We start from the raw sequence: 57,671 nt of genomic DNA, 5'->3' as shown, positions 1-57,671 counted from the left end.
GATGTTCAATTATGGCACTTCGATTTTCCAAATTTGTATAACCTGAAAGTTCAAATAAAAAAAGGAAATACCATCATTCATGAAATAAAAGATCGTTTTGGTATCCGTAAAGTGGAAATTGCCGATGGCAAGTTTTTACTGAACGGAGAATCCGTAAGGGCGATGGGACTTAACTGGGTAGCTGATGACCGGCTTACAGGTAATACGCTACAACCGGAGGTTTTTAAACGGGACATTGATAATATGAAAACACTCGGTGTAAACATTACGCGGCTTTCACATATGCCCCTGCCCAAAGATGTGTATGATTACCTGGATGAAAAAGGCATATTGGTAATTGCTGAGATACCGCTTTGGGGTACTACCAAACTAACGGATCCTGCCAATCCAATTGCAAGGCAATGGATGCGTCAATTGGTCAGCAATCACTTCAATCATCCTTCTATTATCGGCTGGTGTGTAGGCAACGAAATTGGTGACAAAAGAAGGAATACAAAAGTGATGGAATATGGAGAAAAGGCGATACAGTTTGTGAAAGATAGTCTCGACAATTCACGACTGGTGGTGTTGGTTTCCCATACGGCAAATAATCAAAAGGAAGATCCTTCCCAATTTGGAGATTTTGTTCCCTATAATACCTATGGCGGGTGGGGGAAGAATGTTGAATTAGTGCATAACAACCAGCCGGGTAAATTAATTTTTATTTCGGAATGTGGAGGTAATTTAATCGGTGAAGACATCAATACTTCCACCGGAAATTTTCCAAAAATGTTCAACGAGTTTCGTGACAGGGAGTATTGCTTTGGGGCTTCCTTATGGACATACAATGATTACAGAAGTGATTACCGTACTTCCAATATTTCATGGGATAGTAAAATAGATCAAAATAGGGATTGGGGCTTGGTGGATGTTTACGGGAATAAAAAAAGGGCATTTGAAATTATCAGAAAAGAATTCGCACCCTTCAGGTTGCTGACTGTAAAAAATAATAACAATAATACCGAAGTGAATCTTCAGCCACGAAACAAATTGGATTTACCCGCTTACACTTTAAGGGAATATAAATTGGTTTGTGAAGATATTGGAAAGGAGGGGCAGTCAATAAAGAAATCCACCATTATCATCGAAACAGTAAATCCCGGAGATGCTGCTTTTACCAAATCATTTGAACATGAAGCAACTAACCAGGAAATCGCTGCAAGAAAAATATCATTGGTAAGTCCTACCAACTATACATTGATGGATACCACCATCTATTATGTTGTTCCACAGAAACCGGTTATAAGAGCAGTTTTTAACGATGGAAACAAAATACGGGTTGTTTTTGACCACGTAAATTTTGCAACCGAATATAAATTGTTGTATGGCGAAAATGAACTCAATATTTCAACAGTAAATACCATTGATAACTATATTGAAACTGATAAATTATCAGGCGGAAATAATATTGGCAAGGTTTACCAAATACAACTTTTAGCCATCAATAGTTTTGGTGAAGCCAAATCGAGTATTCACAATGAAGCCATTAAAAGCTATGGTAAGTTGCCACCTGTAATTAAGGGCGTGACTGCATTTCAAAATGGAATCAGCATAGGTTATAGTAGTGAAAAAGGCGAATATCGCTATGAAGTGCAATACAGTACCAAGCCGGATTTTTCATTGAATACACATACCGTGCAGATAAAAAATAAAGGCGCCTGTTATATACCCGATCTTGAGCAAGGGGTAACTTATTATGTAAGGATGTGCGTGTTTGAACAATACGAAATACAAAGTGAATGGAGTGAAAGTTATAAGGTTAAGTTGTAAACTTTAAAGTTAAGCTGAATGCATAGTATTACGTACAATCAGCAAATATGTGCTAGTTGGTTTTTTAGCGATCTGCTTTAGCTTAAGCAAATTAAAAGATATTATGATTAAACTCTTTCTAATAAAAATTGCCATACTGAGATTCGTAGGTGTATGTGTTTTGCTATGCTTTCACTTATATTGCTGGCGCAGAATATATCTGCTTCGAAAGCTGGGTTGAAAGCATATTTCTTCGATATACCTACCTCCTCAAAGCCTTTTTGTAACGACACCGGGTGGGATGCAACCTTTCAAAAGTCGGTATTACGCCCGATTTGGAACTAATGCTACATAAAGTGAGAATTGGCGCATCGGTTTATGGCTCGTGAATGGTGAATAGCGGTCGATGATTGCAGACTTCTCATATTTTGCCCACTCACCAGTGACTATTCACTATGACAGTTTACGATTAACTTAATAATGTATGCTCAATAATGATTAAAAGACAATAAATGAAAATAAAAAATTTGCGTTGGTGGATTGTGGTGCTGCTTTTCTTTGCCGCAGTACTGAATTATATTGATAGGCAAACCTTGTCGTCATTAGCGCCTACTATTCAAAAGGATTTGAATATGAATGAGCAGGACTATGCCAATGTAGTAAACATCTTCCTTATTGCATACACCATAGCGTATTTATTGTCCGGACGCATTTCTGATAAAATAGGAACAAGAAAAGGCATGTTTGTTTTTGTAGCATGGTGGTCTATTGCAAATACCCTTACCGCTGCAGCAAGTAGTATCGCTTCTTTAAGTGTTTACAGATTTGCGTTAGGTTTAGGGGAGGCAGGTATTTGGCCGGCTGCATCTAAGGCCGTGTCTGAATGGTTTCCAAAAAAGGAAAGGGCTTTTGCTATCGGGCTTTATACAATGGGAGCAACCATTGGAGCAACAATAGCGCCTTATATTGTAATTCCGCTGGCCACTTACAATTATGCTTCCACTTTGCCCGCTATTGCTAATTGGCTTGGACAGGGGACCGGTTGGCGGCTGGCTTTCATACTCACCGGTATGGCTGGATTGGTGTGGCTGATTCCATGGATAATGGTATATCGGCAACCGAAAAAATCTAAATTGATTACTGAAGCTGAACTTCAACTCATCAACGATGATGCTGCATCAGATGATCCGGCAGATTCAGCAAAAGAAAATACCTGGTCGTGGAAGCAGGTATTCTTATTCAGGGGTACATGGTTGTTGTTGATTGGAAGATTGGTCACTGACCCGGTTTGGTATTTTTATCAGTTTTGGTTTCCCAAATATTTAAGCAGTGACAGGCATCTTTCACAAGAGGAGTTGAAAATCACCTGGGTTATTTATGCAGCTGCGGGTGTTGGAAGTTTGCTCGGAGGGTGGCTGTCGGGCCGTCTTGTGAAGAAAGGAGTAGCGCCTGTAAAAAGCAGGTTATGGGTCATGCTTGGCTGCGCTTGTATAATGCCACTTTCTCCATTAATCAGCCAGGTAACAGGTTTGAATTTCGCAATGACAATTACTATATGTGCGGTAATGGCTTCTCTGGCTTGGTTAATTAATATCAGCTCGTTGGTATTAGATGTAGTACCAAAGCATTCCCTCGGAACCGTATTTAGTATTGTAGCAGCAGGTAGTACAATTGGGGGGATTCTCATGAACACAATAGTGGCGGCAATGGTTTCCGGAACTTCTTCAAAAGCAACTGGATTTTTAGATAAAGGGTTGCATGCTCTTCTTAGTCCAGTGTTAGATGCTGTTCAGGGTCAAGGGTATTCATGGTGGTTTATTGTAATGGCGTTTCTGCATCCAGTTGGATGGTTGATATTGAAATTTGGTGGGATGCAAAAACTGTCAAAAAGTTAAACTCGTGCATTATTTCCTTTCAGAATTGAGCATCTCTAAAAAACTTCATTGTCTTATGCTTTGCAGAGGATTATGAAAGTGAAGTTAAAATAGTGTAAGTATTTTTCGAAGATGACTTATGGCACTATCCCCTGCAGTCTATGTTGAGACTCGAAAAGTCGATGAATGTAGCGTAGTTAGTCGATGGTTAGATTTGAAGTAGTATTTTGGCAGCTCGAAGGGGAAGAGCAAGTAGTGAAGCAGATCGTTAATAAGAGGTTTAAAATAAAGCCCCAGAATGTTTTAAGCCACACTTTAAATAACAGAAATTTTAAAATATTTAGCATGAAAAATGAAAAAATAGAAATGAATAGGAAGCGCATAGTTAATGTAAATCCGCTAGCATTATGTTGCATTGTTTTGTCGTTTGCGGTGGTAAATACCCAGGCTCAGGATTTAAATATTGGTAGTATGATTCAACCCATACCCATGTCGGCGAAATTCATAAGCGATACTTCTTATATCTGGGGCGGTACGCTTGTCAAATCGCATATCGACCAGAAATACCATCTCTTTTATTCCCGATGGCCACGTAGGTATGGAATGTCGGCCTGGGTCACTAGTTCAGAAGTTGCTCATGCTGTTTCCGATTCGCCTTTTGGCCCGTTTAAGTTTAAAGATATCGCGTTACCACATCGTGGCGCTGAATACTGGGATGGAATGTACACACACAATCCGACGGTTCATTTCTTCAACGGGAAATATTACCTCTACTATGTGGGAAATTTTGGAGATGGGAAAATAACCAGCCCGCAATTGAACTGGACACATCGCAACAATCAGCGCATCGGGGTAGCCATTGCCGATGACCCTAACGGACCTTGGAAACGGTTTGATAAACCTATCATTGATATTTCTTCTGACACCACTGCCCATGATGCACAGATGGTGGCCAATCCTTCGGTGACACAAATGCCTGATGGCCGCTTCCTGATGGTTTATAAAGCAGTTGCCCGTAAAAAACCACAACCTTTTGGTGGCCCTGTGGTTCATCTCACAGCTATTGCCGATCGTCCGGAAGGGCCATTCCTAAAGCAAAACAAACCCGTTTTTACCGTCGAAGATGTTGACTTTCCGGCAGAGGACCCTTTTGTTTGGTATCAGGATAATTGCTATTATGCCATAGTAAAAGATATGAAAGGCTCTTTTACGAATGCAGGCCGAAGCCTGGTGCTTTTTTATTCGTTTGATGGATTGGACTGGAAACTGGCCAAACACCCTCTGGTGTCTGACTTAAATATTAAATGGGCAGATGGAAGCACCCAAAAACTGGAAGCGTTGGAAAGGCCGCAGTTGTTCTTCGAAAATGGCAAACTGGTGGCTTTGCTTTGTGCCGTAAATGAAACGCAGGGACATTCGTACAATGTACAGATACCCTTAAAATAAAGGCGTGGAAAGCATACGGAGCAAATTCGTCGTCATTCCTTTTAGGCAAAACGATGCGTATATTTCGATGTTAGACTTCTGGAAACCTGAAACTCGATCAACAGAAGATACAGATGGATGAACATTAATTTTGCGGACTGCCAATGGACCCAGGAAGAATGCAATATGGACGTCTCTTCAGCCAGAATTTGTAAAATAGTGCTTTTGAAGCTATTACCTGAAGCAAATTTTTATTAAATATAAACTTTTAAGACATGTTTTCTTTACAGTTTAAAAATGCCCTGAAAATTGTATTTACGTTTTTGCAGATTGGTTTTTGTATTCCCTCATTTGCTCAGTATCCTAAACTGGACAAAAAAGGCAACCTGGTTTCAATGGATGAAGTTGATATCAGTTCCATGGTGCAACCGCTTCCTGAAAAAAATAAGTTCGTTGACTCCAACTACAATATTTGGTGCGGTTCTGTTACAAAGGGCAAAAACGGAAAGTTTTATATGTTGTATAGCCGATGGCCAAAAGCGTGTGGCCATGAAGCCTGGATTACAAATTCTGAAATAGCCCTGGCAAAATCAGACAAACCCGAAGGTCCTTATCGCCATGTAAAAGTAGTTTTTCCGGCACGTGGCAATCAATATTGGGATGGCGTTTGTACCCATAATCCAGCCGTCATTCAGTATAATGGGAAATACTATCTTTTTTACATGGGGTCAACAGGCAGATCTTTTGTTCAACCAAACACATCATACGATAACCCCAACTGGTGGGAATACCGAAACAACCAGCGAATAGGCGTAGCAGTAACGGATGATCCTGAAGGAGATTGGCAACGCTTTGATCAGCCCGTCTTGGATGTCAGTAAAGATTCAACTGCTTATGATGCATTGTTGGTATCCAATCCTGCTATCACGGTTGATTCAAAGGGGGAAGTAATCCTGATCTACAAACAAGTAGCGAAAAATGGCACCATGAAAGGAGGCCGGGTAAGATTTGGTGTAGCCTTTTCAAAATCGTTATTGGGACCTTTTGTGAAACACCCGTCACCTGTTTTTGAAGCGAAGGATGGAGGCAAAGAATGGATGGTTGCAGAAGACCCTTATTTATGGAGCTACAAAAAAAGCAATTATGCCATCGTAAGGGATGTGGTAGGAAAGTTTACAGGGGAGGCAGGTGCGTTGGCCTTGCTTAGTTCGACAAATGGGATTGATTGGCTGCCAACAAAATATCCCAAAGTAATGCCCAATCACGTACAGATGGATGATGGAACTCTTTCAGAAGACAAACTGGAACGGCCCTGCTTATACACCGAAAATGGATTGCCGGTTTTATTGTTTGGCGCATTGGGGATAAATCATAGGCAATATTCCATTAATGTCGCGGTTCCACTGAAAATACCTGCTGTTGGGGGGAAATAGTACCGAGGAAAAGTTTACAGGTAGTGGTCATATAGGTCATATAGGTATGGTAGTGTATGCTTCTCAAAAACATAACGGAATTAATTTTCATGTAGGTAGAACTGATGTTACTGATCTTCGGCGAACGCCCGATAAGGAAGTTGCCAGTCCGTATATGTCGCACCGCCACTGTTCGCATTTATTGGCTTTGTATGCTTTGTTCCACTCCCACCCCATATCAATAAAGACAGTATTTTGGTAGAAAATCTGTGGACCACTGGCCGAAAATTGACTCAAGTTAATCAGACAGCTCTAACTATACGGGTACAGCATCTTATATCTGCATTGGGCAGGGAGATGATGCCATTAAAAACCGGCAACAATTTTTAACTGACAGTAAGGGTGTCAGGTAGTTTAATGCAAATACTTTTTATACTGAAGAGAAGGTAAAAATCTAGTTATGGAAACGTCGTTGAGTGATGTCGACTCAATACCGGAATGTTGCTACCAAGTTGCGACGGTGAAAGACGGGTATTTTCTGCTTTACCTAATGGCTGATAATTGCATATTTTAATGACCTGAGCCGAAGGCAAGTCCTGGTAAGTGTGGCTATGAAAAATAAACGATTGTGTTGGCTGAAGATGGAAATCCTTACAGGCGAGCCTTTTATAATTAAATCCGTAAATGCTCATCAATTACCACCAGTTACATCCTTTAATATATAGGCTCTAAAGTATATAGAAAACGCAGAAATTATCCTGCTGGTGAGTAAAGAAAATTTCCAACCACTGCTGCAAACCAAAGTCAAATAAAATTTAACTTATCCATTTGGCGTAAAGAAAAAGGAAACAACTCAGTAAGAGCGAGGATTCGCTGGTGGTGTATGTGATACGTTAATTAGCAGTCAGGAAGAATTATTCATTTTTGTGTACACTAGCTAGTCGCTTTTGGCGGTGTTGTAGTTTTGTGTGATCCCTATTGGAAAAGACTTTGAGGTTAACATGGAAATAATATTGTGATAAATCCAGAAGCGTTTTCATTTTTTTTATCACTTCCCCTTGAATTTTTCCAATAATAATCCCCTTCAAAAAAATAGTATATCTATCGAAAAGGATTGCGGAATCGTTTTCGATAGATATTATTGATTATTGCTTTACTTCCTTTTAATATGGTAATATGATTAAGAATACCTTTATTATGTACTAATCTTCAAGATAGGTATATCGAAAAGATTTATTGCATTATAATAACTAAATAACTAAACAATTGCTGTATGAAAAAATTGACTCCTTTATTTGCACTAACTATTTTCTTTTTACTCTTTCAGCTAAGTACCGTAAAAGTGTTTTCCCAAAATGCTGTAATTAAGGGTACTGTAAAAACAGTTGATGGAAAAGCCGTGGATGGTGCTTCTGTTTCAATTAAAGGAGAAACATCAGGAGTCATTACTGATGGTAATGGTGCATTTGCTATTAGTGTACCACACGGTAAATTAATTGTTATTTCCGGGATAGGTTATCAAACTGTGGAAATAAAGCCCGTTTTCGGCAAAGAATTATCCGTAGAGCTTATTCGGGCAAATGGTAATTTGGACGAGGTGGTGGTAGTAGGTTATGGTTCCCAAAAGAAGGTTAACTTGTCGGGTTCTATCGTAGCATTAAAGGGTGAATCACTTGCAAGAAGAAACACGCTTCAGACCTCGCAGGCTTTGCAAGGCATGGCAGCCGGGGTAACAGTTACTTCTAATAATGGTAAGCCCGGTAAAGAGAACACTTCAATTCGTATCAGGGGTATTGGTACTATCAATGATAACAATCCGTTGGTGTTAGTTGATGGAGTTGCTTCTTCCGTAGATGCGGTAGATCCGAACGACATTGAAAGTATATCCATCCTAAAGGATGCAGCTTCCTCCTCTATTTACGGTTCACGTGCGGCAAATGGTGTAATTCTGATTACCACCAAACGAGGGAAATCCGACAAGGTTATGGTAACCTATAAAGGTTCCGTTGGTTTTACAAAGCCTTTGAACCTTCCTAAAAATGCCACCGCATGGGATTATATGACGCTCTATAATGAAGCCAACGGGAATGATTTGCGCAATGATGCAGGTGTTGCAGGTGGGGCTGTGTATAGCACTGATAAAATCAATACATGGAAAAATGCAACGGATCGCGATGCCTATCCAAATTCTGACATGATACGGGAAACTTATAAGAATACCGCAGCCCAGACCCAACAATACCTGGGGTTCTCTGTAGGTAATGGGAAGTTTAATTCAAATACTTCATTGAACTTCACTATGCAGAATTCAAATCTACCCAACACGGACTACAAGCGTTATGGTATTAGGTCCAACAACAGTTACACGGTAAGTAAATACTTAGAATTTGGCTTCGATCTTTCCTCTCGCAATACGCATATAAATGATGCGGCCCCCGGTACTGAAATTGAAGGGATGCTAAGACAACCTGCCATCTACCCTACACGTTATTCAAATGGCGTCTGGGGATCTAGTTATGCAGGAACACCCCACACTATGCAAACGATATTTGATAAGCTGAACATGAGATACGAAGATTATCAGGAAATCCTTGCGAGGATCTATACCAAAATAACTCCTTTTAAAGGAATGCAATTTCTTTTTTCATACACCCCGAAAATAAATACTGACGCTTACAAGGGTGTTACCAAACAGACATCTCTTTATGATTACAAAACCGGCGTTGTGATATATAAACCGAGTGCACTGGCAAGTATGTATGAAACAAGGGATGTAACGAATGAAAATGATCTCAACGCACTGGCGACCTATACTAAATCCATTGGTCGGCATGATATAACTTTGTTATCAGGTTACCAGTACCTTACCAATAATTTTAATGAATTATACGGAAGCAGGCAGGGAAATAATTTCCAGCAGTTTGAAGAGATCAATGCATATGATCCTACCGGACAAATTACGAACGGATATACCACCCAATGGGCTTTACAGTCGTACTTTGGTCGTTTGAACTATGCCTATTCTGGTAAGTACCTGTTTGAAGCCAATGTTAGATATGATGGCTCTTCCCGTTTTGCCAACGGTTATAAATGGGGAATTTTCCCATCTTTCTCCGGTGCTTGGCGCTTCTCTTCAGAGAATTTTATGAATAATATCAATTGGCTGCAAAATGGTAAGTTGCGTGCTTCCTGGGGTAAGCTGGGAAATCAATCCGGCTTGGGATCAAATTACCCTTTTGCCATGAACATCGCAACCAATCGATACACAGTTTTTGGTGGTGTGCTGAATCCCGGATACGCTCCCGTTAATTATGCTTTGAATGATATTACCTGGGAGACGACCAGCATGATTGACCTTGGTACCGACTTATCTTTCTTTAAAGGAAAACTAGAGGTAAGCTTTGACTGGTTCAAGAAGCAAACAGAAAATATTCTGCTCAATATGGCTATCCCCGGAGTAATGGGTTATGCCAACTCGCCAAAGCAAAATGCAGGTTCTGTAGAAAACAAAGGTTATGATATAACTATTTCACACAACAATACCATTGGAAAATTCTATTACAAGGTTACGGGTATTTTGTCTGACGTAAAAAATCAGATCACTAATCTGGGCGGGCTTGGCCCGCAGATAAATGGCACCCATGTATTACAGGTAGGTTCACCAATTGATGCCTATTACGGTTTACAAGCAGATGGTCTTTTCCCTTCCTTCAAGGATGCGAGAACTTATCCGGTGGCGCAGTTTGGAAAATTGCAGGGTGGGGATGTTCGTTATAAAGATTTAAATGCTGATAATAAAATAACAGGTAGTGACCGCGTTGTTCTTGGAAATCCAATTCCCCGGTATACTTATTCTCTTGATCTATATACTGCCTATAAAGGATTTGACTTTGCCCTGTTTTTACAGGGAGTGGGAAAACATGATTCCTATGATGCGGGTTGGGATGCTTATCCATTCCAAAATGCATCCACACTGCTGGTACAACACCTTGATCGGTGGTCAGAAGCAAACCCTAATCCAAATGCAACCACACCCCGCCTGTCAATTAATCAGCAGTCAAACAACCTACAGCCATCTTCCTTCTGGCTTATCAATGCAGCCTATTTGCGTTTGAAAAATATTCAGCTAGGATATACTTTGCCAGCTCAACTGGTGAAAAAGGCCGGCATCGCGGATGTACGATTCTTTGTAAGCGGCAATAACGTTGTTACATGGAGTAAAATGCCGGTAGGGATAGACCCGGAATCGCCTGAAAGTACAAATAATTATGTACCGATACTGTCAACTTACACATTTGGAGTGGAAATAGAATTTTTATAACAATAGATAACTAAAAAAGATAAAGATGAAGAAGAACTTAATATATATGCCCCTTATGGTGTTTATGCTTTTTACTGGTTGTGATAAGGCGCTCGAGCGCTATCCACTGGATTCCCCTTCTGCAAGTACTTTCTATACCAACGAAACTGAAGTTCAAGGAGGAGTTAATGCTTGTTACAAATTTATAGTAGCCGGAAACAACGGCTATTTTGCACCTGAGTTTAGTTATGATGCATTGGCTGAAACGGTTTTCATCCGTGGCGGCGGTTTTGCACAAAATGTGATGATGTCTGTCCTGGATTTCAAAGAAGGACATTTCAGGACTCTATGGCTCAATATGTACCAGGGAATTGCTCAATGTAACCTGATGTTACAAAAGATTGAAGAAAATAAAAGTGCACTGACTGCTGACAAAATCAAACAGTTCGAAGGTGAAGTTTATTTCCTGCGTGCGAACTATTATCTGCGTCTGACAAATATGTTCGGTGACGTGGTCTATCTTGATAAACCTGTTTCCTCAGTTGGAGAAGGAAAGTCTGTTACGCGTACTCCCAGGGCTGAAGTGTTGAAAAAAATCTACGCAGACTTTGATCAATCCTACGCTTTGTTAACCGGCTCCGCGGTGAAAACACTGGGGCGTGTTACAGCTGGTGCAGCTATGGCCTACAAAGCACGTGCTGCCCTACAAAATAATGACTGGGCTACAGCCGCCGCCGCCGCAAAAATTGTTATCGATTCCAAGCAATACAGTTTGATGCCTAATTATTCAACTTTATTTACAGAGGCCATCTTAAATAGCCCAGCCAATACGGAGCAAATTTTGACAAATATGCACCTTTATACTGCGGGTAATGCAACGGCTTTTCCTCAATATACATCTGCCCGTTCTGTTTCTGGTGGTTATACAACCATTGTACCAACCCAAAATATGCTAGATTCTTATCAATGCACTGACGGACTGGACATAAGTAAATCTCCCCTTTATGACAAGTCAAAGCCTTATGATAACCGTGATCCACGCCTGCGTTATTGTTTTGTGCTGCCAGGAGATATGTGGAATGGTTACATTTATGAAACACGTGCGGATAAACCCACTACATTGAACAGTCAAGGCGTGTCGGTAAAGAATCTGGATAGTTATGCATCCACTGTATTTACTTCATTTACCGGTTATTTGGTGCGTAAATATTACGATTTCAAGTACTTAGGCAGTCTGACCCAGTGTGAAACGCCATTCATGCTATGCCGGTATGCAGAAGTATTATTAACCTATGCCGAAGCAAAGATTGAACTGAATCAGATTGATGCTGATTGTTTAAACGCTATCAACCTGGTACGGGGGCGTAGCGATGTGCACATGCCCATAGTAACTGTAGCATTAGGCCAGTCCGAAATGAGGAATCTTGTGCGTTATGAGCGCAAAATTGAACTTTGGAACGAAAACTTGCGCTGGGACGATCTTCTTCGCTGGAAACGGGCAGAAGTAATTATGACCAGACCTATTTTCGGCAGACCACTTTTGGGGGAATATAGTCAATATCCTGATGTAGCATTTGACTCCTTTGGAGATCCGGTATATGATGAGACAAATTATGTAGGTTCTCCATCCAGTGATTACCGAGTGTTGATTCGGCCAAACTTCAATAAGAACCGTGATTATTTATGGCCAATTCCTGAAACTGAACTGAACCTCAACCCGGGATTAAAGCAAAATCCCGGTTGGTAATTTTTTGAAATTCATTTAATCGAAGGAGAACTGAGGCATTTATTTAATTGATACTGATTGCTGTTTATTAAATTTTGTCTCTATGCGAGAGGCTGGCACTACTAACAGCCTTTCGCATAGTTCTAAAAAATGATCAATATTATTTCTGGTATTAAACTGGTTGTACATGGTTTTAAATAAAATCGGTATAATTTCTAAATTTTATAATTTAAACATATATTTAGTTTATTGTTGATGCTTTTATTTTGAAGATTTAAAGTGGCGGACGCAGAATAGTCCAATAGAAAAACGTCAAAGATGCGGTTGATAAAATCAACTGCTTTTCAGGTTCCCTTTCTTATTTACCATTTTGATCAGCCGGGAAATGTATAACGAAAGCACAGCCCCATATACCTGCAGCTTCTGTGGGTTGTTACCCATGCAAACGATCTTAGGTGCTTGTGGATTATTAATATCCAATGTAAAGTCGTTCCCTGAGAGCACGTAATAAGTTGCGGCGAAGATAATCGGGCCATGGCTACTTTCGCGGTCGCTATCTTTCCTTCTAACTGTTCCATTACATCATTGACATAAGCCGTTACAAAAGGATTGATTAGCACCTCAATTTCCTTTTCAGTTTTTAAGACGGTAAACAGCTTATCATATTCAACCTGCTTTAACTCGATGACGTGGGAAAGAGTGCAAAATTCACCATTCTGGTAGCGGCGAAGAAACCAGATAATAGCCGTTAAAAAGTTGATCGGTGATTCCACGAAAAAGTCACCCTGCCGCCTTATCCATTCCTGGTTGAATCCCATTAAAATTGTGCGTGCAAGCGTGCAGATGCTATTGTAAAGGTATGCTGCAACACTCACTGATAAGCACAGGTGTAAAAGAACCAACAGATATTAATGCTTTGGCTGACGAATATTTGCAGTTAAGTTATCATGGACTAAGAGCAAAGGATAAACCGTTCAACGCAGGCTTTAAAACAGATTTTGATAATGGCATTCGAAAGATCGACATCGTTCCGCAGGACATTGGAAGAGTATTATTGAATTTATATAACAATGCATTTTATGCAATAAATGAAAAAGCAAAACAACAGCCTAACGGATATGAGCCCACGATTTCCGCAACTACAAAGAAGGAAGGCGATAAAGTAATACTAACAGTGAAGGATAATGGTAATGGCATCCCACAAAAAGTAATAGATAAAATCTTCCAGCCATTTTTTACCACAAAACCAACTGGTGAAGGAACAGGGTTAGGTTTATCATTGAGCTATGATATCTCAAAGCACATGGCGGTGAAATTAGGGTAAGTACAATTGAACGGGAAGGATCTGAATTTATTATAAACCTACCTGCTTAATCTCATACAGTTCATTGCTGGGACCTGCATATTACATTACCGGCCCTAACCTTGTCTTTCAGACATTTTAATATTCTCTCTATGACGTTAACCAAAATCCTGATCTATGCTCGATTCTGTAGCAATTCTGTATTAACGTTTCATTGGTAAACATACTCATAAATGCATTGTCATATACGTATTAAATCACCAATCTTAAAAATACAATTATGAAAAAAATTATTACACTAGTATTCTTTGCTGGTTGTTTAACCACTGGATTTGCACAATCCGGTCACCGTCGACAAAGCAACGATCAAACTGATGGTAACGGATACCAGTCGCAACAAAGTGGCGGATACAATCGTGATCAATATTCACAACACTCTCGTGATGGTAATGGAGGTTATAGCGATAATCAATGGAATAGCCGGAATAATCAAAATGACTACGGATATCATAAAGACAGAGATAATCAGGAGAGAGGAGATATGAGGAGAAATCAATACGATTATCCACGCGGTAATCAAAGAGGATGGGAAGATCATTCTTGCAGATCTTGGGGAAGAGAATCAAGGCGCCATAGGATATACCGTGATGATGACAGGGACTAATAATTCAACTCATTAACTAAGCCCCGCGAGGTTTCAGTCCCATTCCCCGATATGTATATTATCGGCCATTCGTGAAGCAATGCATATAAAACTCCGGTAAAAAAATGTGGCATATTGTTAGATACACGAGCACTGGTGTATTGTAAATAAAAAAATTAACACTAAAATTTAAACATCATGAAGATTAAAAGTTTATTAATTGCTATCTGTGCTCTTGTTATTTCCTTCTCTGCTTTCAGCCAGGAAAGCACTAAATCTAAGCATCATCATTCTACTGCAATGCATCATAAAAAGCATCACAAACACATGAAGAAAGAAGATTCAAAAGCAGATAGGAAAAAAGATAAAAAAGAAAAATCTAAGAGAGAGAAGAAAATGAATGAGAAAGAGGAAACAACTAAATAATTTCTCTTAAACTGATACTTAAAGAGGTTGTCTTAAAGGGCAGCCTTTTTTATTTAAAGGAAAGTGTATCCATTCATAAATCATTTAAATAGATGCTCACTGGGGTTTAAAACAACTAAATATCTTGATGAAGGCCCCACCGGTAAAACATGTATTCAACCCATTTTTAGAAAGAATTGTACTCAGCGATGTAATTAATTCTTTGAAGGTTAATCTTCATGAGCTTCTACATTTACCCTGCGGAAGTTTTTTTGAAGGAATCTAATGAATAAATCATAAAATAATTTTGCACTTATTGTAATATTCGTAAAGTAAAATCTTGTACCAACTGCTTCCATATATTCAATAATGGGAATAGGATAAATGCTTCATGAATATAGATGCTTTATGATGCGTATTATCCAACATATATCCTTCTAGCCAAATGAGCTCACGGTGCCAGGATCCTAAAGGTATATTTAGTAGGTTAGATTCCCACGGTAACCATCCGACGCTAATTTTTTGAGATAAACTCTCTTTGATAATTCAACGGAGTTTTGCCAGTTATCATTTTGAAATATTTGTGAAAGCTTGCAAAGTTATTGAACCCACTTTCAAAGCAAATTTGCTTTATACTTAAATTATTCCCAATCAATAATTTACAGGCAATCCCAACCCTGATTTCAATCAGGAAATTGGAGTATGTTTTTCTTGTTTTGGATTTAAAATACCGGCAGAAAGAATTGGGACTCATGCAGGCTATCGCTGCTGCTTCTTCCATTAGAATTTTTCTCTTGTAATTCGCTAAAGAAAATTCATAAATGGAATTGATCCGGTCATTTCCTGTTTGATGGACATTATATTGAAATCCAATGGATGAGAGTATTTTATAATTGCCGGAATGAGCAATATTAACGAGCGCTTCGAGTATTAATATTATTTTATTGCACCCATCTGATATAAGCATCTTCTCTAAAAGATTTCCGATAAATTGTCTTGTTGGCCTCATTATTTGTATCCCTCTTTTAGCGGTTTCCAAAATGTTTTTTATGGGCAGGTTTTCAGGAATGGTCAAAAAATCCTTTCCCCAAAAATAATCGCAGAAGTGAGTGACAAATACATTCGGTTCCTCGATTGGAGAATTAAAATACGTTTCATCAAAACTCCAGTAATGGGGAAGGTTGGCGCCTACTAAAATCACATCGCCTGAATTAAAGAGGCTGATACTGTCGCCTATAAATTGAGTTCCGCGCCCCTCCTTAAAATAAATCAATTCAATTTCAGGATGGTAATGCCAACGGTTATTTACATAAGGGACCCTGTCTTGTCTAACGCTGAAGGAACATGCGGGTTCAGCAGATACTTTCAATAGTTGTGGTTTCATATCAGTTTTTAGCAATCTTGTAAAAAACTTCTGTCGAAAGGTTATCGTATATATTCCATCTGGCCAAGAATTTTAACTTTAAAAGATAATATAGGTTAATTATTGGTTAAAATGCAAAATTTAACACCTGAAAATATTAAGCAAACCGGCTTTGCTTATTCAGCTTACTTTTGTTGTTCCGGTATGTTTTTATTAGAGGTAACAATAATTCTTTCCCCTCGCAATCCCCGATTGTTGTTAATGAATATTTTAAGCATGCCGATGCAGCCGGCGCAGGTTTTCTGCTTATGCTAAAAAAATTAATTAAAGCGGAAACTCATCGTTAAAGGCCCACCAATTCCGTACAATAGAAAAATTCTAATGTCGAAGTCTGCTATTCATGCCGGCGCAGGAAAAAAACATTTGTTTGCTAAAATCATATAATAAAATGCTAAGAACGTCGATTCTGCCTACCTGCGCCGGATGGTAAATTTGTTTTACATTTTGTTAGAAGGGTTTAATAACACAACTCTTTTTAAATAATAAAAATACTTGTTGAGTAAATGATTGCTTTTTCGGTTAGGAATTTTTAAGCAGGAACATTTTTCAAATTGTTGCAGCAGCTGTTGAGTTAGACTGTTATCGGACAAAATTCAGCCTTAATGTAACGCTCGTAAAATAGTGAAGATAATGTCATGAATTACTTTCCGCCATCAATTAAGGATGCGGAGCTGATTATTAAAAAACAAAATGTTCCGCTGCGCCTTTGAATGATTGTATCAGCTTTTATAACATAACTCAGCTGCACCCAATTACAATCATTCAAATCCACATCGTTTTAAAAACATATTATGTAGTAACTTTATTAAATGTCAGCCTCTCTTAGAACCGCTTTACATAGGAGCGTATGTTATTGTTAACTTAGTTATATGTAAAAACGCATACTGAGTGTGGCTTTCAAAGCCTACCATCAACAACAGGGCATACTTCTCCCTCCTTCACTGGATGAACTCATCGGGGAGGATCACCCGGTAACAATAAGTAAATCAACAGAAAACAAGTTCACCTGCCTAATTAAATGTAATATTTTCAAATAGTCTGGTATATTAGTGTACCGATAAATCTTTTACCCGGATGTTTCTAAACTGTACTACCGAGCCATGTCCCAGGAAACCGATATGCCCTTTATCGCGTTTCAAACCAGGATGCTGTTTTCCATCCATGGTTCCATTTTCCCTGGCATTGGTGATATCCACATCAGTAATAACGGTACCATTTAATATCACTTTAATTTTTGGTCCCTTTGCAATTATTTCTTCGTAGTTCCATTCCCCAACAGGTTTTAAATAACCTCGTTTTGCCGGAACAACACCATAAATAGAGCCGTGATATTGATAGGGATGGAGATCCTTATATACATCAGCTGTATTATCGAGTACCTGTATCTCCATTCCTACATATGCTGCATCGCCTTCTAAGGGAGCCCTGATGCCCACTCCATTATTTGCTCCCGGCGTAAGCTTAAATTCAAAACGAAAATCAAAATCGCTGTATTCCTGTTTGGTGTAAACATTTCCTCCACTACCTTTTTCAGGGTGTATGGTTATGGTGCCATCTTCAGGGACATAACTTTGAGTATTGCCGGTCCATTGATCCATCGTTTTGCCATCGAATAATAAAGTGTAGCGTTGTTTCTTTTCCTTTTTTGACAGCTGGTTTAGCACAGAGCTTTTGGATGCAGTGCATGAAATAAAAGCTACAGCCGGTAGCAGCAGGCAAAAAAATAGATTTCTTTTCATTATTAATTTATTTATCGGTTATTATTTCTTTAGCATGTTAATTAAAAGAGAGAACAATTTCATTTCATCTTATCCAAATGAGCAGTTATAAAAAAACCCAGCTTCCCATAGCCAACTGCATTAGGATGTAATCCGTCTAAAAAAAGCGACTCATCAATTTTTCCATCTTTCTTAACAAGAAGGTTTCCGGCATCGGCGTAATTTATTTTCGATTGTGCGGCTACGTTAGCCAGCATTTTATTTAGCCTCACAACCCTATCTTCCATATTCCTTCGCGGAAAAATCCCCATCATTAATATATGAGCATTAGGTTCCTTTGCCCTGATCACTTTTATTAAAAATTGTAATCCTGTTGCTATTTCCTTATTTGTATTCAATTGCAGGTTGTTTGTGCCTATCATCAGTACAATTTGTTTCGGGGCGATACTATCCAGTTCACCATGATATACCCGCCATAAAACGTTTTCAATTCTATCCCATCCAAAGCCCATGTTAGTTGTTATTCGGGGAGTAAAATACTGCTCCCATGAAGCGCTGCCGTTATGCCTTGGTTCCGCAGGTTGGCCGCCCCAATAATGAGTTATAGAGTTGCCAATTAAAATAAGTCTTGGCGGATGCAGTTTGTTATACTGCATCACTTCACGGTGCCTTGTTTCCCAATCATAACTGTTGGCATCCCGTCGTTGGGTAACAGGGATCGTTGTTGAAACGGACCCTTCGGTTTCTCCCAGAATGTTCTTTATCTCTTTTTCATAAGCGTCTGCATAATGCATCATACCGATATCATTGGGATGAGTTCCATCTACGGTGGATTCAATATCCTGGTTGATGGCTTCTTTAGACAACCGGAATATATTCTTTACCCCTGCCGCAATTAATGAATCAAAAGTTTCTCTCAAAACTTTGTTGGTTGAAACATATTCGTTTTTTCTCACAGGGTTCATGTCTCCGTCGGTGTATCCATCATGATCTGTAAGAAGAATCGGAGTATGTGGCCTCTTCCTTTGAAGTTCAGTGACGGAACTCACAATTCTTTTCCTGAGTTCGCCTGTTGCATAATAATCAGGTGAAGTAAGATTGGGCAAACAATCCAGTACATACATTTTGGCATCGATTTCTGATAACAGGTCTATCAATTCTTTTTCCAATTTTCCATTGCCTGAAAAGGCAAGGTTGATAACGGGTCTGTCTAATTTCCTTCCTAAAATATTAGTCCATGCGAGCCCGGGCCTGGAAGCGCAACCACCTTGCGCAATCGACGTTCCATACACAACGATGGGTTTATCGGCACGAACGGGCAATGGTTTAAACGAAGCTTCCTTTGGAACCGATATCTCCATCCATTTTACTGAATTATACAAAGGCAAATACAAAGTATATTCCCTGTTACTTACATGCTGGTCGTTAGGCAGGAGGTTTGTGAAATGATAAGTAATTGTATCTCCGAATGAATATCTTCCCGCTGCCCAAAGCCATGCGCCATCAATTGTTTTTGAATACAAATCTATTCCACTCACACCCGTGGCAGGCATGTGCGGCATTTGCAATATACCTGTTACCTGGTATTTGATGATGAGTTCACTGGCATTGGTTTGAAAACGAATTTGCAAGCCAGCGCTGTTTTTTGAGAGTTTCCACAGGGGCTCACGAACGGACTGCTCAGCCCTTGCGGGCAGGCGATCATAAAAATCTTTCACCTCATGGGACCATGCCTGTCCTTCCAATACCTGAACGCTATCATCGGCAGGGTTCCAGGTTATATACGCGGTTTTATTTTGTGAAAAACAAAATTGAAAAGTTGCTATTAATAAAATAGCAATACATATTCTTGGATTCATTATACAAATTAAAGGTTTATGCAGTACTTTTTCTGTAGCAACAATAACATCAATGTCTTGACAAAAGAAGAGAATTATTTTCAACTACGATAATTTATTTATGATTTTTCAGTTGATGATGATCTGAGGGTTACCCCAGGACCTGCCTGTCTTATATTACCCGGCAAACCTGGAAATAGAAAGAAGTATATTAATGCGGCTAACGTGAAAGACTATGCGACAAATCTTAAACAAGCGGGCGGTTATATATTATCATATTACTTAACAATAAATAAATAACTTCCGGAACCAACCTTTAATAGTGCCTTTCCTTCTTCAAATCCGAGAAACTTTATGTCATTGCGGTTCAATATGGGTTTGCCATTTTCAGTTATTGATTTACCAATAGTTGCAGGCAGATAAATTATGGCGGTTGTGTTAACCGGAATTTTTGTATTCATTGTAAATAGTCCTTTTTTCTTTTCCCAGTTATTTGTAATCATTCCAAAAGGTGATAAAAAACTTACTTTGGAAAAAGTAATGTCACCAACCACTTCAGGGCGAATGATAATGTGGCTGAATGCTTTCGTATTCTTTGCTTGTTTAATTCCGCCAAGCCCGCTGTAAAACCATTCCATTAAATGCCCCAGCATAAAATGATTATTTGATGATATCCTGTTGCCCTGCCACGATTCTGTAAGCGATGTTGCTCCCTGGGCTAACTGGTACCCGTAGCCCGGAACATCTGCGCGGCTGTTCATATCAAATATTACATCAGAGCGGCCAGCTTCGTCCAGCACCTGTAACAGATACCGGAATCCTATATCGCCGGAAGTAACGCCGTTGTTATGTTTACGGATGTCTTCTATAATATTATCAATTATTTTTTTCTTATCAGCCACATTTGCAAGGCCCATATAAAGTGATATGGCATTAGCAGTTTGGCTGCCGGCGCCATACTGCTTTGTTTGTTTATTAAAGAATGTATCGTTATAGGCTTTTTTAACCTGTTCACTTAATGCCTCATAGAATTTTGCATCTTCATTTTTATGCAAAAGGACGGCTACTTTTGAAAGGATTGTCAGGTCATAATAATAGTAAGCCGTACTGGTCATACCTTCGGGTGTTAGTTGCGATGGCCCTAAATTATTAGGTCCTATATCGTACCAATCGCCGAGACCAAAATAAAGGAGATGACTTTTTGATTTCTTTTCGAGATAAGCCGCGTAGCGCTTCATCATGCTATAGCTTTCTTCCAATATTTGTTTATCGCCGTACCATTGGTACAGATAATATGGCAAAATAATTCCGCTGCTTCCCCATTCAGGGGAATCACGAAAGCCTCCTGCAAATGTCACATACTCCGGTGCTATATCCGGTATCAATCCATCTACTGTTTGCGAATGCATCATATCTCTTACCACTTTGCGACATAAAGTTGCAATGTCATAATTATATCGAATGGAGCTACCAACCAGGTGAGCTTCCTCCAGCCAACCCAATTTTTCGCGATGCGGACAATCTGTAAAAATGCTTGCGGTATTGCTTTTGATGGCCCAACCGATCAACTTAAAAATTCTGTTGAATAATTCATTGGAACAGGTAAAGCGTCCAATAGTAGGGGCACTGTTTCGGGTATGGAGGCTCGTTAGTTCTCTTATCACGGGCACTTCATTTTTATTTGTTTTATTTTCTGGTACGCCCCCTTCCAACTGGATATATCGAAAACCATAATACATAAATTGAGGGTGCCACGTTTCAACGCCATCACCTTTGAGCGTGTACTTAAAATAGACGGGAGTACCAACGGGAGTCTGCATTACAAGGCCGCTATCATCTAATAATTCTGCCGGGATAATTTTGACTACGTCACCTCTTTTACCTTCAACCTTAATCAGCGGAATAGCCGATGCGTTTTGGCCCATGTCGTAAACCCACGTACCGGGCTTGGGTTCTGTAATTTTTTGAACCCTAAATTCATCCATTATTTTCAATGGATATGCTGATTGTGCTTCCAAATTTTCCGGACTATTAACGATAATTGCTTGTCGCCATGAGTTATCATTGAATCCCGGCTCATTCCATCCTTTTTGTTCCAAGGTTGCATTGTAGTCTTCACCACCATAAATACTTGAGAAAGTAACCGGACCGGGGCATGCTTTCCAACTTTGATCGCTGATAATATTTTGTTCGCTGCCATCAGCAAAGGCAATTATTAACCTGCAAATAATTTTAGGATAACCATAAGCGCCTTTCAACTTATGATATCTCTCTCCGGGCATATAGTAAAATCCATTGCCCAACATAACACCAATAGCGTTTACTCCTTGCCGTAATTTACTGGTTACATCAAAGGTTACATATAAAACCTGTTGATCAAATTTCGTCCATCCCGGATCTAAAAAATGATCGCCAACTTTTTTTCCATTCAGGCACATTTCAAATTGTCCTAGGCCTGTTATAAACACAGTTGCTTTTTTTATTTGCTTGTTTATGGTAAACTCTTTTCTTAACAGCGGCAGAGTGTCTGCGCCTTCCGTCCATCTTTTATCGCCGGCATTATCAATTGCAGGCACCAGCCGCAGTGAGTCGGGGAGTTTATTGTACCCGATCCATTTTGCATCCTTCCAATCACCTGTTGACAACAAACCCATTTGCCATTTGGCCATGTGGCTCCAGGAAGAAACATTCCCACGGTTGTCCCACACCATCACCTTCCAGTAATAATTTTTTACCGGCAATAATTTTTGACCTGCAAACCGGATATATAATGATTGTCGCGATAATAGTTTTTTTGTGTCCCATATATTGCCTTCATTCTTCTGAAGCAATGAGGAATCATCAGCAATCAATATTCTGTAAGCAGTTTGCTGTACAAACCTTTGAGAAGATTGAAGTTGCCAGCTCAGCGACGGTCTTTTATTATCTATTCCAATTGGATTTTCCTGGTAGTCGCATAATAATCTCTCCACAGAAATTTGTGCTTGTGTGTTTATAACCTGTAGCAGCAGTAAAATGAAAAGAATATTCTTATTCAATAGCTAAAAAAAATTACGTTTGTAAAATCTTCGGTTAAAGTATAATGCAATTCAAACTTACAACACAATTAAATTGCAACTGTATATTTTATCGCGAAGGAACAGGCTGTTTTTTGATTCAATTAATAAATACAAAATAGCAACATTGAAAATAACATTTCTTTCATTTAGTCTCTCTTTATTCATCATTACCTTTTCTGCGAAAACACAATCCCAAACGACTAAAATACAAGTTGTAAACCACTCTGAAAAAGAAGATGACCCTGCAAAAGATTTCATCAATCCTCCTGAAAGTGCGAAGCCTGGTGTTTTATGGATGTGGATGGGTTGCAACATCAGTAAAGAAGGAATTACAAAAGATCTGGAGGCATTAAAGGATGAAGGCTTCAACCGGACAACGATGTTTAGCCTTGCTGATATTACAACTCCATGGGCAGGAGTCATCGGAAAAAGTCCCACACCTGAAATTATTTCTTGGACGGAACCCTGGTGGCAGCTAGTTCGATTTGCAGCGCAGGAATCCAAACGACTTGGTATGGATTTCGGCATGTATAACGGTGCCGGTTATGAGGCAAGTGGTGGTGTTTGGATCACACCTGAACTTTCTATGCAGGAGCTTTGCTGGTCTCTTGACACGGTTACGGGTAACCGAAGTTTGCATATACTTTTAAAACGGCCGACGGTAGACCTGCGTGGACATACACCCTATCCCATTTATGATGGAAACAGCGACTCAGTGGACATCCCGGAAATTGAGGCAAGGAAAACTTATTATAAAGATGTGGCAGTATTGGCATTACCGGCAAATGGAATAGTTGCAACAGATAGTGTAATTAATTTAACAGGCAAGATGTTGCCCGACGGAACGCTAGATTGGGATGCGCCATCAGGCGAATGGATTATTTACCGTTTTGGACATACCACATCAGGAACTTTAATTCAGCCTGCACAATGGAAAGCTACAGGATTGGAATGCGATAAGATGAGTGAAGAGGCGGTCACCTTCCATATGGATCATATAATAAGCGAGATACAAAAACATCTTGGTGATTTAATTGGGACTGGTTTCACACATGTTCATTTTGATAGTTATGAAGCAGGTACTCCTGACTGGACACCGAAAATGCGGGAAGAGTTTTTAAAAAGACGGGGATACGACCTGTTGGCTTACCTGCCCACATTTGCAGGTCGAACGATGGGGAACAAACAGGATTCATTAAAATTCAAAAATGATTTTCAGGCAACGATTGAAGACCTTTACCGCGACGTCTATTTTAAAATAATATCGGAAAAGCTAAAAGCCGCAAATCTTACTTTCTTATGTGAACCTTACGGCGGTCCGTGGAGGCAGGACGAAATTATGCCTTTGATACCCCGTGTTATGACGGAGTTCTGGACGCATGGAGGACGATATTCTCCCTATGAATTAGAATCTACTGTTGCTGCTTTAAGAAAGTCAGGACAAAATATTATTGAAGCTGAAGCGTTTACCGGCGACCCGGCAGATAGTAAATGGGATGAAACACCCGCATGGCTGAAACCCATTGGTGACGAGGCTTTCTGCGCCGGTGTAAACCGGTTGGTATTGCACCGTTTTGTTGAACAGGCTTTTGATGATCGATATAAGCCTGGTGCAACAATGGGAAGATGGGGAACTCATTTTGATCGTACACAAACCTGGTGGAAACCGGCCAGAGCAATGGTATTGTATTGGCAGCGTTGCCAGGCATTATTGCAATGGGGAACAATCGCTAAAGCTGATAGCGGGGATTTTGTTGCAGCAGATATTCACGGCAATATCAATTTGAAATACATACATCGCCATAGCGGTAATACAGATATTTATTTTGTCGCGAATGTATCGCGAAATGCAGGCGATGCAAATTGCACTTTTAAAGTATCTGGGAGGCAACCGGAAATTTGGGATCCGGTAACGGCAGCTATGCGATACCTTCCCGATTTTAAATATGAGAATGGAAATATTTCTATCCCATTGAATTTCGATACGGCTCAAAGCTTCTTTATCGTATTCCGTAAGAATGTTATAATAAATGTAAAAAGCAACACAAGAAATTTCCCTTCATGGAAAGAATTGACAAAGTTAAATGGCGAATGGGTGGTTCAATTTGATCCGGCATGGGGTGGCCCTGCAAAACCTGTAATCTTTCCTTCACTTAAAGATTGGACAACAAGTGAAGATCCCGGAATAAAATATTTTAGTGGTACTGCAGTTTATAAAAAAACAGTTAGTGTCTCCGCTGATGCAATTAAGAATAAGCAGCTATTATATCTTGATTTGGGTACCGTAAAACATATTGCAAGAGTGTACATAAATAATGAAGACCTTGGCGTAATATGGACTGCTCCATGGAAAGTAAAAATTCCTGCAGGTTTGCTGAGACAAGGGAACAATTATTTAAAGATTGAAGTAACGAATGTTTGGGCCAACAGGTTAATAGGAGATGAGCAACAGCCGTCAGATTGTGAGTTTGTTCCAGGCTATCTTGGCGGTGGCTACTCGTTAAAGGAATTCCCCGATTGGTTTCTTAAAAAGCAACCCCGTCCAGCAAAGGGTAGATACTGTTTTACCACCTGGAATTATTTTACAAGAGAATCACCGCTAGTTTCATCAGGATTGATGGGACCGGTAAGAATTATGGAAGAAGTTAATTGACCCGTTTCATGAAAGAAATAGAAATTATATTTTGAAAAGTGGTCATATTTTTTTGTAATCACGTTGCTGTTTTCCTGAATAGGAGTCGTCTCACCTAACATGGAGGCGTTTTTTACCAATAAGAAACTGTTACAAGTCAGTAACGACGTTCGAAAACCTAACTATTAAACCCCAGGAGCAAAATATCATTCTAAAAAAGAATTTTCATTTTTCATTTTCCCTTCATCTTCGGTTTCTATGTTTGTCTTGTCATTAATTATTACACTTAAAAAAAACTTTATGAAAAAGACATTATTGATTTCGACTGCATTATTATTTTCAGCTGCTATGTTTGCGCAAACCACCGTGAAAAGCAGCGAGGCCATTAAGGATAATACCACCCTCCAAAGCAACAAGAGTGGTAGTAAGGTGAACACTTCAGGTAACGCCAGTGCTGCAACCAGTATTCAGTCCCACACCGCCACAAAAGCGGAGAGCAAATCCTATGCTGAATTAAAAGAAGAAAACAAAGAAGCAGCCAAGGCAAAACAAAACCTGGTGATGCAGGCTAACGATAAAGAGCAAAAGTCTGAAAAGATGGCTTCAAAAGATCATAGCGTTTCCGCTTCCGCTCATTCAAATACCAGCGTGAAGGCGTCGGCGGCGGACAATAATTATAGTAATAATGCGTCTATAAATGACGGCGCGACGGTATCTACAGCCCGGTTAAAAAGCGAGGGAACGCAAGTTAAAAATGACGGTAAAGCTGTAGTCATTGCGAAAACCAATGCCACAATGGAAAGCGGGACCAAGGTAGCGGCCAACGTAAATAAAACCGCGGTGAAAGGAGGTGAAAAAATAAGCGCAACTTCCGCAGCCGCGGTAAAATCCGGAGTAGCAACGGCACACATGGTTAAGCCAAGGCCAGCAGCTATAAAGATGAATACCATGGTGAAAACAAATACAGGAATCAGGATTAGATAGGAATACCATAGCAGGTTTTGCAATTATTTTGCAAAACCTGTTTTAAAATAATATTATGAAAGGGGCACTTATATTGGAATGTTTTATTGGAATAATTTTTATGATGAGCCTGCCTAACCGGGCGCGGGCATGCGGTGGTAAACCTACAGGTAAAATTTTATTTAATCATGCTGCCATTCACCTAATACAAACTGATACTATACCACCACCTCAAAAGCCTAATGAAGATACAAAAGATGACGTCGGAGCGGTGACCATTAAAACGGTTCCAAAAGCCCGCAGGCAGCAGGTACCTGTACCGTTGGTAAAAATAAAACCTGTTAAAATAATCAAACCGAACATAAAAATAATTAAACCTGTGATCAGGGTACTTCACTAAACCAAAAGAAAAAACCTCATGAAATCATTATTATTAATTGCACTATTGGCAATAAGCGGCCCATTTTGTTTCGGGCAAACCGATAGTACTGCCGATGACGCTTCGGGAAGCACGCCAGCCAAATCAACCTTAACCCTTGCGGCGGTTTATTCCAACAACGTTAGCTATTATGGGCAGCGGTCAGCCGTAAACACTCCTTATGCCGCCATAGCCGCCAACTACCAGCTTACTTCGGGATTTTATTTTACCGGCCAGACCTATAAACTCCTGAATGAAAATAGTTCCACCGTATCAGCGGCGAGCCTCGGTGCAGGATTCAACTTTAAGGTGGGCAAAAGATTTTCAACCGACTTAAGCTATAGCCATAGTTTTTATCCCAAATATTCACCATTGCTGCAGGCGGGTAATGCAGATAATGCCAGTATTGTATTTTCATTCGATAGTTGGATAAAACCTACGCTGACCGGCGATTATGCTTTCGGGAAAACCAGTGATGCGTTTGTAACCGGAGGCCTCTCTAAAATGATTAATCTTTTTAGTATAGGGAATAAAGATATCATCACGATCGGTCCCTCGGCGGATGTAGTTGGAGGTACTCAACATTTTTATAAAACGTATCTCACAGAACAAAAACTGCGTGACAGTGTGTTGGGTATATTTACGGATCCTCTTTTTGGCAGCTCCTCCTCTTCCAATACTACCGATACGGTCGCCACCACGTCCTTCAATGTACTGTCGTATAATTTTAAATGCCCGATTGCCTACAACAGGGCGCACTATGTGTTGGAAGCGGCTTACCAGTTATCGGTATTAAGCAAGCAGGCACAGGCGGGTGCAGGAAAAATAAATTCCTTTTTAACTTTCAGTTTTTACTACCAATTCTGAGACCATGAAAGTATTGATCATTGAAGATGAAAGAACGCTTACCCGGGAAATAAAGGTTTTTTTAGAGAAGTCATTTTATCTATGCGATACGGCCTTCACTGCGGCAGAGGCGAGAACCCTGATGATAGAAAATGCATACGATTTTATCCTGCTCGACCTGGGATTGCCCGATAGTGATGGCCTCGACCTTTTGAATGCCACTAAGAAAATGTGCCCTGATGCTTCTTACATTATTCTAACGGCAAGGGGTAAACTGGAAGACCGGATAAAAGGACTCGATCTTGGCGCTGACGACTATCTTCCCAAGCCATTTTCATTGTTGGAATTACAATCGAGGATGCAGGCCATTTCACGTCGAAAATCCGGCAACAATGACCCGGTATTGGAACTGGGGGACTTTAACATCGACCTCAATAAAAGAGCGGTGCGCTTCGAAGAAAAAGAAATTGACTTATCACGGAAAGAGTTTGATTTGCTCAGTTATATGGTATTACACAAAAACAGGCCCCTTACGCGGCTACAGTTGAGTGAACATATCTGGGGTAACTTTTCAGATGATGATTATGATTCCAACTACATTGATGTACATATTAAAAATATCAGAAAAAAAATGACCGCATATGCTCCTGTGGACTGGTTACAAACCCTTCGGGGTATCGGTTATAAAATTAAAATATAATACCTCTTGAAACTGCTGACTAAACTGACCCTTTTTATTACGCTCTCCAAACTGTTGATAGTGGTACTTTTTGTATTACTTCTTCCTTCTTTGGTCAGCGTAGTCAGTTCGCAGTACACAAATTATTATCTGAGGCAACAAAAGAAGAAGGTGCTGAATGTAATTGATAAAAACGGAGTGGATTATTATCTGCAGGGCGATAGTGCTTATGCAAGTTATACTATGCTTAAGGAAGAGTATATTTCGCTGGTTCCTGCATATAATAATTTACGGGACACAATAGAAACTTCTCACCGCATAGTGGAAGAGGACACACTAAATTACAGGATACTGATACACGAATTAAATTTCGATAACAAAAAATATATTCTTGAAATTGGGAAAACTACCGCGACTATAGGCGAATACAATAGTCTTTTGCAACGCTTTACGCTCTATATTTTAATTGGATTGATCCTGCTAAGTATCGTTGTGGACCTAGTATATACGAACTTGTTGCTGAGGCCGCTTGCAAAGATCGTCCGAACCAAATTGCTGAACCGGAAATTCCCTTTCAGGGAGCCGTTATCACCTGTAAAAACATCAACAACCGATTTCAAATTCCTGGATAGTTCACTCATTAGCCTGATGGAAAAAATACATGAAGCTTTTGATAAAGAAAGGGAGTTTACTTCGAATGCTTCACATGAACTGATGACTCCCATCAGTATCCTGCAAACCAATATAGAAAACATGATGATGGAGGAAGATGTTAGTGAAGAGCTGCAGGAAAAGTTATCAGCCGTAATGAAAACGGTTAACCGCCTTAAGAAAATTGTACATTCCCTGCTGTATATTTCACGGATTGAAAATGACCAGTTTGCTAAAGCTGATACCGTCAATGTACAAAACTTGACCATAGAGGTTATGGAAGAGCTTTCCCACCGGCTGGAGACGAAATCGATTCGTTTTACAAATGAAATTACGAAAGGGGTGATACTGCAGAAGGTAAATCATGATTTGTTTTTTCAACTTCTCTACAACCTTATTAATAATTCGATAAGGTATAACAAAGAAAATGGGGCCATCGATCTAAGTGACCACTATGTGCTGGGAGAACCTTATATCCTGTACTTAAAAGATACAGGCATAGGTATCAGGGAGGGAGAAATCGGAACAATTTTTAACAGGTTCAAAAAGTCCGGTCACGCAATCAGCGAGGGATATGGACTGGGCCTATCTATTGTCCAAAGCATTTCGACCTTTCACGGATTTGATATAAAAGTGAGTTCCGTTTACGGGGAAGGCACCGTTTTCAGTATAGTGATTCCACCTGAAATGATAGTCAATTAGGACGGCGCAACACACGAGACTTATAGATGCTACGAACGCAAGTGTGGAATTTAAAAAATCAAATAATAATAGTACCCCATATTTTCGTTTACTCCTTTCCGTTATATTCCTTGCAATTAAATTATTTAAAACGGCACATGTGGTATAGAATAAATTATACCATACCCTGCGTAGACTTATTCAATTAAATTCAGTTCATCACGTCCACCGAATAGGCGAGAGACACGATGTATCGGCTTGGAAGCGTAGTCCCATAAGCGTGGAGTATTGACAAAAAAGTACTTAGACAAAAATGGGTTATCATGATTTCCATGTAGATACGGTCAATCCGAAAAGCTAAAACCTACGCACAAACAGCATTACAAGTAAACTGGCTTTTAAAATAAACTTTAATTTAAATTTGTTTCTATGGCTTTATTACAAAAAAAATTATTTATAAAAACATCTGGAATACCCGCAGCCGGAAAAGGTTTATTCACTAAAGTGCTTATTAGGAAGGGAGTGCGTATCATAGAATACATTGGAAGAATTACTACCTGGAACAGGATTTTGCAAATTGAACAAGACACTAAAATTATAAACAGGTACCTCTATTATCTGGACAGTGATCATGTAATTGATGCCGCCGATCACCCCAATGCTTTAGCCCGGTATGCCAATGATGCAACTGGTTTAGGTAGGGCTAAAGGAAAAGTTAACAATGTCAGGTATGTGGAAGACAATGGAAGGGTTTTTATGGAAGCGATGAGAGATATTCCGGCCGGGGCGGAGATATTTATTAGTTATGGCCAAGAATATTGGGATACTGTAAAAAATTTAATTACAAAGTAACCTGATAAAGAAAGTAAATATATAGTGTAGCGGCAATGGCAGAAAGCCATAGAAAAAAGCTTCCGGAAAATTATACAACATGGGGCATGGAGCGAGAAGAGCCTTTTTTGAGTAATTGAAAATTCCGCGGTCTCAAAACAAGCAAAAATCCCGTTAAATTATTAACGGCTTTTCGAAGGGCCTTATTGGCGTTACAATTGTGTCATAAGTGTAACAAGAAGTTCACAGCCTTCTCCCGGTAGAGAGTTAACGGTTGCGCTACCGTTGAATACTGCGGCGCGGTTACTGATGTTGCGTAACCCGAGGCCATTTCTTTTTACCTCTTTGTCGAAACCGACACCATCATCTTTAATACGTACTTTTAAGATTCCGGGCTGCTGCGTGATATGCAGTGTTACCGATTTCGCCCTTGCATATTTCAAAATGTTATTGAATTGTTCCTGGATAATCCGGTAAACAGCTAATTGAAGTTTTTCACTTAGGAAATGTTCATCCAATCCTTCCCAGATAGTATTAAACTGTAACCGGTGAACCCGGTCAATATTTTTAATTATGTCAGCCACCGCATCCCTTAATTTATTTTCACCTAAAGAGGGTGGCGCGAGTGAACGGGAAAGTTTCCGGATGTCGTTCATGGCATCATTGATAAATCCTTTGCTTTCAAGTAACCGGTTGATTCGTTCTCCCTCATCCTGAATTGCACAGTCTAAATATAACTTTGCGGTGGCAAGTGTGGGATTAATGTTATCATGCAATTCCCCTGCAAGGAAAGTGCGTTCATTTTCCTGTGTGGTAATTACTGCCTGTGTAACTTCCCGCAACTGGTTTCTTTTTTCTTCCAAAAGACGGTTTTCAAGCCTTACTTTTTCTGTGACATCCTGGTTGAATCCTACCAGTCTTATTGTTTCTCCCTGCTGGCTACATTCTACTATTAATTCTGAATGAATGTATTTCACGGCACCTTTGGCATCAATTATCCGGAAGTTTAATTTTTGCATTTTCTGTTCTTTAATAGCCTGCTCAAGAGACAACGTAACGCCTGCACGATCTGCGGGGTGAATGTGTTGTATAAATAAATTCTGAGAAGGTTGAATTACGTTTGGTTCATAGCCGAAGATGCGGTAGGTACCTGCGGACCATTTGGTAATATTAGTTTTCAAAATAGCCTCCCAGCTTCCAAAATGCGCCAGTTCTTCGGCTGCCTTCATCATATTTTCATTCGCTACAATTCTTTCATAGCTTACTTTCAGGTTTTGTTCTGCTTCTTTCCTTTGGTTAATATCCTGCACGATCCCGATAAAGTAATCGATTTCACCGTTTTCCTTCCAAACAGAAGACAGGTTTAACAGTACCCAGATAATCTCTTCGTTTTTTCTTATATATCTTTTCTCTACCTGGTAATTGTTAATTTCCTTATTCAGTATTTTTTCAAAAAGCGGATTTTCTATATGAAGGTCTTCCGCGTAGGAAAATTCACAAAAATGTTTCCCTTCGATTTCCTCCCGGGTATATCCCAGCATGCTGCATAATGCTTCATTGGCATTGATGAGTTTTCCTTCGGTCGAGCACCAGCCGATACCCAAAAGCGGGTTTTCGCTTACGAGGCGGTAGCGCCTCTCCGTCTCCCTGTTTTTTTCAGCAGTCAATTTTTGGTCAGTAATATCTTTTGCAATTCCATCCAGTCGGTATAAGACACCTTCATCGTCAAGCGTAGGAATGATCTTTACTTCAATCCAACGCATTTCCTCATCGCGGCGTCGAATCCGGTAAATACCTGCCACTACATCGCCTTTTATGAGTTGCAAACAGATCTTCCTGCTACTAAATTTGTGCGGATCATCTATTATTCTTCTTACAAGGTTGAAGTCTGCCTTAAATTCCAGGGGAGTATAGCCGGAAATTTTCTCGCATGCTATTGACATCTGGGTAACTATATTATTGACGACGTCTACTGAAAAAAGCGCTTCGTCTATTTTGTTGAAGATAGTATTGAGTTCCCGGTTGGCATCTTTCAATCGTCGGTTGCTGACTTTCAGATTTTCGCTGACAGCCAGCAGCGCTTCGCGCTGGGAAAATCCGCCGACATCATTGCTTAGCACCCCTTTCCGGCTACCCAGCAATTTACTGATCTTGTTTTGGAGGGTTCTCATAGTGTTTAAATACGGGAATTTGGGGAAAATATAAGGCGCTGATGGGTATTGTCTTTCATGGGGTAGTTTACAAATTTCTGCTACCTGCAGAATTTCGTGGTAGCGAAAACTGTAATTTCACTTAGAAAATATTCTATAAGTTTGTAGTGAGCAGACCGACCGATCCCTAATGACAATAAATCATTCATTAGATAGCGAATCAATATATCCTCGATGATGGATTCTCAAATCAATATTGATGAGGTGAGGTTCCACACTTTTTAAGTGCGCATTACATATCCGGGATCTCAGGCTCAACTAACTTCATTAACTTTTCCAGAGATTCCTGCCAGCCTAAATAACACATCTCAACCGGTATCATAGAAGGTATATACCATCCGGGTGAAATGACCACCTCAGTTTGGCTGCAAAAGGTTTCCGTTGGGACAGAAATAAGAATTTTACAGGAGTATGATGTATGAAGAATTTAAACCATTGTTTTCTTCCACTACCAATATTTTTCGTTTAATTCCATCAACACTAAATATTTTCTCATCCAGCAGCTCATGGCTTGAAAACGATAGATTAAACATAGATCCGAGTTTGCTCAACAAAGAATATTTTACCTTATTAAATTTTGAGTTCCTGTTTTTCATTATAAAAAGCTAATAAAAAAGTATGCAATTACATACCTGTTATTTCAGTTCCCAAAATTATACCCCGATCATTAGTTTGATATTAAAGGAATGTTAGAATGTGATTAGAAAACAGTTTGAAAGATTAGACTATACCACATCTATCCGGTGAAATAATAGTTTCTAAATGATCCTGAAAAATAAAAAAGACAACGTTACCGCTGTCTTCAATTGGCTTTCGGTTCAGCCGTTTTATTTAGAAATTAAAGTATTTAAATACGCCGATGTAACAGGATTATCTGTCACTTCCTGCATCCCTTCATTACGCAATAATTTTTCAGCAATATTTTTCATAGCATTGATAGCAATTTTTAAAAAGCCGGGACCAAGACTTACTCTTGCTATACCTAAATCCTGTAGTTCTTCAAAACGTGGTATGCCCGGAAGTATTAAAATATTTACAGGTAATCCTACTTCTTTCACTATGCTTTTCATCGCAGTTTCTTCTTTAAGAAAAATTGGATAAAAACCATCTGCACCTGCATCTTTATAAGCCTTCCCCCGGAGTATGGTTTCAGCTAATTTTTCCTGATCCGATAAATCATTTGCTTTAAGATACACATCAGTGCGTGCATTGATAAAAAGAGAAACTCCCATTCCCGACGCTGTATTTCTAATCAGGCTAAGCTTTTTACATTGCGCTTCAATTGAAATAATTGTTTTATCTTCCTTGTTAGTATCTTCAAAATTAATTCCGGCTATTCCTGCGTCAAGGAGCATTTTAATGTTTTCTTGGAGCCCAGCACTATTTGTTGCATAGCCACTTTCAATATCAGCAGTTACGGGAATGGTTACACTATTTACTATTTTTCGCAGGATGTGCAACAGCTCTTTAAATGGAATTTTTTCTCCATCCGGATAGCCATTACTAAAAGCGATGGAGGCGCTTGCAGTAGCCACAGCTGCATAACCCAAACTTTCCAAAAGTATAGCCCCTAAAGGATCCCAGATGTTTGGAAGCACCAATAATTTACCATTATGATGAATTGTGTTCAATAAATTTCCTTTCTCAGGTTGTATATTATTTGGCTTTGTCATTTTAATTTCTTTTTTATTTTCAAAAATTTTTGTATTTGCTGTGAGGAGAGAATGCAATAATTGAAGACTCTTGAAACCATACAATTCATTTCTTCAACACTGCATATTTAGTAATCAATGTTCCCTGTTCATTTACTTTTTCGCAGTGAATCAAATGTAAATTGATATCCAGATTTATCTCTGTTGCAAAATTACCTCCTGTTCCAAATATTTTAGGTTCGATCGTCAACCATACTTCATCAATTAATTGTTCTTTTAAAAATGAAGTGGCAATATGCGGTCCTCCAACTACCAATATATGCTTGTGCCCCTTGCTTATAAAGCGGGCTATTAACTCAACAGGTGATTCGTTTGTAAATTCAATCTGTCCAGTAATTTCCAAACTTTTATATTTATCAGGATGTACCGTCATAATAATAAACTGATGATCTGCCGAAGGCTTAAATGTGTCAGCATTAAATGTGTTACTCCCCATAACAATAAGCTGCGATTCATTCAAAATCTTTTTATAATAATCCTGGTCCTGGTGAGACGACCACAACTTAACATTAGAAGCTCCCCATTTTGTTACCTTACCATCAAGTGTTGAAACAAATATGAGTATGGTTTTCATTGTATGTTTTTAATCAGCTTTCTATTTTTTTTGAAAGTGCACTTGCTTTATGAACAGCAATATGGTCTGTTTTATCGCTCTTAATTTCATATTGCGGATCTTCTTTGCTGGCATGATGGGTATAACCTTTGTAATCAAAATCTCTTTTGTGTATTTTCACTATCGTACCGGACACATGACCAGCTTCTGAATTCCAGGTTACATGGTCACGGATTTTAAATTTCTGTTTCAAGGTTGTAGTTTTTTAATTAAGAAATGCAACAATTAATTTACCCACTTACTGCTAACTGTATTCTCTTTTGTAATTCTGGAACCACTTCTTCCATAAACCATGGATTTATCTTCACCCAGTTTTGATTTCGGGGAGAAGGATGCGGCAATGGAAAATAGGTTGGCAAATATTTCTTGTAATTCCTGACTGTTTCTGTAAGGCTTTCTTTGAAACTATTCTTTAAATAATAGCGCTGCGCATATTGTCCTATTAATAAAATAAGCGGTTTGCTTTTAAAATTTTTTAAAATCTGTGGATGCCATAAGGGAGCGCATTCAGGCCTTGGTGGCAGATCGCCTGAAATTGCTTTGCCGGGATAACAAAAGCCCATTGGCAAAATAGACAAGCATGCAGGGTTATAAAATATTTCATCGCTTACATTCATCCATGACTTTAATTTTTTACCACTCGCATCATTCCACGGAATTCCAGTTTCGTGTACACGCCTGCCGGGAGCCTGGCTTATAATAACAATTTTCGAGTATGCATTTAATTGGATAACAGGTCTTGGACCTAACGGTAAATGCTCTTTACAAACTTCACATCGCTGTATTTTATTTAAAAGTTTAATCATGGTAAAAAATCAAAACACATTTATTTCATTCCGCTTGTTTTTCATAATTCAATTTATTATTTATAATTCTTGCCGGCGCAGTATAAGGATGTTCTTGTTCTTTTGATATGCCCATTATGTGCATTACTTTCCAACCGCGCAACTTTAAATAATCAGAAACCATAGAACGGTGACAACGCCACCATACTGCTTCCGAACACATATAAGCCGTTCTTTGTTTCAATGCAATTTGTTCAAGTTCTCTTATGCCCTCTTTAAAAGAAGTTGTTTCCATATAATCGGCATAGCTCCGAAAAGCAATATGCCGCCAGGCTGTATTTTTTGAATCCGGGTTTGCTTTTCTTCTTCCACCAAGAGCTTTTATATGGATATATTGAATGTTGTTTTGAGGCAACGAAATTTCCAGTGCTTCTTTATTGAATTGAGGAAATTTGCGTGAGCCGGGAAAACTTCTGATGTCTGCAATTATTTCAATGTTGAATGAATGCAGCATGCCGACAAATTCCTCCAAAGAGCGGGTGGAATGCCCAATGGTCCATATCGTTTTATTTACTTCTTTCAATCTTTGCAATTTAAAATTCCGCCTCTTTATTTAAAAGTTTTTAAATGAACGATAACCGGAACTTCTTCCCAATGCGGTGGAACTTCTTTACTAATCAGTAAGGGCATTGAAGAAGAGTTTCCGCCTAAATAATTTACCGCATGTTGATACACTACTTTTTTTATTTTATAAAATCGAATAGCGTAAGAACACATGATACAAGGCTCGTGTGTTGAATAGATAACACAATCTGACAGATCGTTCGTTTTTAAATTTTTTACCGCAAGCCTGATGGCTTCTAATTCCGCATGGCAGGTAATATCATTTTTATTTTTTGATGCTTCGATTGACTCAGCGATAATTTCATCACCTTTGGTAATGATAGAACCAACCGGCGCATCTCCTTTTGCGGCTGCTTCTTCAGCTAATAACTCACAGTGTTTAATATAATAGACATCATTTTTCATTTTCAAAACTTCTGTTCAAATCAGTTTATATCCATCATTATTTTAATACTTTAAAATCGTTGAATCTTCAAACATTTTGCTTCGTTATCTCTAAGCTGAGTTTTATAAAAACTATGCAGGAGGATTGGGAATTAATGGTCTCACGGTAATCTCATCTACCAAAAAATTATCGGGTGTTTCTAAAATATGAATGAGTAGTTGTGCAATATCTTTTGGCTGCAGCATATTTTTGTGTGGTTTTATTCCTGAATCTTCAAAAAAGGCTGTGTCAATGCTACCGGGGTTTACGCAAGTAACTTTTATTTTATAAGAACGAAGCTCTTTGAACAATGCTTCGCTAAAGCCCTGCATACCATATTTTGTGGCAGAATAAGCAGCGCTTTCAGCTCTCGTTGTTTTTCCAAGTATTGAACCAATGTTGATGATATGATAAGTGTTTGTATTCTTCTTCATGAAAGGAACAATGGATGATGTAATGTAGAATGCTCCGTTTAAATTAGTATTGATCATTTCATGCCATCGTTCAAGCGAAAGCTCATCAATCTTTGTAAAATAACCCGCTCCTGCATTGTTGATAAGCATATCAGGAATATGGGAATTGGAAAAAGTATCTTGTACCCATGATGAAATATCTTTCTGGTTAGTAATATCTATACTAACAGGAATAAAATTTTTTCTCAATCTATTTTCAATACCACGGAGTTTGTCTATGTTGCGGGCAAGCCCGTAAACAGTGGCTCCTTTAGTTATTAATGCATCAGCCAATGAAGCTCCCAATCCGCTACTGGCTCCGGTTATCACCGCTATCTTTCCTTCAATATCCATTTATACACATTTAAAATTTTCAATCATTTTATTGCGGTTTATAGCTTCCCGGAACAGTTCGAAATCCAATTGCCAAACGATTCCATCCGTTTATTGCAACTATCGCCATAGTTAAAGCAACCATTTCCTTTTCATCAAAATGCCTGTGAACCCCATCATATAAAGAATCAGGCACATCATTTTCCGAAATCAGGGTGAGCGCTTCAGTCCATTCTAAAGCGGCACGTTCCCGCTCTGTAAAAAAAGGAGTTTCCTTCCAGGCGCTCAAAGCATACAGGCGTTGTTCCGTTTCACCGGCTTTACGGGCATCTTTAGTGTGCATATCAAGGCAATAGGCACAGCCATTTATTTGAGAAGCCCTGGTTTTAACGAGTTCATATAACGAACGTTCAAGTCCTGAAGCGGCTACATATTTTTCAAGTTCCCGCATAGCTTTTAAAGCATCGGGAGAAACTTGTGCATAGTTTAATCTTTCTTTCATCATTTTTTAATTTATCATGATTCAATCTATTATTTAGTGTTTTTCCATTTCATCCATCGCTATGGTTGCATGCGCATAAGCGGCACCCGCACGCATTTCAGCAGCTACCCAAATAGCTTCCATAATTTCTTCTTTGCTGGCCCCCTTTCGCATAGCGTATTTTGAATGCGACCTGATGCAATAAGGACATTGCGTTACATGCGCCACGGCTACCGCAATCAATTGCTTTGTCTTTTCATCAAGTGCTCCTGCTTCAAATACAGTTTTGCTAAAATTTCGCCATGCTTCTAAATTTTTAGGCGCCAAGGCTGCCTTTTTATCAGCCAGCTCTTTGGTTGTTATTGGATATAAAGTGTCGTTTTCCATGATATATTTTTTGCTATTTTATTAATTTGTTTTTTCTAAAAAATGTCTCAACACATACTGCAAAATTCCGCCGTGCCTGTAATATTCTATTTCAATATTTGAATCCATTCGTGCAATGGCATCAAATTTAATTTCTGTTCCATCTTCTTTTTTGGCGGTGAGCTGCACTTTTTTCAAAGGCTTAATATCTTGTGCAATACCAGTTATTGTAAAACTTTCATTTCCGGTAAGTCCTAATTTTTCTGCAGTATCGCCAACCAAATATTGAAGTGGCAATACACCCATTCCTACCAAATTACTTCTGTGTATCCGTTCATAGCTTTCTGCAAGTATTGCTTTAATACCCAACAGGAATGCGCCTTTCGCAGCCCAGTCTCTTGATGAACCACTTCCATATTCTTTGCCTGCCAACACTACTAACGGTGTTTGATTTTCTTTATATTTTATTGAAGCATCATACACGGACATTTCTTCACCCGAAGGCAAATACCTTGTATAGCCGCCTTCTTTTTGCGCCAGCTTATTTTTAATACGCACATTGGCAAAAGTGCCACGAACCATTACTTCATCATTTCCCCTTCGCGAGCCGTAAGAGTTAAAGTTTTCTTTTTTTACACTGCGGCTTATTAAATATTTTCCTGCTGCCGAGAACTCATTAAACTGACCGGCAGGAGAGATGTGATCAGTAGTGATGCTATTGCCCAATACCAACAATGCTCTTGCGTTAACGATGTCTTTTAAAGGTTCTGCGTTATCAGAAATGTTATAAAAGAAAGGCGCTTCTTTAATGTAGGTTGAGCTATCATCCCAAGCATACAAAGTATCTTCAGGAATGACAAGGTTTCTCCAGGTTTCATTGCCTTCAAATATTTCTGCATAATTTTTTGCGAAGTCTTTTGGTGAAAGCACTTTGCTCATAACATTATTGATCTCATCATCAGAAGGCCAGATATCTTTTAGATAAACAGGTTGTTGATTGGGGTCATAACTGATGGGTTCATTGATAAGGTCTATATCAACCCTGCCTGCAATGGCATACGCTACTACCAACATTGGTGACATCAAAAAATTCATTCTTACCTGCGGATGAATTCTTGCTTCAAAATTTCGATTACCGGAGAGCACGGAAGCAACTACAATATCATGCTCATCAATGGCCTTTGCAACAAAAGTTGGCAATGGACCCGAGTTGCCAATGCAGGAAGTGCAACCATAACCCACCGTATGAAATTGCATGGCTTCGAGGTCATCTAACAAATCTGCTTTTTCAAGATAATCTGTTACCACTTTTGAGCCGGGAGCCATTGAAGTTTTCACCCAGGGTTTCGTTTTCAATCCATGTTCCCTTGCCTTTCTTGCAACCAAACCTGCACCCACCATTACAAATGGGTTGGATGTATTTGTACAGGAAGTAATTGCAGCAATAGCAACGGCACCATCAGCCAACATAAAACTTTCTTCGCCAATAGTTACCCACACATTTTTCATTCCATTTACAACGGTTTCTTCAATTTCCAGTTCTGGAGTTAATTCAGCTTTTGGTTGTGTTGCAGGCTGGCTGCCGCCTTCAGCCATCCAACGGCTTAATTGTTTTTCTTCCGTGTATTTGCGGCCATACGTTTCGTCTAACAGCTTTATAAATTTTGATTTAAAATTCTTTAATAAAATTTTATCCTGTGGACGTTTTGGCCCGGCTACTGCAGGTTCGATTGTTGAAATATCTAACTCAATAATATCAGAATATTGAATCGTTTCATCGCCTGTTCTCCAGAGCATATTTGTTTTGCAATAATCTTCTACCAATTGTATTTGTTCTTCCGTACGATTGCTCTTACGCATATATTCCAGCGTCTTGTCATCAATGGGGAAATAAGTTATTGTGCATCCAAATTCAGGAGACATATTACCGATAGTAGCACGGTCGGGAACAGAGAGATTATCAAGACCTGAACCAAGTACTTCAACAAATTTTCCAACTACTCCATATTTTCTTAAAAGCTCTGCAATGGTTAATACCAAATCAGTAGCAGTAGAACCAAGCGGAAGTTTGCCCGTCAATTTCAACCCTATCACTTCGGGCATTATAAAATAAATTGGCTGACCCAATAAAGCAGCTTCGGCTTCAATGCCGCCAACGCCCCAGGCTACCACACCAATACCATTTACCATAGGCGTATGGCTATCTGTTCCTACCAATGTATCAGGAAAAATTTCTCCGCTTTTTTCAATTACACCTTTGGATAAATATTCCAAATTAACCTGGTGACAAATACCCATGCCGGGAGGGACCACGCTGAAATTATTAAAAGATTTTTGTGCCCATTTTAAAAATTGGTAGCGCTCCTTATTGCGTTTATATTCTTCGTCCATATTGCGGGCGTAAGAATATTCTGTTCCAAAATAATCAACCTGCACTGAATGATCAATGATAAGGTCAACAGGTATTAATGGATTTATTTCATCAGGGTTTTTTCCTTTCCTTGCTATTTCAGCACGTAATGAAGCAATATCTACAACAGCAGGTACACCTGTGAAATCCTGCATAAGAACACGTGCGGGTTTAAACGGAATATCTTTATCAGAACCTTTAGGTTGCCAATGAAGAATGGTTTCAATATTTTCTTTGGTGATTGCAAAATCATCAAAATTGCGCAATGCATTTTCCAATAATATGCGGATAGAGAAAGGCAATTTGCTAATGCCGTGTCCCTGTTTTTCAAGTTCTGCAAGACTGTAATAAGTGAACGTATTATTTTTTGTAGTTAATATTTTTTTTATTTGATAAGGATCTTTGGACATGGTTATACAATTTTAATTTTATTTCGGGTGAATTTATTTTCAGACCCAATTTAAAATTCTTCTATCACAATTTTATTTTTGTCAGCTCCTAAATGCAAAAGAATTTCTTTAATGCTTTCTATCATTGCATCCGGGCCGCAGATATAGAAATATTGAGACAGATCTTTTATTTTTTCCGAGAGATAACGTTCGTCCATTTTTCGATTATCATACTTCTCTGTTTTCTCGTTAGTAATTGTATTGATAAAATTTTTGCCAAGCATTTTTTCAAACTCGTCTTTAAGAATAATATCCTTTGTTGTTCTGTTGGAAAAAATCAATTTATTATTTCGAAGCTTTTCATCTTTTTGCAATTGCCTGAAAATGGCGATGAAAGGCGTAACGCCTGCGCCGCCTGCAATAAAAGTACCTTCGCCTTTGTAATTAATAGCTCCAAATACATCATGCAAAATCAATTCATCACCTGCATGAAGTTTTCCCAATTGATTGGTTACACCATTGTGATCATTATAAATTTTAATAGTGAATTCGAGGTGGTCCCATTCGTTAAGACTTGTAAACGTAAAAGGCCTTCGCTCTTCTTTCCAATCGGGAAGATTGATAACAATATCTGTAGCTTGCCCCGGTTTAAATTTATAAGAGTCCGGCTTGCTTAAGTTGAATCGTTTTACATTGTGCGTTACATATTCGGTTTCCAGGATTTTTACAATGTGTTCTTCATTCGGATATTCTTCCATAAATAAAAATTTTTAATTTTAATTATTTTTTTTTGCAACCAAATAATATAGTTGTTCTTTCGTAATTTATCTTATTCACTTTGGTTAAAGCCATTATTTTTCTTCAGGAGATTTTACTGGAATAATAAATAGCGGAATTGTTGTGTGATGCAAAACATTTTCGGCTACGCTTCCCAGTAATACCTTATCTAGTCCTTTGCGGCTGTGCGTTCCCATTACTATCATATCCGCCTTCATTTCTTTTGCCGTTTGCAAAATATTTTCTGCATACCCTCCTTCTTTTACCACTGTTTCAATTGTTTCATCTCCCAGGCTAAGTTTTACATTATCGAGGTATTTCTCTGCTGTTATTTTCAATTCTTCAACGCTACCTGCTTGGACTATATCTAAGTTACTAAAACTATCAAATCCTGCTATCGGCGAATAATTAAGAGAAGCATAGAATGCTGACCCTGGAGTGACGTGCATCAAAGTAGTATGCGCATGTAAAGCTTCAGATAATGCGTAGCCGGTTTCTGCAACTTTTTTAGCGTCGGCATTATTGTCGAGTGCTATTAATATTTTTTTCATTTACTCAATTTAAGTTCCATGGAAAATTTCTTTTTTGTCCTTCAGGTGCCTGGTGGTATTAGGAAATGATTAACCATGAGTTCATATTTTATTTTACCAGCAGTCCTCCATGACTATTTAAATGCTACCATACTAATCTGCGCTTCTGCATACTGTTGCAGTCGTCGTTAAAACAGCAAAGAATTGCTTTTATTTTTATTTCGTCATGCATCAAATATTCAAACACTAATACGATAATCGCTAATATGATAATCCTTTTATTGGTAGCGGGAAGATAAAATCCTGGAAAATACTATGCCTGGCTTTCTTTACATGCTTAGCGAATCTATCCAGGCCGGCATGCAATGTAAAAGCATAATCTTTATCCAGTTTGCTGATAATAAAATTGATTTTATGCAATTCTTTTTTTATTTCGTCGCGCTTATTGTCATCAAAGGGAAAATATTTTTTTTCCGCAAATTCGAATTGCTCTTTAAAACCTTTCTCTACTTCAGAGTAATACGGTAATAATAACGGGATGGCTGTAAAAGTTTTTAAATGTGCTAATTTAATTGCATCTGCCTTTTGACCTTTGTTAACTTCATTCAACGTACATGAGGCCAGCACAGATATTAGTACGGGCGCTTGATATAAAAGGTGTCTTTCTTCTTCTGTTAACGTTTCAAATTGTTTAACCATATAGTCTGTATTTTTTTAATTTTACTTGTTTTCTGAATCTCGTTACGCTTCTAAATTTTTTAAATAATTATCACTTTATTTCCCTACGCGCACATTTACATTTTGGAAAAGATGATCTTCCAGGTAAAAATGCATGTTTAGATTATCTTCAAGCTCCTTCATTTTTTCAATCAAGGTCTTATAGGAATCACAGGCATCAGCAGGTATGCCAAAATCATTGGTGACCTTGCGGAGCGTTTTCAGATAGGTAAATGCTTTTGCACGTTCATTTTCCAGCAACTTTATTTTTTCCTTTAAAGACTGCGAAATGCTGGCATCGTTTATTTCGGCATATTTTATATCGTTTGCTGTTTGCCTGATGCAAGGAAAGATAAATTGTTCCTCTTCTTTCATTTGATTTAATAAGTCGTGCAGGAACAAAAAGATAATTTTATTGAGTGTTAGCAATTCGGGATGAGTATTGCTATGGTGGTAAAAAGCTCTTTGTGCCAGGTTATAAATAATAACGGCGTTCTTTTTCGCAAAATTGTGGTGTGTTTTAATAATGTAGTCAATAAGGAAATCTGTTTCCCATTTACCAAAGTTATTCCTTGAAAATGGCCTAAATGCTTTAAAAGGCTGAGATACACTTTTTACAGATTCTGCGTTCACATAAAATTCATTGCCGTTCTTTTGGGTGATGTCAGTTTTAATTTGACTGAGATCAGTATCCTCGTTTTTTAAAAACTCAAGAGCGGGGATTCTTTCATTAATAACGTCGTTTTCTGTTTCAGCAAAAGGGTTAGTATTCATATCAAAAATTTTAACCAGGATTATTTAAGTGTTCCCTGAATAATTACCAATATTTATTTGAATCCGTAATGATTATCAATTTTATTTACCAAAATTATACACGGGCTATTAGTTTGGCATTAAGACGACATTAGAATGTGATTAGAAAAGGATTGAATTTTTTTAATCTAAAATGATAAGGAGTAAATTGCTACATTTAAAAGCTGTTCTACCTTTATGGAGAGAAGGATATTAATTGTTGAAGATGAAAAAAAAATTGCCGATACGCTTAAGTTTGGGCTTGATGAAATTGGCTTTAATGTGGAAGTTGCCTATGATGGTAAATTAGGCTATCATTTATTTTGCGCTAAAGATTTTGATCTGGTTATTCTTGACATAAATCTTCCTGGTATGAATGGGTACGATTTGTGCAAAGCTATTCGTTCGCAAAACCAACATATTCCCGTTCTTATGCTCACCTCGATGAGCGGTTTGAATGATAAAATTGAAGGCTATGAATCGGGCGCTGATGATTATATGGTGAAGCCGTTTGAATTTAAAGAACTCCTTTTAAAAATAAGGGCATTGCTTAAACGTACCACAAACCAAAGCCTGCCGGTTGGAAATATTCTTAAAGCTGCTGACCTGGAAATGAACCTTGACAATAAAGAAGTGAAAAGAAGCGATAAAATTATCAATCTTACCGCAAAAGAATTTCAATTGCTTGAATACCTGCTTCGCAATAAAAACAGGGTTGTTTCAAGAGTGGATATAGCAATTAACGTATGGGATGTTGACTTTGAAACCAATACCAATGTTATTGACGTTTATATAAGTTACCTGCGAAATAAAGTGGACAAGCAATTTGAGCACAAATTAATTCAAACCCACATTGGTATGGGATATATATTAAAAGGCCATTAATGCATGTAAGAATTAAAATAACATTGCTTTTTACTCTTATAATGTCCTTATTGCTTGCATTATTTTGTGGTTTTATTTATTATTTTTTTTATAACAGCAGGTTAAGAAATACTAATGCGCATTTAAGCAATTATGCTATGTCAACTGTAAATATGCTTAACGAGCCTGAAATATTTGATCAGGGGCTGATAAATAAAATTGATTCGATAACCATCATACCTCTGAAACATAAAGCCGTTCAAGCGTATAATAATTTAAATAAAAAAATATATGCCTATAATGATGAGCAATCTGATACTTTACATGTTACAGGTGAAATATTGGATAAGGTAAGATCGAACGAGATTTCTTTTTTCACTGTTGGCAACAGAGACGTGGTCGCGTTGTACCGTAATAAAAATAATAAACGGCGAGTGATCCTGGCTGCTGCTTTTGATGAGGAAGGAAAAAGAAATCTTAATCTTCTTAAAATTATTTTACTAATAAGTTTCCTCTGTGGCAATTTAATTGCGTTTACTTCAGGCTATATTTTCTCTAAAAAATTATTGATTCCTATCAGGAAGATTGCAGATGATGTAAAGGATATTTCTGCGCAAAACCTGGCACATAGAATTAAATCAGGAAATGCGAATGATGAATGGAACTATCTAACTGAAACTTTGAATGAATTGCTAGATCGCTTACAACAAAGTTTTGAAATGCAGCGCCGCTTTATTTCGTCGGCGTCCCATGAATTATCGACTCCGTTGACTTCTATTTCCAGCCAGTTAGAGGTGGCCCTTCAAAGAACCAGGGATGCAAATGAATACCAGGGAGTAATGCATTCTGTTTACCAGGATGTACGTCAATTGAGCAGGCTAACCCAGACGCTATTAGAGTTCGCAACTGCATCGGGTATTAAAGGGGGAATTGAAATTAATTCAATCAGGGTTGATGAAATACTAATGCAGCTTCCGGGTGAGGTTACAAAAATGAACAAGGAGTATTCTGTAAAACTTCAGTTTGATCAATTACCTGAAAACGAAGAAAGATTATTGGTATTTGGCAATGCCGAATTATTACTTACAGCCATAAAAAATGTTGTTTCTAACGCATGCAAATACTCACCAGATCATCTTGCTACAATAAAATTAGTGGTTGAACCAAAGGAAATAATTATTTCTGTCGAAGACAGCGGTAAAGGTATTTCTGAAACTGATTTGAAGAATATTTTTCAGCCATTTTACAGAACTGAAGATAGCAAATCAATTACTGGTTTTGGTGTAGGCTTACCCTTAGTCTATCGCATAATAAAGTTACACAAAGGCCAGATAAAAGTTAGTTCCGTTGTTGGAAAAGGAACTACTGTTCTAATACAACTGCCTATTGCCGAAAATGTGCGAGCCAAATAATTTTAATTGCTTTCTAATTTATTCTTAATCTCCTTCTAATAACGGCGGCTTAGTTTTGAAGAAATAAACAATTGAAAATTGTCACAATTATATTATTCTCTAATAAAATAAATTTTATGAACATTATTATTAAATCGACAGATTTTAAGGCAGGAAATAATTTGGAAACATTTGTAAGGGAAAAAGTAAAGAAATTGTTCAGACAATGCAATAGCATTATCCGTGCGAATGTGATTCTAAGAAAGGGAAGCAGTAAAAATCCTGAAAATAAATTATGCGAAATAAGATTGGTGGTGCCGGGCTATGATCATTATGTAAAAAAAAGCAGCATAGGCTATCAGATCTGTTTCACAGTCAGTAGATGCTTTGCGGGAAATTTTAAGAAGAAATAAAACAAGGCAACTTACAAAGAGATAACGTCTTCTCATTTTCTAAATTTTAAATTCGGGTCAACATGTTTCAAAAACAAAAAGTTTTTTCGTTTAGCAGCCCATTTCTTTTAATGATCGTACTAATGAATGTTTTAGTTATAAAAACTGCATATATATATAACCCCAACTTTTATTGGACATTGATGTTTTCAATTCCGGCATTGGCTTTTGCGATTTACTATAAAAAGATAATTTCAAGTGATTCCGCATTGAAGAGGATAAAAGTGCGTCATACTTTTTATAAAAAAAATGACATGATGGATGATTGTTATTGAAAAATCCTCGCAAAATGATTTTCCAGATGATTTCGCATCCCATTTCTGAATTCTTCCGGAGTGCCGGTTTCAAGAATATTTACAAGCGTTTTATGAGAGGTAAACGTTTTAAGTAAGGGCTGCTTTTTTAATAAACCACTTTTGTGCACGTAATCAAATACCGGCAGAAGCATTTTTTGAAATTTCTTTAAAGTTTCATTCCCTGTTATTTCATATAGTTTTCCATGAAAGGCGATTTCATGATCTATGTTAAATAAATGATATTGCGCAGCCGGCGGTTCATTTCTTACTATTTCTTTAAGTTCCACAATATCTTCTTTGGTCACTCTTTTAAATAGAAGATCAGCCATTCCTATTTCCAATACAAGTCTTATTTCAAAAATTTCCTTTAGTGTTTCCTCGTCGAGTACGTGCGGGTTCATGCTTTTGCTCATCATGCCAAACAAATCCGGGCTGGTGATCACTGAACCTTTTTTTTTCTTGGATTCTATTAAACCCATCATACGAAGACGCAATAATGCTTCCCGGATAACGGTGCGGCTTACGCCCAGAGTTTCGGCCAGCTCAAGTTCTTTAGGAATAGTATCACCCACCTTCAACTTTCTTTTTTGCAGGAGTTCGACAAGTTTGGCTTCTACTTTATCAACCAGGGAACTGGTATCCACCATCCGTAAATTATTTTTTATCGCTTCTATATTCATACTGATAGTATTCGGTTTTTTTAAACGTCATTTAAGAATTATCCCGCCGGTAAATTTATGATAAACAATAAATTTTTAATTTTTTTTAAATTTTTTTTGGTGAATTGAAAAAAGGAATATAATTTTATTATGTCATACATAATACAAATATACATTTTAAATTGATATTTATGAAATCTACTGGTTTAAAACTGCTGCTTTCAACGGCTTTAATTTTCACGGCGGCATCGGGTTGGGCACAAATGAAAAAAATTTCCGGAAAAGTTACAGATGAAAATAATAATCCGCTTTCGGGTGTGAGTATTAGTGTAATAGGAAAAACAGAAGGTACTCAGACCGATGTTAATGGGAACTATGATCTTGACGCGTCGCCCAACGACGAGTTGAAATTTTCCTCGGTTGGCTTTTTATCAAAAACTGTTAGGGTGGAAAATTCTTCAGCGATTGATGTGGTTTTGAAAATTACTAACGGTAAGTTAGATGAAGTGGTGGTGGTAGGATATGGAACGCAAACAAGAAGAACATTAACGGGTTCCGTTGCGAGCTTAGATCAGAATGTCTTAAAATCTTCGCCCAACTCGAATCTTGGTACTGCACTACAGGGCACATTGCCCGGACTAAGGGTTCAGCAATCGACCGGCCAACCCGGCACCACGCCCAGCATTTCCTTCCGGGGAGGCTCTAATTTCAATGGAACGGGTTCACCATTGATCATTGTAGATGGTATTGTATTGTCAACTTTATATGGTATTAACATGGATGATGTAGCAAGTGTGGATCTCTTGAAAGATGCAGGTTCGCTAGCAATTTATGGTGCAAGAGCCGCGAATGGAGTATTGTTGATTACCACTAAAAAAGGCAAAAAGGGCAGGACTCAAATAAACTATAGTTATAGAAATACAACAAACTATATCCGTTACAATCCAGAGCAGTATTTAACCGCAGCTCAGTTCATACATTGGAACAGAAGCGGCATTCAAAGCCGATGGGAGGCTGATGTTGCAGATGGTAATACCAATGCTGCCAATACCGATAAGGGTCAGAACGTAGGTTCCTGGGGCTGGGCAGTAAATAATGGGTGGACATCACCAACCGGATTATACACTACTCAGATACTGAGTAATGCCAACCGGCGCCTTATTGGCACGTCCGGATGGAATACGCTTATAGATCCTAATCCCTTTATATCGGGACAAATGGACACAATTCTTTACCATGAATTAGGTGTCAGAACCAGGGAGGATATGATCTTAAAACAAAATGCTACACAGGAACATTATCTGAATTTTTCCGGTGCAAATGACCAGGGTGGTTTTGCTTTGGGTCTCGGTATTCTTAATGATAATGGTATGGTAATAGGTTCTCAACTTAAAAGATTAAGTCTCAATTTTAACGGAGGGCTCAATGTAGGTAAAAACTTAAAGGTAACTACTACGATATCCGGTTACACATTAGATCAGAAGCTCCCTTATGTTGACCCTGCAGGTGGTGCTGCAGGTGGCTTAATGCAAAGATTTGTTGGGGTAGCCCCTACCGTTAGGTATTACAATGATACTTCCGGCGCCATATTGCCCGGTCCGAATGATAATACCCTGGGAAACCCACTTTATTGGAGCAAGATACCTCAAAACAATACCGGCCAGCAACGTTTAATGGGAAGCCTGCATGTTGATTATACAATATTGCCGTGGCTTAAATTCTTGGCTACCGGTTCCGGGTACCTGCTCTATCAGAATGCAAACAATTTCAATACCTCGTACCAGCAAGGCAACAACGGGGCTATTAATACAACAAGGGCCGCTTCATTTAATAATTATAATGATGTGTCATATACTTATAATGCATTTTTACAGTTTGACAGAACCATCAATAAAGTACATAATATTACTATCCTGGGTGGTGGCGAATTTTATGATTTTAAAGAACATACTTTTACGGGGTCCGGATCCGGAGCGCCGACGGATTTATTCCCATGGCTGTCTGCATCAGTCCCGCCGGCGGTTGTAAATGGAACAATTACTAACCCACAAAGAGCCTATTCAAGTTTTAATGCATGGGAAAGATTAGCTTCTGCCATTGGCAGGGTAAACTATAGTTATAAAAGCAAATATTTCATAACAGGAAATATCCGCTACGATGGCACTTCAAGGCTTGCCAATAATCAATACGGATTATTCTCCGGAATTTCCGGAGGCTGGAATATGCAAAACGAAAAGTTCTTTAAAAGCAGCCCTGCGAGTAAATTTATAAGTGTATTTAAACCCCGTATCAGTTGGGGGCAGGTAGGTAATCTTGCGTCGCTAACCAATTCTGACGGTTCGCAAAATTATTATGCTGCGGATCAAACTTATCCTTCTACATCGGTGTACAATGGCCTTGGAGGTACCTATTATCCCAACTATATCAATACAAATTTGAAGTGGGAAACTTCCACCACCACCAATCTTGGTGCTGACATAGGGTTGTTTGATAACAGGGTAACTATTATCGGTGATTATTTCATTAAAAATATTTTCAACAAAATATCAGGCTTACCTCTAGACGTTACTTCTGGGTTCTCAAGCATTCAATACTATAACAACGGACAATTGCAGAACAAAGGATTTGAGTTAGATGTAAGAGCGCGGGTTATTCAGCCTGTAAAAGCAGACGGCCTAAGTGTTGATATCAGCGCTAATCTTTTTAAAGTTAAAAGCTATGTAGTGAAGCTGCCGTTCAACGGGCTTCCCGGAAACAGGCAGGGGACTATGCAGGTTTGGGATCCAAAAAATCCAACTCAACTAATACAGGTTGGCGGCCTGCAGGAAGGACAACGGGTAGGGCTAGACGAAGTCTATGCACCTAAGTATGATGGTATCTATACGTCACAGGGTGAAATTGATAAAGATGCGAATGTATATAATTCCTTTTTGCCGTATACACATAAAACATTAAAACAACTGGGCGACGCCCGCTGGCACCAGGTAAATCCGAACGATACCATTGATTCAAGGCAGTTTGTTTATGTCGGCAGAACAACTCCTCAGTTATCAGGCGGATTTTCGGGAGCTATCAGCTATAAGGGTTTTAGCCTATACGCACAATTTGATTTTGCCGTAGGCTTCGTAATTCTTAACAATGAAAAACTAAGAGGCTTAAGCCAGGTACAAGGGTCTCAGAATTCAACCGTTGATGTTCTAAAGACATGGTCGCCTGCTAACACCAGTGGTACACTGCCAAGATTTTACTGGGCGAACCAGGGAAGAAATTATGCGACAGATGCTTCCGGCAATAATCCTCCGGCGAACTTTTGGGAGAAAGGAGATTATTTAATGGCAAGGGAAGTAACATTAAGTTACGACCTGGCAAGAAGTTTACTGGAGCAATCATTTCATAACAGGATAAAGGGAGCCCGATTATTTATAACAGGCAATAACCTGGCTTATTTCACCAAATACAGCGGCAATTTCCCTGAGACTGGCGGAGTTGATAATGGAAAATTCCCGCTGCCACGACGTCTCACCTTAGGCGTTAATGTTACGCTGTAATTCCGCTAAATCAAAAAAATAAAACATAAAATAATTTAGAATGAAAACATATAAATCATTTATTAAGTTACTGCCCGTTTTGATACTTATAATAAGTATCACCTCGTGCAAAAAGCAATTAGCAGAGGCAGTCCCCCAGGATGTATTGTCGGCTGCCGATCTTTCTAACCCCAATGCTTTGGTTACATTATATACCGGCGTGTACGCCCAACTCAGAAATTACAACAGCACTCTATTTGGGCTAGGAGAAATGCGTTCAGAAATCTGGACAGATGGTCTTTTTACAGAGTCTGTTGACGGCGGGCATCAACAGCTTTATGATCAAAATATAAGTGCTTTAAATGTACCTTATAGTAACTGGGGAAATTTTTACAGCCTGATATACCAAATAAACAATGCCATTCAATATTTTACCGCTACTACTGTTTTACCGGACGCTACTAAAAATCAATATTTAGCCGAGATGTATGGTATTCGTGCCTACATTTATTACACAATGGCTAAAACATGGGGCAGCGTTCCTTTAATTACTAAAACTTTACCAACGATCAACAGTACCGCACAAACTTATGCGGCACGTACGCCTGTTGACTCTGTTTTTATGCAAATAAAAAGTGATATAGAGCAATCTCTTACTTTATTTAATGGCAACTATTCTTTCCCAGCAGGAAAACGTGTTTATTGGAATGCTGTGGCATCGTTAGTTTTAAAAGCAGATGTAAATCTTTGGACAGGTACTTTATTGAAAGGAGGTAATGCTGATTTAACGATAGCTCAATCTACGCTGCAACAGGTAGAAGATTTACAGGGAGGCACATTAAGATTGGATCCAAAATATTCCGACATTTTTGATCCCACAAAAAAAGCGAACAATCCTGAAATTATTTTTGCACTAAACTATGAATTAAGCCAGGCGCAAAATACTGTATTCGCTGAGTTTACGGTAAATTCCATACAAGCAAATACGCTAACTTTTGAGAAATCAAGTGATCCTACTAAAGTAGTGTCTTATGTTTATCCTTATGTTGGCGGTTCCAACCGGGTGGGAATGAACCAGGATATGATTACGAAATTAACAAGTGGACCTCCGGACCAAAGGATAGCCGGTACGTTTAAAGTGATGTATAGTACTTCGGCTCCTTATGCCGTAAGAGGTGTGTTGCTGAACAAATGGATTGGCACTGCATCCGGCACCAGCCAGGTTTTTACAAATGATTTTCCAATTTATCGTTATGCTGATGTTTTGTTGCTAATGGCAGAAGCTAAGTCCAAACTAGGACAAGACCCTTCACCGGAAATTGATAGTCTACGTTCGAGAGCATACGGCCCAACATATACGCCTTATGTAAGTGGCAGTGTTGATGATAATATCAGGGCGACGTTAGAAGAACAATTACGGGAAGAAATTGGCGAAGGTAAACGTTGGTGGGCATTAAGACGATGCGGCGATCAATGGGTATATAATTACGTGAACCCGGCTTATCTGTCAGAGGCAACCGTTACCTCAGGTAAAGGACCCACCCTTGAGTTGCCCATTTCTGTTCAGATGTTAAATCTCGATCCCTTGTATAAACAGACACCAGGTTATTAATTAAGCAAATTCTCATAAGCAATCATAAATTGCGTCGGGGATACTCATATCCCCGGCTTTTACTAAACTATATTTTATTCTAAAATGAATATTCAACATTTACAAGGCTTAATTGCCGCACCATTTACTCCTATGAAAAATGATGGCACACTGAACACATCAGCGATACCCTCATATTATGAAATGCTTGCAGCCAATAATGTTTCCGGCGCATTTATTTGCGGCTCTACAGGAGAAGGGGTATCTCTCAATATGCAAGAAAAGAAGGAAATGATAAAAGCCTGGGCCGATTGTACAAAAGATGATCCTGAATTTAAAGTGATGGTCCTTGTAGGAGGCACTTGCATAGCAGACTGCATTGCATTATCAAAGTATGCCCAACAGGAAGGCTTATACGCAGTTTCATTTACCGCCCCGTTCTATTTTAAGCCTGCAGATGTGGAAACGCTTGCGGCATGTTGTAAAGCTATCGCAGATGAAGTTCCGGGCATGCCCTTTTATTATTATCACATTCCTGTTTTAAACGGCGTTGATTTTCCAATGATACAACTTTTAAAAAGCATTGAAGGAAAGATTCCAAACTTTGCCGGCATTAAATATACTCACGAGGATTTTATGGATTTTCTGTCCTGCCTGCATTTTCAAAAAGCAAAGTATGATTTACTTTGGGGGCGGGATGAAAGCATGCTTTCTGCATTAGCTGTTGGCGCTAAAGGAGCCGTAGGGAGCACATTCAACTATGCTGCGCCTTTGTACTACAGCCTGATAGATGCATTTAATAATAGCGATTTTGATAATGCGCAGGCATTGCAGCAGCAGTCTATTGATATGATATCGCTGCTCGGAAAATATGGTGGTATTGCTACCGGTAAAGCCTACATGAAAATGATAGGGATGGACTGCGGCGAATTTCGCCTCCCTGTAAAAAATATGAATGACCAGCAATTTGAACTATTTAAAAAAGATGTGGAACAAATTAATTTTAATAGCTTTTGCTCTCAAAAATCACCCGGTGTAAAAGCTTAAAGTATAATGATAAGGCGAATAACTTTTTTAATAATTATGTTATCTACATTGGCTGCCTCCGCCCAAAACATAAGCCCTTCCGTCAAATGGAAATTTGGTGCTGCATTACCGCCATCAAGAGGACAGTCAAAGTCATTAGGTTTTGCCGGTGTTATTAATGGCGTTAGCAACAATGTTTTGATTGTGGCAGGCGGCGCTAATTTTCCTCATGGATTGCCTTGGGAAGGGGGAAAGAAATATTACTCCGATGAGATCCATGTATTACAAAAAGATGGGGTAAACTTTCTTTGGAATAAAAAGGTAATAAACAAATTGCCGGAGCCAATTGCCTATTGCGGCAGTACTTCAACGGATAGAGGAATTGCATATGTTGGTGGCGAAAATGAAAACGGTATCTCAAACAGATGCCATTTATTAAGATGGAATAACCAAAAAGATACAGTGGATATAGAGGCGTTGCCCAATCTGCCAATAGCCTTAACAAACATAGCGCTTACCCATATAGGGAATACTTTATATGCTGTTGGCGGCGATGAAGAAAAAATTTCTTCTAATAGTTTTTATAGCCTCAATCTTGATGATGCAGAGCCTCAATGGCAGAAGCTTCCCCATCTTCCGATTGCATTGGCAAATGCAACTGCAGTGTCCCAATATGTAAAAAATGAAAAAGAAATTTTTGTCATTGGAGGAAGATCAAAATCCCTGTCCGGCGTCAGCGATTTACATCATACTGTTTATGCTTTTAATATTGACACACAAAAGTGGAGCGAGTGTGCTGATATATCTAACGGTAAATATATTACGAACCTATCTGCCGCTTGCGGCGTGGCTTTAGGTAATGATGAAATTATGATTATCGGAGGCGACAATGGAAAGGTGTTCCACCAGATTGAAAATTATATTGCCCAAATAAAAAAGGCAACAAGTCCGGAAGAAAAAGAAAAGCTAACTGAACAAAAGAACGAATTAAGCATTCACCATAAAGGATTTGATAAAAGTATTTTATTATATAATACTAACATTAACGAATGGACGAAAATTGGGGATTTGCCCTTCCCGGTACAAGTGACTACCACGGCAATAATGTGGAGGAATGATATTGTAATTTCAAATGGAGAAATAAGACCCGGTGTGAGAACTCCAAATATAATGATTGGAAAAATAGGCCGATAACGGTTGTTACTAATTTTATATCATTGCCCGGGAAGATAGGGGCAACACAAATGGATTTGTTCCTGCGATTTAGTTTTTCAATGGAAAATATACATCATGAAGGAAAGCAAAAATTATAAATGGATAGTAGTTGCGTTGCTTTGGGTAGTTGCCCTGCTAAATTACATGGACAGGCAAATGCTTTCTACTATGCGTCCTTCCATGCAGGTTGATATACACGAATTGCAGTCAGCCACTAATTTTGGTTATCTCATGGGCATTTTTCTTTGGGTATACGGTTTCATGAGCCCGGTATCCGGCATTATTGCAGATAAAGTGAACAGGAAATGGCTGATAGTAATAAGCTTATTTGTATGGAGCGGTGTTACTTACGGTATGGGATATGCGAAAAATTTTCATGAAATATACTGGTTGAGAGCAATTATGGGAATCAGCGAGGCCTTATACATCCCCGCCGGTTTGTCCCTGATTGCAGATTTTCATAGTGAAAAAACAAGGTCGCTTGCCATCGGCATTCACATGACAGGGCTTTATGTTGGACAGGCTTTGGGAGGATTTGGCGCTACGATAGCGGCTGCATTTTCATGGCACGTAACTTTTCACTGGTTTGGGATAACGGGCATCGTTTATTCATTGGTTTTAGTTCTTTTTTTAAGAGAGAAAAAAAATAAAAGTGAAGAGACCTCGGTTGATAGCACTTTAAATACGGGAAGGATTCCTGTCTTTAAAGGACTAGCAATGCTATTTACAAATGTTTCATTCTGGATTATTCTATTCTATTTCGCCATTCCCAGTTTGCCGGGATGGGCCACTAAAAACTGGCTTCCAACCTTGTTTGCTCAAAACTTAGATATACCTATGTCGCAGGCTGGGCCGCTTTCCACGATAACCATCGCGGCATCTTCTTTTCTGGGAGTGATCTTTGGTGGCATATTATCGGATAAATGGGTTCAACAAAATATACGCGGAAGAATATATACAAGTGCAATTGGTTTATCACTCACTATTCCTTCTTTGCTTCTGCTTGGGTTCGGGCATTCACTTTTCAATGTTATTGGAGCCGCACTTTGTTTCGGTGTTGGCTATGGAATGTTCGATGCCAATAACATGCCTATACTTTGCCAGTTCGTTTCGGCCAAAAACAGGGCAACTGCTTACGGAATTATGAATATGACCGGGGTTTTCTTAGGTGCATTTATCACTGATTTATTGGGAAGTTCTTCTGATGCCGGTAACCTCGGGAAGAGTTTTGCAATGCTTGGTGCAGTAGTGTTAGTGGCAGTAATCATTCAGCTTATATTCCTTCGGCCAAAGTTTAAGGGCTTTTCAGATATAAAATTAAATATGAAATGAAAAAGTTTATAGCGACATTGCTTATCCTGTCATTTTTTCTCCATTCATTTTGCCAGGATAAAATCCCGGTTTTTGTTTCCGGAACTGAAGGATATAAAAGTTTCCGCATCCCTGCAATTATTCGTTTACCAAATAAAGTTTTATTGGCTTTTTGCGAGGGAAGAGTTAACGGAGCGTCTGATTTTGGAAATGTTGATATAGTCATGAAGAAAAGCGCGGATAATGGTAAAACATGGAGTGCGCTCCAAATTATTGTTGATGCAGATTCTTTGCAGGCTGGAAATTGCGCGCCGGTAGTAGATACTAACGATCAGGCCTATCCGCAGGGAAGAATTTTCCTTTTTTATAACACTGGAAATAATAATGAAGGGCAGGTAAGAAAAGGAAATGGGATACGGCAAGTGTGGTATAAAACATCCATTGATGACGGACGAAGTTGGAGTAAAGGTGTTAATATAACAGCAGAAGTTCATCGACCAAGGCAACCACAAATTAACCAGGTATACAATTTTTCGGAAGACTGGAGAAGTTTTGCCAATACTCCCGGCCATGCGATGCAATTTCAAAAGGGAAAGTATAAAGGAAGAATATTTATTTCGGCCAATCATTCGCAAGATGCTCCTAAAAAAGATTTTACTGATTATGTGGCCAATGGATATTATACTGATGATCATGGCAAAACATTTCGTATATCCGATAACGTCAGTATCGCCGGCAGTAATGAATCTATGGCTGCAGAATTGAGTAATGACAGATTAATGATGAACAGCCGCAATCAGCGTGGGGATATTCGTGCAAGGATAGTTTCAATAAGCAGCGACGGCGGTGCCACGTGGGATACCACTTATTTTGATAAAACCTTGATTGATCCTGTGAACCAGGGAAGTATATTAACTCTCGGTTCTACCCATGGAAAAAATATTATTGCATTTTGTAATGCAGCAGATGTGAAAAGCAGGAACCATCTTACTTTACGCATTAGTTACGATGATGGAAGAACCTGGAAAAGAAGTTACAAAATTGATGGCAATGATACTGATTCAAAAAAAGATTATACAGCCTATTCTGATTTGGTAAAATTAGGTAAG

At 38.8% G+C, this 57,671-nt stretch carries 47 protein-coding genes (2 of these 47 cut by a window edge); 25 read left to right on the top strand and 22 right to left on the bottom strand.

What is annotated here, in order from left to right; translation table 11 throughout:
- The 6 genes from FW778_RS00465 to FW778_RS00440 form a co-directional block, all read left to right on the top strand.
- Nucleotides 1–1,809, top strand: partial view of a glycoside hydrolase family 2 protein gene (locus FW778_RS00465; RefSeq protein ID WP_235905990.1) — the 3' portion only. It extends 693 nt beyond the left edge of the window; only the last 1,809 of its 2,502 coding nucleotides appear in the window; the start codon falls outside the window, past its left edge; its stop codon occupies nt 1,807–1,809.
- A gap of 491 nt (nt 1,810–2,300) precedes the next feature.
- Nucleotides 2,301–3,683, top strand: a complete 1,383-nt coding sequence (locus tag FW778_RS00460) for an MFS transporter (protein ID WP_150412611.1) — start codon at nt 2,301–2,303, stop codon at nt 3,681–3,683.
- A gap of 324 nt (nt 3,684–4,007) precedes the next feature.
- On the top strand, nt 4,008–5,108 hold the full coding sequence (locus FW778_RS00455) for a glycoside hydrolase family protein (protein WP_202552013.1): 1,101 nt from the start codon (nt 4,008–4,010) through the stop codon (nt 5,106–5,108).
- Between the two features lie 254 nt (nt 5,109–5,362).
- Complete coding sequence (locus FW778_RS00450; RefSeq protein ID WP_202552012.1) at nt 5,363–6,520, top strand: glycoside hydrolase family protein; 1,158 nt, start codon at nt 5,363–5,365, stop codon at nt 6,518–6,520.
- Between the two features lie 1,252 nt (nt 6,521–7,772).
- Complete coding sequence (locus FW778_RS00445) at nt 7,773–10,820, top strand: SusC/RagA family TonB-linked outer membrane protein (RefSeq protein ID WP_150412610.1); 3,048 nt, start codon at nt 7,773–7,775, stop codon at nt 10,818–10,820.
- A 25-nt stretch (nt 10,821–10,845) separates the two neighbouring features.
- The gene (locus FW778_RS00440) at nt 10,846–12,546 is read left to right on the top strand and encodes a RagB/SusD family nutrient uptake outer membrane protein (RefSeq protein ID WP_150412609.1); all 1,701 of its coding nucleotides are present in this window, start codon (nt 10,846–10,848) and stop codon (nt 12,544–12,546) included.
- Between the two features lie 353 nt (nt 12,547–12,899).
- Here FW778_RS00440 and FW778_RS22950 read toward each other — a convergent pair whose 3' ends face one another.
- The gene (locus FW778_RS22950) at nt 12,900–13,400 is read right to left on the bottom strand and encodes a hypothetical protein (RefSeq protein ID WP_202552011.1); all 501 of its coding nucleotides are present in this window, start codon (nt 13,398–13,400) and stop codon (nt 12,900–12,902) included.
- Between FW778_RS22950 and FW778_RS00430 the strand changes: the two genes are divergently transcribed.
- From FW778_RS00430 to FW778_RS00420, 3 genes are all read left to right on the top strand, one after another.
- Nucleotides 13,385–13,849, top strand: a complete 465-nt coding sequence (locus FW778_RS00430) for a sensor histidine kinase (RefSeq protein WP_235905989.1) — start codon at nt 13,385–13,387, stop codon at nt 13,847–13,849. The genes FW778_RS22950 and FW778_RS00430 overlap by 16 nt on opposite strands.
- 259 nt (nt 13,850–14,108) lie before the next feature.
- A complete protein-coding gene (locus FW778_RS00425) occupies nt 14,109–14,492 on the top strand; it encodes a hypothetical protein (protein ID WP_150412608.1) in 384 nt (127 codons plus the stop codon).
- 177 nt (nt 14,493–14,669) lie between these two features.
- Nucleotides 14,670–14,897 carry a hypothetical protein gene (locus FW778_RS00420; RefSeq protein ID WP_150412607.1) on the top strand — a complete coding sequence of 76 codons (228 nt, stop codon included), beginning with the start codon at nt 14,670–14,672 and terminating at the stop codon, nt 14,895–14,897.
- A gap of 493 nt (nt 14,898–15,390) precedes the next feature.
- On the opposite strand, the gene FW778_RS00415 is transcribed toward FW778_RS00420, so the two are convergent.
- The 4 genes from FW778_RS00415 to FW778_RS00400 all read right to left on the bottom strand — a co-directional run bounded on the left by FW778_RS00415 (nt 15,391) and on the right by FW778_RS00400 (nt 22,827).
- Nucleotides 15,391–16,260 carry an AraC family transcriptional regulator gene (locus FW778_RS00415; protein ID WP_150412606.1) on the bottom strand — a complete coding sequence of 290 codons (870 nt, stop codon included), beginning with the start codon at nt 16,258–16,260 and terminating at the stop codon, nt 15,391–15,393.
- A gap of 1,085 nt (nt 16,261–17,345) precedes the next feature.
- Complete coding sequence (locus FW778_RS00410) at nt 17,346–18,038, bottom strand: 3-keto-disaccharide hydrolase (RefSeq protein ID WP_150412605.1); 693 nt, start codon at nt 18,036–18,038, stop codon at nt 17,346–17,348.
- Between the two features lie 59 nt (nt 18,039–18,097).
- Nucleotides 18,098–19,876, bottom strand: a complete 1,779-nt coding sequence (locus FW778_RS00405; protein ID WP_150412604.1) for an SGNH/GDSL hydrolase family protein — start codon at nt 19,874–19,876, stop codon at nt 18,098–18,100.
- 257 nt (nt 19,877–20,133) lie between these two features.
- Complete coding sequence (locus FW778_RS00400; protein ID WP_235905988.1) at nt 20,134–22,827, bottom strand: family 78 glycoside hydrolase catalytic domain; 2,694 nt, start codon at nt 22,825–22,827, stop codon at nt 20,134–20,136.
- 211 nt (nt 22,828–23,038) lie between these two features.
- Between FW778_RS00400 and FW778_RS00395 the strand changes: the two genes are divergently transcribed.
- From FW778_RS00395 to FW778_RS00365, 7 genes are all read left to right on the top strand, one after another.
- Complete coding sequence (locus FW778_RS00395; RefSeq protein WP_150412602.1) at nt 23,039–25,567, top strand: glycosyl hydrolase; 2,529 nt, start codon at nt 23,039–23,041, stop codon at nt 25,565–25,567.
- Between the two features lie 279 nt (nt 25,568–25,846).
- Complete coding sequence (locus FW778_RS00390) at nt 25,847–26,530, top strand: hypothetical protein (protein WP_150412601.1); 684 nt, start codon at nt 25,847–25,849, stop codon at nt 26,528–26,530.
- 55 nt (nt 26,531–26,585) lie between these two features.
- On the top strand, nt 26,586–26,909 hold the full coding sequence (locus FW778_RS00385; RefSeq protein ID WP_150412600.1) for a hypothetical protein: 324 nt from the start codon (nt 26,586–26,588) through the stop codon (nt 26,907–26,909).
- A gap of 18 nt (nt 26,910–26,927) precedes the next feature.
- Nucleotides 26,928–27,794: a hypothetical protein gene (locus FW778_RS00380; protein ID WP_150412599.1), complete on the top strand. Its 867-nt coding sequence runs from the start codon at nt 26,928–26,930 to the stop codon at nt 27,792–27,794.
- 4 nt (nt 27,795–27,798) lie between these two features.
- Complete coding sequence (locus FW778_RS00375; protein WP_150412598.1) at nt 27,799–28,473, top strand: response regulator transcription factor; 675 nt, start codon at nt 27,799–27,801, stop codon at nt 28,471–28,473.
- 6 nt (nt 28,474–28,479) lie between these two features.
- Nucleotides 28,480–29,805, top strand: coding sequence for a sensor histidine kinase (locus FW778_RS00370; RefSeq protein ID WP_150412597.1), 1,326 nt, complete (start codon nt 28,480–28,482; stop codon nt 29,803–29,805).
- Between the two features lie 408 nt (nt 29,806–30,213).
- Nucleotides 30,214–30,636 (top strand): SET domain-containing protein, encoded by a 423-nt coding sequence (locus FW778_RS00365; protein ID WP_150412596.1) that lies wholly within the window; start codon nt 30,214–30,216, stop codon nt 30,634–30,636.
- Between the two features lie 191 nt (nt 30,637–30,827).
- Here FW778_RS00365 and FW778_RS00360 read toward each other — a convergent pair whose 3' ends face one another.
- The 16 genes from FW778_RS00360 to FW778_RS00275 all read right to left on the bottom strand — a co-directional run bounded on the left by FW778_RS00360 (nt 30,828) and on the right by FW778_RS00275 (nt 44,212).
- Nucleotides 30,828–32,786, bottom strand: coding sequence for a PAS domain S-box protein (locus tag FW778_RS00360; RefSeq protein ID WP_150412595.1), 1,959 nt, complete (start codon nt 32,784–32,786; stop codon nt 30,828–30,830).
- 440 nt (nt 32,787–33,226) lie between these two features.
- On the bottom strand, nt 33,227–33,358 hold the full coding sequence (locus FW778_RS23540; protein ID WP_262714385.1) for a hypothetical protein: 132 nt from the start codon (nt 33,356–33,358) through the stop codon (nt 33,227–33,229).
- Nucleotides 33,359–33,652: 294 nt separating this feature from the next.
- Nucleotides 33,653–34,498, bottom strand: coding sequence for an isocitrate lyase/PEP mutase family protein (locus FW778_RS00340; protein WP_150412593.1), 846 nt, complete (start codon nt 34,496–34,498; stop codon nt 33,653–33,655).
- 85 nt (nt 34,499–34,583) lie between these two features.
- Nucleotides 34,584–35,111, bottom strand: coding sequence for a dihydrofolate reductase family protein (locus tag FW778_RS00335; RefSeq protein WP_150412592.1), 528 nt, complete (start codon nt 35,109–35,111; stop codon nt 34,584–34,586).
- A gap of 13 nt (nt 35,112–35,124) precedes the next feature.
- Nucleotides 35,125–35,343: a hypervirulence associated TUDOR domain-containing protein gene (locus tag FW778_RS00330; protein WP_150412591.1), complete on the bottom strand. Its 219-nt coding sequence runs from the start codon at nt 35,341–35,343 to the stop codon at nt 35,125–35,127.
- A 37-nt stretch (nt 35,344–35,380) separates the two neighbouring features.
- Nucleotides 35,381–35,956: a uracil-DNA glycosylase family protein gene (locus FW778_RS00325; protein ID WP_150412590.1), complete on the bottom strand. Its 576-nt coding sequence runs from the start codon at nt 35,954–35,956 to the stop codon at nt 35,381–35,383.
- Between the two features lie 25 nt (nt 35,957–35,981).
- Nucleotides 35,982–36,518, bottom strand: coding sequence for a DUF488 domain-containing protein (locus FW778_RS00320; RefSeq protein ID WP_202552010.1), 537 nt, complete (start codon nt 36,516–36,518; stop codon nt 35,982–35,984).
- A 26-nt stretch (nt 36,519–36,544) separates the two neighbouring features.
- On the bottom strand, nt 36,545–36,964 hold the full coding sequence (locus FW778_RS00315; protein WP_150412589.1) for a nucleoside deaminase: 420 nt from the start codon (nt 36,962–36,964) through the stop codon (nt 36,545–36,547).
- Nucleotides 36,965–37,075: 111 nt separating this feature from the next.
- Nucleotides 37,076–37,789 (bottom strand): SDR family oxidoreductase, encoded by a 714-nt coding sequence (locus tag FW778_RS00310; RefSeq protein ID WP_150412588.1) that lies wholly within the window; start codon nt 37,787–37,789, stop codon nt 37,076–37,078.
- A 28-nt stretch (nt 37,790–37,817) separates the two neighbouring features.
- The gene (locus FW778_RS00305; RefSeq protein ID WP_235905987.1) at nt 37,818–38,273 is read right to left on the bottom strand and encodes a carboxymuconolactone decarboxylase family protein; all 456 of its coding nucleotides are present in this window, start codon (nt 38,271–38,273) and stop codon (nt 37,818–37,820) included.
- 30 nt (nt 38,274–38,303) lie between these two features.
- A complete protein-coding gene (locus FW778_RS00300) occupies nt 38,304–38,636 on the bottom strand; it encodes a carboxymuconolactone decarboxylase family protein (RefSeq protein ID WP_150412587.1) in 333 nt (110 codons plus the stop codon).
- A gap of 21 nt (nt 38,637–38,657) precedes the next feature.
- The gene (acnA, locus tag FW778_RS00295) at nt 38,658–41,435 is read right to left on the bottom strand and encodes an aconitate hydratase AcnA (protein WP_150412586.1); all 2,778 of its coding nucleotides are present in this window, start codon (nt 41,433–41,435) and stop codon (nt 38,658–38,660) included.
- 50 nt (nt 41,436–41,485) lie between these two features.
- On the bottom strand, nt 41,486–42,172 hold the full coding sequence (locus FW778_RS00290; protein ID WP_150412585.1) for an FAD-binding oxidoreductase: 687 nt from the start codon (nt 42,170–42,172) through the stop codon (nt 41,486–41,488).
- A gap of 93 nt (nt 42,173–42,265) precedes the next feature.
- Nucleotides 42,266–42,742: a universal stress protein gene (locus FW778_RS00285; protein WP_150412584.1), complete on the bottom strand. Its 477-nt coding sequence runs from the start codon at nt 42,740–42,742 to the stop codon at nt 42,266–42,268.
- A gap of 240 nt (nt 42,743–42,982) precedes the next feature.
- A complete protein-coding gene (locus FW778_RS00280; RefSeq protein ID WP_150412583.1) occupies nt 42,983–43,420 on the bottom strand; it encodes a hypothetical protein in 438 nt (145 codons plus the stop codon).
- A 75-nt stretch (nt 43,421–43,495) separates the two neighbouring features.
- Nucleotides 43,496–44,212, bottom strand: a complete 717-nt coding sequence (locus FW778_RS00275) for a hypothetical protein (protein WP_150412582.1) — start codon at nt 44,210–44,212, stop codon at nt 43,496–43,498.
- Between the two features lie 216 nt (nt 44,213–44,428).
- Between FW778_RS00275 and FW778_RS00270 the strand changes: the two genes are divergently transcribed.
- The 3 genes from FW778_RS00270 (at nt 44,429) to FW778_RS00260 (ending at nt 46,898) form a co-directional block, all read left to right on the top strand.
- Nucleotides 44,429–45,115 (top strand): response regulator transcription factor, encoded by a 687-nt coding sequence (locus FW778_RS00270; protein ID WP_150412581.1) that lies wholly within the window; start codon nt 44,429–44,431, stop codon nt 45,113–45,115.
- Nucleotides 45,115–46,506 (top strand): sensor histidine kinase, encoded by a 1,392-nt coding sequence (locus FW778_RS00265; protein WP_150412580.1) that lies wholly within the window; start codon nt 45,115–45,117, stop codon nt 46,504–46,506. Before FW778_RS00270 ends, FW778_RS00265 begins: the two co-directional genes overlap by 1 nt.
- Nucleotides 46,507–46,622: 116 nt before the next feature.
- Entirely contained in the window at nt 46,623–46,898 is a 276-nt protein-coding gene (locus FW778_RS00260) for an HPF/RaiA family ribosome-associated protein (protein WP_150412579.1), read from the top strand.
- Between the two features lie 307 nt (nt 46,899–47,205).
- Here the strand turns inward: FW778_RS00260 and FW778_RS00255 are convergent, their stop codons facing one another.
- A complete protein-coding gene (locus FW778_RS00255; RefSeq protein ID WP_150412578.1) occupies nt 47,206–47,913 on the bottom strand; it encodes a FadR/GntR family transcriptional regulator in 708 nt (235 codons plus the stop codon).
- A 170-nt stretch (nt 47,914–48,083) separates the two neighbouring features.
- Here FW778_RS00255 and FW778_RS00250 point away from each other — a divergent pair, with 170 nt between their 5' ends.
- The 6 genes from FW778_RS00250 to FW778_RS00225 all read left to right on the top strand — a co-directional run.
- The gene (locus FW778_RS00250; RefSeq protein WP_150412577.1) at nt 48,084–51,440 is read left to right on the top strand and encodes a SusC/RagA family TonB-linked outer membrane protein; all 3,357 of its coding nucleotides are present in this window, start codon (nt 48,084–48,086) and stop codon (nt 51,438–51,440) included.
- A gap of 40 nt (nt 51,441–51,480) precedes the next feature.
- Complete coding sequence (locus tag FW778_RS00245) at nt 51,481–53,031, top strand: RagB/SusD family nutrient uptake outer membrane protein (protein WP_150412576.1); 1,551 nt, start codon at nt 51,481–51,483, stop codon at nt 53,029–53,031.
- A gap of 84 nt (nt 53,032–53,115) precedes the next feature.
- Nucleotides 53,116–54,057, top strand: coding sequence for a dihydrodipicolinate synthase family protein (locus FW778_RS00240; protein ID WP_150412575.1), 942 nt, complete (start codon nt 53,116–53,118; stop codon nt 54,055–54,057).
- Between the two features lie 36 nt (nt 54,058–54,093).
- Nucleotides 54,094–55,230 carry a DUF1668 domain-containing protein gene (locus FW778_RS00235; protein WP_202552009.1) on the top strand — a complete coding sequence of 379 codons (1,137 nt, stop codon included), beginning with the start codon at nt 54,094–54,096 and terminating at the stop codon, nt 55,228–55,230.
- A gap of 96 nt (nt 55,231–55,326) precedes the next feature.
- A complete protein-coding gene (locus FW778_RS00230; protein ID WP_150412573.1) occupies nt 55,327–56,583 on the top strand; it encodes an MFS transporter in 1,257 nt (418 codons plus the stop codon).
- Nucleotides 56,580–57,671: the 5' portion of a sialidase family protein gene (locus FW778_RS00225; RefSeq protein WP_150412572.1), read on the top strand. 72 nt of this gene lie beyond the right edge of the window; 1,092 of the gene's 1,164 nt are visible here — the first part of the coding sequence; the start codon lies at nt 56,580–56,582; its stop codon lies beyond the right edge, outside the window. The genes FW778_RS00230 and FW778_RS00225 overlap by 4 nt, the downstream gene beginning before the upstream one ends.

It is taken from the genome of Ginsengibacter hankyongi, from assembly GCF_008710285.1.
Taxonomy (GTDB): Bacteria; Bacteroidota; Bacteroidia; order Chitinophagales; family Chitinophagaceae; genus Ginsengibacter; species Ginsengibacter hankyongi.
Note: the sequence above shows the minus strand (reverse complement) of the source record. Positions and strands in the feature narration are given on the sequence as shown.

What these genes read in the sequence shown, in the direction of transcription:
- FW778_RS00460 (WP_150412611.1), top strand. Translation starts at nt 2,301, where the DNA reads ATGAAAATAAAAAATTTGCGTTGGTGGATTGTGGTGCTGCTTTTCTTT.
- FW778_RS00455 (WP_202552013.1), top strand. Translation starts at nt 4,008, where the DNA reads ATGAAAAATGAAAAAATAGAAATGAATAGGAAGCGCATAGTTAATGTA.
- FW778_RS00450 (WP_202552012.1), top strand. Translation starts at nt 5,363, where the DNA reads ATGTTTTCTTTACAGTTTAAAAATGCCCTGAAAATTGTATTTACGTTT.
- FW778_RS00445 (WP_150412610.1), top strand. Translation starts at nt 7,773, where the DNA reads ATGAAAAAATTGACTCCTTTATTTGCACTAACTATTTTCTTTTTACTC.
- FW778_RS00440 (WP_150412609.1), top strand. Translation starts at nt 10,846, where the DNA reads ATGAAGAAGAACTTAATATATATGCCCCTTATGGTGTTTATGCTTTTT.
- FW778_RS00430 (WP_235905989.1), top strand. Translation starts at nt 13,385, where the DNA reads ATGCTGCAACACTCACTGATAAGCACAGGTGTAAAAGAACCAACAGAT.
- FW778_RS00425 (WP_150412608.1), top strand. Translation starts at nt 14,109, where the DNA reads ATGAAAAAAATTATTACACTAGTATTCTTTGCTGGTTGTTTAACCACT.
- FW778_RS00420 (WP_150412607.1), top strand. Translation starts at nt 14,670, where the DNA reads ATGAAGATTAAAAGTTTATTAATTGCTATCTGTGCTCTTGTTATTTCC.
- FW778_RS00415 (WP_150412606.1), bottom strand. Translation starts at nt 16,260, where the DNA reads ATGAAACCACAACTATTGAAAGTATCTGCTGAACCCGCATGTTCCTTC.
- FW778_RS00410 (WP_150412605.1), bottom strand. Translation starts at nt 18,038, where the DNA reads ATGAAAAGAAATCTATTTTTTTGCCTGCTGCTACCGGCTGTAGCTTTT.
- FW778_RS00405 (WP_150412604.1), bottom strand. Translation starts at nt 19,876, where the DNA reads ATGAATCCAAGAATATGTATTGCTATTTTATTAATAGCAACTTTTCAA.
- FW778_RS00390 (WP_150412601.1), top strand. Translation starts at nt 25,847, where the DNA reads ATGAAAAAGACATTATTGATTTCGACTGCATTATTATTTTCAGCTGCT.
- FW778_RS00385 (WP_150412600.1), top strand. Translation starts at nt 26,586, where the DNA reads ATGAAAGGGGCACTTATATTGGAATGTTTTATTGGAATAATTTTTATG.
- FW778_RS00380 (WP_150412599.1), top strand. Translation starts at nt 26,928, where the DNA reads ATGAAATCATTATTATTAATTGCACTATTGGCAATAAGCGGCCCATTT.
- FW778_RS00375 (WP_150412598.1), top strand. Translation starts at nt 27,799, where the DNA reads ATGAAAGTATTGATCATTGAAGATGAAAGAACGCTTACCCGGGAAATA.
- FW778_RS00365 (WP_150412596.1), top strand. Translation starts at nt 30,214, where the DNA reads ATGGCTTTATTACAAAAAAAATTATTTATAAAAACATCTGGAATACCC.
- FW778_RS00360 (WP_150412595.1), bottom strand. Translation starts at nt 32,786, where the DNA reads ATGAGAACCCTCCAAAACAAGATCAGTAAATTGCTGGGTAGCCGGAAA.
- FW778_RS23540 (WP_262714385.1), bottom strand. Translation starts at nt 33,358, where the DNA reads ATGTTTAATCTATCGTTTTCAAGCCATGAGCTGCTGGATGAGAAAATA.
- FW778_RS00340 (WP_150412593.1), bottom strand. Translation starts at nt 34,498, where the DNA reads ATGACAAAGCCAAATAATATACAACCTGAGAAAGGAAATTTATTGAAC.
- FW778_RS00335 (WP_150412592.1), bottom strand. Translation starts at nt 35,111, where the DNA reads ATGAAAACCATACTCATATTTGTTTCAACACTTGATGGTAAGGTAACA.
- FW778_RS00325 (WP_150412590.1), bottom strand. Translation starts at nt 35,956, where the DNA reads ATGATTAAACTTTTAAATAAAATACAGCGATGTGAAGTTTGTAAAGAG.
- FW778_RS00315 (WP_150412589.1), bottom strand. Translation starts at nt 36,964, where the DNA reads ATGAAAAATGATGTCTATTATATTAAACACTGTGAGTTATTAGCTGAA.
- FW778_RS00310 (WP_150412588.1), bottom strand. Translation starts at nt 37,789, where the DNA reads ATGGATATTGAAGGAAAGATAGCGGTGATAACCGGAGCCAGTAGCGGA.
- FW778_RS00305 (WP_235905987.1), bottom strand. Translation starts at nt 38,273, where the DNA reads ATGATGAAAGAAAGATTAAACTATGCACAAGTTTCTCCCGATGCTTTA.
- FW778_RS00300 (WP_150412587.1), bottom strand. Translation starts at nt 38,636, where the DNA reads ATGGAAAACGACACTTTATATCCAATAACAACCAAAGAGCTGGCTGAT.
- acnA (WP_150412586.1), bottom strand. Translation starts at nt 41,435, where the DNA reads ATGTCCAAAGATCCTTATCAAATAAAAAAAATATTAACTACAAAAAAT.
- FW778_RS00290 (WP_150412585.1), bottom strand. Translation starts at nt 42,172, where the DNA reads ATGGAAGAATATCCGAATGAAGAACACATTGTAAAAATCCTGGAAACC.
- FW778_RS00285 (WP_150412584.1), bottom strand. Translation starts at nt 42,742, where the DNA reads ATGAAAAAAATATTAATAGCACTCGACAATAATGCCGACGCTAAAAAA.
- FW778_RS00280 (WP_150412583.1), bottom strand. Translation starts at nt 43,420, where the DNA reads ATGGTTAAACAATTTGAAACGTTAACAGAAGAAGAAAGACACCTTTTA.
- FW778_RS00275 (WP_150412582.1), bottom strand. Translation starts at nt 44,212, where the DNA reads ATGAATACTAACCCTTTTGCTGAAACAGAAAACGACGTTATTAATGAA.
- FW778_RS00270 (WP_150412581.1), top strand. Translation starts at nt 44,429, where the DNA reads ATGGAGAGAAGGATATTAATTGTTGAAGATGAAAAAAAAATTGCCGAT.
- FW778_RS00265 (WP_150412580.1), top strand. Translation starts at nt 45,115, where the DNA reads ATGCATGTAAGAATTAAAATAACATTGCTTTTTACTCTTATAATGTCC.
- FW778_RS00260 (WP_150412579.1), top strand. Translation starts at nt 46,623, where the DNA reads ATGAACATTATTATTAAATCGACAGATTTTAAGGCAGGAAATAATTTG.
- FW778_RS00255 (WP_150412578.1), bottom strand. Translation starts at nt 47,913, where the DNA reads ATGAATATAGAAGCGATAAAAAATAATTTACGGATGGTGGATACCAGT.
- FW778_RS00250 (WP_150412577.1), top strand. Translation starts at nt 48,084, where the DNA reads ATGAAATCTACTGGTTTAAAACTGCTGCTTTCAACGGCTTTAATTTTC.
- FW778_RS00245 (WP_150412576.1), top strand. Translation starts at nt 51,481, where the DNA reads ATGAAAACATATAAATCATTTATTAAGTTACTGCCCGTTTTGATACTT.
- FW778_RS00240 (WP_150412575.1), top strand. Translation starts at nt 53,116, where the DNA reads ATGAATATTCAACATTTACAAGGCTTAATTGCCGCACCATTTACTCCT.
- FW778_RS00235 (WP_202552009.1), top strand. Translation starts at nt 54,094, where the DNA reads ATGTTATCTACATTGGCTGCCTCCGCCCAAAACATAAGCCCTTCCGTC.
- FW778_RS00230 (WP_150412573.1), top strand. Translation starts at nt 55,327, where the DNA reads ATGAAGGAAAGCAAAAATTATAAATGGATAGTAGTTGCGTTGCTTTGG.